Here is a 57,671-nt window from a genome sequence, read left to right on the forward strand (position 1 = left end):
TAACCGTGAATTCAATGGCCGCTCGCAAGCTGCTAAGCGTTGTTGCGCCCGTCTACAACGAGGCCGACGCCATCCCCATTTTCCTGCGCGCGCTCGACGCCACGTTCGGCACACTGCCCGACATCGACTGGGAAGTCGTCTTCGTCAACGACGGCAGCGCCGACGCCACGCTTGCCGTGCTCGAACGCGAGGCCGGCATTCGCGGCAATATCGTCATCGTCGACCTCTCCCGCAATTTCGGCAAGGAAGCCGCACTGACCGCCGGCCTCGACTTTGCCAACGGCGACGCCGTCGTGCCGATGGACGTGGATTTGCAGGACCCTCCGGAGTTGATCTCGCAGATGCTGGCGCTCTGGCGCGAAGGCTGGGAAGTCGTCGTCGCCCGGCGTCAGGACCGGTCCGCCGACAGCGCGGCCAAGCGCGTCACCGCGCGCGCTTTCTATCGCCTGATGAGCCGCATTTCCCGTCCCGCGCTCCCGCAGGATGTGGGCGATTTCCGGCTGATGGATCGCAAGGTGGTGGATGCGATTCGCCGCCTGCCGGAAAAGCGGCGCTTCATGAAAGGCCTGTTCGCGTGGGTTGGTTTTCGCACGACAGAGGTGAGCTATGAGCGCCCGGCGCGCGCGGCGGGGCAAACCAAGTTCAATAGCTGGAAATTGTGGAACCTCGCGCTGGAAGGCATCACCAGTTTCAGCACGCTGCCGCTGCGCGTATGGACGTACTTCGGCGCGGCCATTGCTTCGGTCGCGTTCCTTTATGGCGCGATCATCATCGCTCGAACCTTCGTGCGAGGGATCGATGTTCCCGGCTATGCCTCGCTCGTCGTGCTGATTCTCTTCTTTGGCGGCATCCAGCTCGTGACGCTGGGAGTCATTGGCGAATATCTCGGACGGACCTATGAAGAGGCGAAACAACGGCCTGTGTATGTCGTGCGCAATTGCATCCGGTCGGCGGCGGGCGCGGCCAGCGCGGTAGCCGGCATCGCAGCGAACGCGGCTGCCAGCCTGACGGGCCAGCGAGAATCCATCGAACAGATCGACCGGGTGCTGCACGACGAGGCGGCTCTTACGCGGGCCGTAACATTGACACCGCACACCGCGACCCCCGAATAATGCACGTGCTTAACAGGATCGGCATGACGCAAGCAGTAAGAGCAAGATTCGCACACCTGCGCACAGGCGCTGACTGTACCTTTTTAGTGTGGCTCGGGGGAATGACTATCGGCCTCGCCGTCGCCCTCTGGCTCTACGGCTGGCGCATCGCCATGCCAGGCAACGTCGGCTGGCTGCTCCAGGGCGGTGACATTTCCAGCCCCTTCCTCGGCTGGGACATGTTCCGCCGCGACAGCTGGCACTGGCCACCCGGCGCGAACCCCATGCTCGGCGACATGGCGCCCAACAGCATCGTTTTCACTGACTCGGTGCCGCTCGTCGCGCTAGCGTTAAAGCCACTCCATGCCGTCCTTCCTGATCCGTTTCAGTACCAGGGATTTGTGCTTTTCGCCAACTTCATGCTCAACGGCGCATTCGCCGCTCTGCTTGCATGGCGGCTCGGCGCTCGCATGATTCCGGCGCTCGCGATGGCCGCATTCTGCGCCACGGCGTCCATCGTCACTGCGCGCGGCCCAGGTGGCCATGGCCATATAGCTTTGACGGCGCACTGGCTCATACTTGCGGCGCTCACGCTCGCATGGACCGCGCAAGCCATGCCCCCACGTCGCCGCTACTTCGCTTGGGCCCTGCTCGTGGCCGGCACGTCGCTCATACACTTTTATCTGCTCGTCATGGTGCTCGCGCTGTGGGCGGCCGACTGGGTGCTGCGCTGGATCATCCGACCTCTGGAGCGACGCACTCTCCTGCTGCACGCCGTCGCGCTCGGCCTGCTGCTCGCATGCGTGATGTATCTCGCCGGGTACCTCTCGGGAGCGAAGGGTGTCATGCCGGATGCGGGTGGGTTCGGCGGCTTCTCCGCTAATCTGCTGAGCTTCATCGATCCGTCCTCGGGGGCCTGGTTTTTCCATACGAACGACGGCTTGACGTCGATGTCCGTGTTTCTGCGCGATCAGGCAGACTGGAGCGGCGGCCAGTACGAGGGTAACGCCTATATGGGCGCGGGGCTGCTCCTCGTAGTCGTGATCGGTGCTGCGTTCTGGCTGCGCGGCGAACAGCTACGCCCCTCGTCCGAGTCGATCGCGGTAGGTACCGCCGCAGTTCTGCTCGCGCTGCTCGCACTCAGCAACGTCATCACGCTCGGCAGCCACGTGCTCGTGAAAGTCGGTTTGCCTCCGTTCTTCGCGACGCTGGCCGGTGTGGTCCGCGCAAGCGGTCGCTTCATCTGGGTGCTGTTCTATTTGCTGGCATTCTCAGCCATCGCCAGTATCGCGCGTAGCCTGCGGCCATCGCGGGCTGCACTCGTCATGCTTTGCGCGCTGGTGATCCAGTTCGTCGATCTCGCACCGTGGCACGGCTGGCTGCGTCGCGCTACCGACACCCAAGCGGTCATGCCCGACGAAACGCGTGACGCGCGAGTGGATGCGATGATGCGTGGCGCGCGCCGTATGGTGTTCCTGCCCGTCATGGACATTCCGTTCGATTACGTTCCGTTCACGTACGTCGCGGCGCGCCACCACATGAGCGTGAACGCGACCTATACTGCGCGCTCCTCAGGTGAAGCCATCGCTCGCGCCAACGAAGCGGAAACACGCAAGGTGCTCGAAGAACATGTGCCAACGGACGAGGTATTCGTTGTCGGCCCACATCAAGCCGTTTCGGAAAAAGCGTGCGCACGCAGCGACATGAAGTGCCTCACGCTCGATTCCGGCATGGTCGTCATGCGTGCCACCGGCAGCGTGGACCAGTAAGCGGCGGGCTGCGCCGCCCAGCGCAGCTTCGAAAGTTCTGCCGAAGTCCGCGCCACTTCTCCGAGCGAACCGTACACAATGCGCACGCCTACCCGGATCGGCCCTTACATCATCGCTCGCGACGCGCCAGATCCTTCGGGATATGACGCCCCACCACGGCTAGCGCTATCAGCACCACGACCATTGCCGCGCCGAGCATGGCCAGATAGCCGGTCGCGCCGCCCGCGGTAATCACCGCCGCGCCCGCGAACGCGCTCAGGATCGCGCCCACGCGGCCAAACGCGAGCGCCGAGGCCGTGCCCGTGGCGCGCACGCTGGTTGGATAAACGTAAGCGCAAAGCGCGTACATGGTGGACTGCACCGCGTTGACGAAGAGACCGTGCAGGCCAAGCCCCAGGATAAGCCAGCCGGTATGCTGGGCCGCGCCCACGCCGAGCATCATCCACGCGCTCGCGGCGCCGCCCGCGCAGCACAGCAGCAGCGGCACGCGCGACCCGAAACGCGTGATCGCGAGCGCGCACAGCAACGCGCCGATCACACCGCCCAGGTTATAGGCGCTCAGCCCATATCCCGCGAGCGACACGCTCAACCCCTCGCTCGTCAGCATCGCCGGCAACCAGCTAAACGCGCTGTACACGGCGAGCAGGCACATGAAGAACGCGCACCAGATCGCCACCGTGTCACGCGCACGGCCGTCGCGAAAGAGCGCCGTGAAGCCCGCGTGGCGTTCGGCGCTTTGCTCGCGCACGTCGGTGAAGACCGCATCGGGCGCGACCTGGCGCGCCATGCGGCCAAGCAGCCGCACGAGCTCGGGCCAGCGGCGCGGGCGCCGCGCGAGAAAGCGCGGCGACTCGGGCAACGCCACGAGCAGCAGGAACGCAAGCAGCAGCGGCAGCACGCCGCCCACAAAGAACAATGCGCGCCAGCCATACGCAGGCAGCACCTGTGCTGCGAATAGACCCGCCACCATGCCGCCGAGCGGCACGCACACGATCGTCGCCGTCACCGCGAACGTGCGAAACCGCGCGGGCGTGAATTCGGCCGTCATCGTGGTCGAGCTGGGCAGCGCGCCGCCAATGCCCAGGCCAGCGATGAAGCGCAGCGCGGCGATTGTCGCCACGTTCGGCGCGAACCCGATCGCGCAGGTTGCCGAGCCGAACACGAGCACACTGCCGACCACGGCCCAGCGCCGCCCGAAACGATCCGCGAACAGCCCGGCAAACGCACTGCCGATCCCCATGCCGATCAGCCCCGCCGCCACGACCGGCGCGAACGCGTTGCGCGTAATACCCCATTCCTTGATGAGCACGGGAATCGCAAAGCCGATCAACTGGCTGTCGAATCCGTCGACGACGATGGACAAGGCCGCGAGCACCACGGCGATCTTTTGCAGCGTGGCGTAGGGGCCTTCGTCCAGCGTGCGTCCGATATCGACCGTTCCGCCGGCAATGGCCGGGGGCTCATGCGGCGTTGCTCCCGTTGCGGGCGCGGGCGTGGCGTAACTCATCAGGCGTCTCCTTTGCTGCGCTTTGGGCGCGCAGTCATGTGTCCGGAATCGTGTCGCACGGCATGAGCGGCGCAAGCCCGCCATCCATGCCATTGCTTGCTGACTACTTCATTTGGAATCCTTTGCATCGACGAGACGCACGAGTTGCAGCAGCGTCTGCGTATGGGGCACCGCGATGCCCCGCGAGCGCGCGGCTTCCACTACCGCGCCGTTGATCGCCTCGATCTCGGTCGCGCGGCCCGCCATCACGTCCTGGAGCATCGAGGGGCGATGCGCCCGGTGATGCGCGAGCGCATGCCGCACGTTGTCCGCCACATGCGCCGCGTTCACGGCCACGCCATGCGCATGCGCCACCGCCGCGACCTCCGCGACGATCTCCAGTGCGAGCGCTTCGCCGTCCGCTACATTCGTCAGTTCGCCAACCGTGCAGCCCGTCACCGCGCACAAGCTGTTGAGCGCCGCGTTGAACGCGACCTTCTCCCAGATCGCGCCCCAGACGTCAGCGTCGGCCGTGCAGGCAAGACCCGCGTCGTTGAGCGCCGCGACCGTGCGCGAGAGCATCGGCGAGGCCGCGCCGTCCGCGCGCATCAACCGGATCGCGCCCGCGCCATGCGAGCTCACGCGGCCGGGCCCGTGCTTGTCGGCGGGCCACGTCGTCACGCCGATCATCACGCGCGCAGGGTCGGCGAAGCGGGCGAGACGCTCGGCATTGCCCAAGCCGTTCTGTAGCGAAAGCAACGCGGTTTGCGGGCCCAGCGCGCCGCGCGCGGCAGTCAGCGCCGCCTGCGTGTGCATGGTCTTCGTAAAGACGATCAGCAGATCCGCCACCTGCGCCGCCGCCTCGGGACGCAGCGCTTCGAGCTTCGTGACGGTGCGCTCGCCCGCGTCGGTCGTGAGTTGCAGGCCGCCCGCATTGATGGCGCTCAGGTGTGCGTTGTCGACGTCAAGCAGCGTCACGCGGTGGCCCGCTTCGGCCAGCAGGCCGCCGAACAGCGAACCCATCGCACCCGCGCCGAGTATGGCGATATGCATGGCGCGCCCTCAGAACGGATAGTGACGCGGCGCGGTCTGCATGGTGATCCAGCGCAGTTCCGTGAATTCCGCAATGCCCGCTTTGCCGCCAAAGCGCCCGAAGCCGCTCTCCTTCACGCCGCCGAACGGCATTTGCGCTTCGTCGTGCACGGTCGGCCCGTTGATATGGCAGATGCCCGATTCGATGCGCTGCGCGACATGCCACGCGCGCGCGGTATCGCGGCTGAATACCGCCGACGCAAGCCCGTACGCGTTATCGTTCGCGCACGCAATCGCGGCTTCCTCGCCGCGCACGCGCACGATGCCCTTCACCGGCCCGAACGATTCGTCGTGGTAGAGGCGCATTTCGGGGGTGACACGGTCGAGCAGCGTGGCGGGCATGAGCGTGCTGTCGGCCTTGCCGCCGCAGACAAGTTGTGCGCCCTTGGCGAGCGCGTCGTCGATCAGCGCGTTACAGCGTTCAACCGTGCTCATGTCCACCACCGAGCCGAGCACCACCGGCCCTTCGCGCGGGTCGCCGAGCGGCAGCGCGCGCGCCCGCTCGCCGAGCCGCGCGACGAATGCATCGGCAATCCTTTCGTCGACGATGATGCGCTCCGTCGACATGCAGATCTGCCCGGAATTGGCGAACGCGCCGAACGCGGCCGCGTGCGCCGCCGCTTCGATATCGGCGTCGTCGAGCACGACGAGCGGCGCCTTGCCGCCCAGTTCCAGCACCGCGGGCTTGAGATAGCGCGCGCAAGTCCCTGCGATGATGCGGCCCACGCGCGTGGAGCCCGTGAAGTTCACGCGGCGCACTTTGGGGTGCGCGATCATGGCCTCCACCACGCGCGCGGCGTCGGCGGGCGCGTTGGTCACGAAGTTGACGGCGCCGCGCGGCAACCCCGCTTCCTGCATCGCCGCGATGATGAGCCCGTGCGTGGCCGGGCAGATTTCCGAGCCTTTGAGCACGACGGTATTGCCGCACGCGAGCGGCAGCGCGATCGCGCGCACCGCGAGGATCACGGGCGCATTCCACGGCGCGAGGCCGAGCACGACGCCCGCCGGCTGGCGCACGCCCATGGCGAGGCTGCCGGGCACGTCGGAGGGAATCAGCTCGCCACCCATCTGCGTGGTGAGCGCGGCCGCCTCGATCAGCCCCGCCGCCGCGAGATGCACGTTAAAGCCCGCCCAGATGCCCGACGCGCCGGTTTCGGCCGCCATGGCGGCGGCGAACGCGTCCGCTTTCGCTTCGAGCGCGTGCGCCGCCTTCGTCAGCAGCGCGCGGCGCTCGCCCGGCCCCATGGCCGACCACACGGGAAACGCGGCCGCTGCGGCGTCGCAGGCCGCCACGGCGTCTTCCACGGTGGCCGCGCTCGCGCGGCTCGCCACCGTGCCGTCCAGCGGATTGCGGCGTTCGAACGTCGCGCCGTCGCGCGCCTGTACCGCTTCGCCGTCGATCAGCATCGTTACGGTTTGCATGTCCTGTTTCCTCGTTGATTTCTATCGGTTGGTTGCGTGCGCACCGTTCAGGCGACGATCGTTTCGACGAGCATCGGTCCCTGCCCGGCCAGCGCGGCATCAAGCGTATCGCGTAACCGGGCCGCTTCGCTCACTCGCACGCCGGGGCAGCCCATGCCCGCCGCCAGCGCCACGAAATCGAGGCCCGGCAGGTCGGTGCCCTGCACCGGGTCGGTCGGCTTGAAGCCGAACACGGGCGCGAAGTCCCGGAGCGCCGCGTAGCGCGTATTGTTGAGGATGACGAAGGTAATTGGCAGGCCGAGCTGCACCGCACTCCAGATTGCCTGGATCGAATACATGCTGGAGCCGTCGCCGATCAGCGCGATCACGCGCTGGCCGGGCCTCGCGAGCGCCACGCCCACGGCGGCGGGCATGCCGTAGCCCAGGCCGCCGCTGTCCATCGTGAAGAACGTGCCAGGGCGCTCGAACGGCAGATACGTCTGCATCACCGGGCGCGAGCTGGGCGCTTCCTCCACGACCGTCGTGCCCGCGTCGCGCACGGCGGCGAGCGTTTGCAGCGCGTACGCCACCGACATGCGCTCGCCCGGCCCGGCGGGTGCGCTCGCGCGCGGCGGCACGGCGCGCCGCGCGGGCATCGCGCGCTCGATGACGGGCGCGGGTCGCGCCAGCAGATCGAGCACGCCCAGGCGCACGTTGCCGACAGCCGCCATGCCTTCCGGCGTCCAGGCGGCGGTGCCCGGATCGTCGGTCAACTGGCACAGCACCGCGCCCGGCGGCACGTGCGGGCCGTGGCCTTCCACGTGATACGTGAAGGCCGGCGCGCCGATTGCGAACACGAGGTCGTGACCGCCCAGCCGTTCGACGATGCGCTCGCGCATGGCGGGCAGAAAGCCCGCGAACTGAGGATGCTTCTCGGGGAAACTGCAACGGCCCGTCATGGGCGCAACATACACGCGCGCGCGATGGCGCTCGGCGAGCCACACCACGTCGTCCGCCCCACCCGCGCGATCCACCGCGCCGCCCACCACGAAGGCGGGCCGCGCGCAGGCGTCGAGCGCCGCGCCGATGCGCTCCAGCATCGCGGGCTCGGGGCGCGTGGTGTGCGCGAGCGCGCGCTCAGGCACGCGCTCGGCGCGCTGGTCCCAGTCGTCCACGGGAATCGAGACGAACACCGGGCCGCGCGGCTCCTGCATGGCGATCGCATAGGCGCGCGCAATCGCGAGCGGCACGTCCTGCGCGCGCGCCGGTTCGATGCTCCATTTCACATAGGGCCTGGGCAGTTCGGTGGCCTGGGTCGCCGCGAGAAACGGATCGTAGGGCAGGATCGAACGCGCCTGCTGGCCCGCCGTGACGACGAGCGGTGTGCGGTTGCGAAACGCCGTGAAGATGTTGCCCATGGCGTTGCCCACGCCCGCCGCCGAGTGCAGGTTCACGAGCGCGGCGTTGCCCGTGGCCTGCGCGTAGCCATCGGCCATGCCCACCACGACGGCTTCCTGGAGGCCCAGCACGTAGCGGAAGTCGGCGGGAAAGTCGCGGAACATGGGCAGTTCGGTCGAGCCGGGGTTCGCGAAGATCGAGGTCATGCCCACGCGGCGCGCGAAGTCGATGACCGCGTCGCGCACGGTAAAGGCGTCGGGTTGCTGATGTTGATGCTGAGGCGCGCTGCCGGTCATCCAAGGCCTCCTGTCAAAAAAGCGCGTCGTTCAATAGAGGGCCCATTATCACGACGCTACGGGTAACCGAAAATTGCTGAATTGGCTCAAAGGCATTACCTTTAGGCATGACTTACAACCTCCAGCAACTCCACGCGTTCGCCACGATCGTCTCCGCGGGCAGTCTCGGGCGCGCCGCCGAAACGCTGCACGTGACGCAGCCGGCGCTCTCGCGCGCGATCCGCCGCCTGGAGGAACAGGTGGGCGCGCCCCTCTTCGAGCGCCATTCGCGCGGCATGCACCTCACCGCCGTGGGCGAGGCGCTCCTGCCGCACGCCATCCTGCTCCAGCGCGAAGCCGAGCAGGCGCGCGAGGAAATCGACGCCATGCGCGGCCTCGCGCGCGGCACGATCCGCGTGGGGGCCGTGGGCAGCATCGCGAGCCTCGTGCTGCCGCTCGCGGTGAGCGGCGTGCTGCGCCGCTGGCCGGGGCTGCGCGTCGAGATTCTCGAAGGCGTGTGGGACCGGCTCGCCGACGCGCTCGTCAAACGCGAGATCGACCTCGCGCTCAGCATGGCCGTGCCCGACACCGACGAAATCGCGGCCATTGGCGATTGCCGCTGGGAAGATTGCAGCTATGTGGTGGCGGCGCACGATCATCCGCTGCGCACGAAGCCGAACCTCACACTCGCGGATACGCTGAACGCGCAATGGGCGATTCCGCCGCGCGGCACGGCGCCGTTCGAGCACATGGAGCAGGCCTTCGCGGCGCAAGGGCTGGGCCTGCCGAACGTGGTGGTGCAAACGCGCTCGATCACGGCGCTCAAGAGCCTCGTGGCGCGCGCGGGCTTCCTGAGCTGGATGGCCTCGACGATGTATCTCACCGAGAGCCGGGCGGGCGTGTTCGATACGCTCGACATGCCGGGCGTCGAAGGGCGCCGCACGCTCACCGCGTTTCGCCGGCGGCACGGCATCCTGCCGAGTCCGGCGGCGAAGCTGCTGGAGCAGTTGCGCGCATTGACGTCGGCGCCGCAGTAACGCGGCGTTGCGCACCGGCGGGCGTCACTTCTCGCGCAGCAGACGCCCCGCGTTCGCGATCACGACGAATGTGCCCACGTTGTGCAGCACGGCGCTCGCCACGGCGCTGAGCACACCCAGCGCCGCAAGCGTGATGACCGCCACGGTCCAGGCGAGACCGATCGCGGCGTTCGTCGTGGCGATGCGCCGGCAGCGCCGCCCAAGGCGCACGCTGTCCGGCACGCGGCGCAGGTCGTCGGCGAGCAGCACGATATCGGCCGAGGCCACGGCGATGTCGATGCCGCGCTCGCCCATCGCCACGCTCGTCGAGCCCGCCTTGATCGCGAGCACGTCGTTGAGGCCGTCGCCGACCACGAGCGGATGATGTCCCGCCTCGATCTCGCGCAGCACGTAGTCGAGCTTGTCGTGCGGCAGCGCATGCGCCACCACCGTGTCGATGCCGACCTCGGCGGCCACGCGCCGCGCCACGCGCTCGCGGTCGCCTGTGAGCAGCGTCGCGCGTTCGATGCCGAGGGCGCGCAGTGCATCGAGCGCTTCGCGGGCCTCCGCGCGCACCGTGTCGGCAAAGCCGAACCATGCGAGCAGGCGGCCGTTGAGCGCAAGGCCCACGCATGGGCCGTCCAGCTCCGCAGGCATGGGCGGCAGCATGCTCACGTACTGTTCGAGCAGATCGAAGCGGCCCAGCACGGCCTCGCCCTCGGGCATGGGCGCAAGCACGCCGAGGCCGCGCAGTTCCCGCGCGTGCGTGGGTGGTTCGCTTTTCGGTTCGCTGTGTTGCCCGCCCGGCGACAAATCGGCCACTGCATGACGTTCGAGCGCGCGGCACACCGGGTGGGCGCTCACTTGCGCGAGCCGCGCAGCCAGCGCGAGGGCCTCGCCCTCCCCCACGCCCGGCTGCAACGCCACCTTCGTCACGCGCAATTCGCCATGCGTGAGCGTGCCCGTCTTGTCGATGACGAGCGTATCGATCTCGGCAAGTGTGTCGAGAAACACGGCATTCCTGAATAAAATGCCGCGCCGCGCACCCGCCGCGATGCCCGCAATCGCCGTGGAGGGCGCGGCCAGCACCAGCGCGCACGGACATGCCGCGACGATCACGGCGAGCATGGCCGAAGCGTTCGCGCTCACGAACCACACGATCGCGGCGATCAGCAGCACGAGCGCGAGATACGCGTCCATGTAGCGCTCCAGCGCCTGCGTAATGGGCGGCTTGGCGGCCTCGGCGCGCTGCATCAGTTCGACCACCTTGCCGAGCGTCGAGGCCTCGCCGACCTCGGTGATCTCCACGCGCAGCGGGCCGTCCAGATTCATCGCGCCGCCGAACACGCGCGCGCCCTCGCCCGCGTCCTGCGGCAACGATTCGCCCGTGATCGCGCTATTGTCGATGGCCGAGCGTCCGTGCCGCACCACGCCGTCCGCTGGCACGCGCGCGCCGGGCAGCACATCCACCACGTCGCCCGCGCGCAGCGCTTCGTAGGGCACGGTTTCGATCGCGCCCGCCGCACTCACGCGCCGCACCTCGCCGGTAGTCAGGCGGCCCAGCGCGCGAATGGCTTCCTGCGAGCCGAGCACGCTGCGCTCTTCGAGTGCGTGACCGAAAGTCATGACGATGGGCAGGAGCGCGGCGGTCGTCATGTCGCCCACGGCCCACGCGCCGAGCATGGCGAGCGCGATCAGGCGGTCGGTCACGCCGTGCAGGCTCGGCGTCTTGAGGCTGCGCCACGCACCCGCGAACACCGGCGGCGCGACCACGAGCGAGGCCGCCGCCGCGAGCAGTTGCGCGAGCGTGGCGTTGCCGGACGCCATGTGCGGCCACGCAAGCGAGAGCAGCAGCAAGCCGCCCGCGAGAAGCGCCAGCAGCGTGTCGCGCGTGATCGCGCGGCGCTCCGCGTCCGACATGGCGAGCGCCGCGCCCGGCTGTGACGCAGGGCGCTCATGCGTGTGAGCGGGTTCGCGCACGAGGCCGGGCGCGTCCTCTCTCGCCGGTGTTTCGAGTGGCGTCGTCATGGCGCGCGCCCCGGCAATACGAGGCTCGACGCGTCGTTCGGATCGAGCGTCGTCACGCGCGCCGCGCGGGCGAGCACCGCCTGCACACGGTCGCGATACGCGCGCGCGAGCAGGCCGGGGTCGTGGTTCGCGCCGAGCGCCGCTTCGAGCTGCACGATCGTGGATGTCTCGGACTGCGCCGTCGCCACCCGCTCGGCCGCGTTGGCTTCGGCATCCTGCACGATGCGATCGGCGCTTTGCTGCGCGTGCTGGCGCGTTTTCTCGGCGAGGGTGCGCGCCTGCGCCACGTCGCGCTCGGCGTTCTGTAGCGAGGTGAGTACCGCGTTGAAAGCATCGACGGCCGAAGCGGGAAACGATGTCTCCAGGTCCACGCGCGCGACTTCGATGCCGAGGCTCGCATGCGCGGCGGCAAGCGCATCGAGATGCCGCTGGATCGCGCTCGCGAGATCGCCGCGCAATTGCTCGCGGCGCGCGGCCATCTGCTGGTCGGCGGCCACGAGTTCCGGGCGCGCGACGAGGATCGAATCGAGGTCGCGCCGCGAGGCCGTCTCCACGACCGCCGCCGAGACGACACGCTCGATCGCGGCGTCCAGATGTTCGAGCTGCAACGCGTACGCATAGGGGTCGCTCACGCGGTAGAACAGCGTCGCGCTCAACTGCACGACGCCGTTGTCTCCCGTGAGCACATAGCCGGAGCCCGCCAGCGCGTCGCTCGCTTCGCTCAGTTGCGTGCCCGCTTGCGGGTCGCGTGCGAGCGAAACGATGCGCCGTTCGAGCACGCGCTCGCTGCCCGGCACGAGCTGCACGGTTTCGAACGGCCGAGGCCACGCCACGAGCAGACCCGCGCCCTGGCTGCGCACGTAGGCGCCAAAGCGCATCACGACGGCGCTGCTGTCCGCCGGAATGCGGCGCACGTTCGAAGTGGCCCACGCGAGCGCGGCGAGCACCGCCAGCACCGCGACGAACCAGAACGACAGCCGCACCGCCTGCGCGCCGGGGCCGAGCACAGGGAACGCTTCGCGCGTGCTCATCGCGTGTGCCCGCGAGCGTGAGAAATCGTGGCGGGCGCAACCACCGCGCCGGTCGCCGGCGCCGCGGCGCCAAGCCCCGGCGGCCCCTGCACGAGCGCGCGGAATGGCGCGGCGTCGGTGCGCAGGATCAGGTTCGTGTTGGCGTTGACGACGGTGCCGAGCGTGTCGAGCGAGCGCAGCATCGTGTAGAGCTGCGGGTCGGCGGCGTAGCTCTTGCCGTAGATGGCCGCCGCGTCCTTGCGCGATTGCGCCTCGATGTCGGCGGCTTTCACGTTGGCGTCGGCGATCAGCACGCGCGCGTCGCGATCGGCGTCCGAGCGGATCTGCGCGGCTTCGCGCAGGCCATCCGCCGTGCGCTGCGCGGCCACGGTCTCGCGCTCGGCGCGCATGCGATCGACGGTCGCCGCGAGCGTCACGGCGGGCAGCGTGAGGCGCTCCAGTCCGACCTGCACGACATGCACGCCATATGCCGCGTACACCTGGGCGTCGATCTGGCGGCGCAACGCCTCTTCGAATGCGCCGATGCGCACTTGCGAAGCATCGGTGTTGACGAGCGAGGCCAGATCGAAGCCCGCCGAGGTGGTCTGCAACGCGGAGCCGACGAGCGAGCGGATCTGGCGCGCGGCCTCGTCGGGCTCGTTGCGCACCGCGCGCACGAAGCGGCCGATGTCGGCGGCATTGGCGGGCACACGCCACGCCACGTAGGCCTGCGCGATGATGCGCAGGCCATCGCGCGTGCCGACGTCCTGCAAGCCGCTCGACGTGGTGTGCAGGCGCAGGTCCACGGGCACGGCCGCCTCGATGGGCGCGGGCAGCCGCCATGCGAGGCCGGGCCGCAACAGCACGCGCACCGGGTCGCCGAAGCGGGTGACGACGGTGGCCTCGCCCTCGCGCACCTGCACGACGCTCGCCACGATGAGCGCGACGAGCACGCAGAACAGCGCGAACGCCGCGCGCAGCGCAAAACGCCGGGGATTCACGGGCCCCGATGCGCCCGAGCCCTCGTGGGCGTGGCCGTGATGAGGATGAGAGTGCGCATCGCCGTGCGTATGCAGAAAGCTCACGTTCGGATCACCTTGCTCTATATAGATAGGGCTGCTGCGTTACCACGCCTGCTTGATGCCTGCCGCCGTGACCGGGCTCAACGCGCGCAGATCGATGGTCGCGCGGTTCCCGCTCGCGAGCCGGTCGTCGATCACCGTCACGCTCGCGTCCTTCAGGCCTTTTTGCAGGCTGTGCAGGTAATACTCAAAGCCGAATGCCGGGCCGCCAAGCTGCTGCGCGATCACATCGGCATCGAAACCGATCTGCTGCACGCGCGCGGCGGCCAGCGTGTCCGCCGCGTTCGCGCTGCCTTGTGCGACCGTCCCGATCGCCTGCTGCCGCGCCTGCCCGAGCGCGGCCGCCGCGAAGCCGCGCGCCTGCACCACGCTCGCCTGGGCGCGGATCTGCGCGGCCTGCACGCCGTGATACGCCGCGGCCGCGCCCGCGGGCGGATGCACGCTCTCGATCACGACCGCCACCACCTCCACGCCGCTCGCGAGCCTGTCCAGCTCGTGCTGCACTGCGGCGCGCAATTCGCCGGCCATCGCCGTTTGCGGCGTGTCGAGCAGCGCTTGCAGCGTGCGGGAGGCGAGATAGCGCACGACTTCGCGGTTCGCGATCGAGCGCACGGTGGCGTCCATGTCGACGGCGCGGTAAAGCGAGGCGCGCGCGGCCGCGTCCGAGAGGCCCACGCGGTAATCGAGCCGCACGTCCGCGCTGACGATCTGGAACGCCTGCTGCTCGCCGCTCGTGCCCGCGATCACCTGCGTCGTCTCCCAGGGATGCTGCACGTCCCACAGGCGGTTCAGTTGCGAGGGCGTCTCGCCATCGGCGGAAACCGGCGGCGCGGCGCGACTGTTGTCGTTCGCGCTACCCGAGACGATCAGTTGACGGATGGCGCCGTTGTCGATCACGCGCGCGCGGCCGAAGGGCCAAGGCAGGCCGACGTGCAGCCCCGGCTGCCACACGGCAACGGGCGCGCCGAAGCGCTCGTACACGGCGCGCTGATCCGGGCCGAGAATCGCAACGCCGCCCAACAGCCAGCCTGCCGCCACCATCGCCACCAGCGCGGCGGGCAGGAGCCGCACGACGCTTTGCAGCGCCCAGTTCTGCCGCAAGTCGATGCCGTAGCGCATGCGCAATTGCGCATTGAGCGCGGCAAGCGGGTGGGGCTGCCATCGCAAGGCGCAAGCGATGGCGCTGCGCAGGCGCCAGGCCTCAGCGGGCGGGGCCAGCGTCGCGAGCGCGGCGCGCGCGCCGAGTTCCAGCGCGATCGCACCGGTAAGCACGGCCAGCGCACGCACGAGCCACGTAAGCGATTCGCCCGTGTACGCCAGCGCCGCCGCGCACGCCGTCATGCTCAACGCGGCGGCGAGCACGACGCGCAACAGCCCCGCAAGCGTGGCAGCGGCGTGCGACTCCCCTACGCGCTGCGCATGGAAGCGCTCGGCTACCAGCGCAGCGAAAGCGATGAGCAACGCGCCGGCGCCCGCAACGAGCAAAGGCGCGGCCCCGCGTTGCGCAACGGGTAACGCATACGCGGGGCGCATCCACGCATAGACGTTGAGCGCGAACGAAACGAGCGCGGCAAGCGGCGCGACCCACCCTTGCCACGGAAGCGAAAGCAGCAGGCCGCGCATTTCCGCGACTTGCGAATCGCGCCGCAGGGCGAGGCGCGCGACGTGCAGCAAGGTTCGGGTGACAGGCTCGCCGCGAGGCGCGCGCGAAGCCGGCAAGCGCGTGCCGAAAACGGCGATGAAAAGATTGAGGCACGCGCTCGACAGCACGGCGCACGCGCGCGCATCGAGCGGCAGATCCGGCACGAGAGCGAGCACGCCGAGCACGACGCCCAGCGCCAGCGCGACCCAGCCAAGCCGCGCCTCGCCCGCGCGACCGGAGAGCCAGCCATCGGCTTCGCGGCGCTCACGCGATACGCGATGCATCATCAGTGATCCTTACATCCGAATTACATGAGGCAAGTCCGCACGACGCATTCACCAGTTTCACCAATCGGGCGAGACCCAAATGTGCGCGCCCAATGTAGCGCGCTCGAATACGAAACTCAATATTAGCGGGCTCGTGCATCCGTGCCCCACTAATGACCAATTCGGCGCACAATGAGCTGCGGCCCGGCTGCCGAACGTATCGCGCGCCGGCTCCATGCCAGATGGTTTCCCGACCGAACCCCACACACGCAACGACCCAAATGGATGGCTTGCTGATCGGACCGGCAACACGCAGGCAGGCGATCTTCGCCAGCGTCTGCGCATTCGCGATCCTGCTCACGCTCGCGCTCGCCGCGCCCCGCGCGCGCGACACGCTGCCCGCCATCGGACCGTTCATGCCGATGTGCGCGCTCACGGTCTTCACCACCTCCGGCATCGCGGCGTTTCTGCTCGGCGCGCGCTTCGCGGCCACGCGCGTGGCCATGCTCGCCGCGCTCGGCGGCGCGTATGCGTTCACGGCCATCGCCGTCGCGCTGCAACTGCTGATGTTTCCGGGCGTGTTCGCCCGTGCCGGGCTGCTCGGCGCGCTCCCGCATAGCGCTGCATGGATGTGGGTGTTCTGGCACGGCGGCTTTCCGCTGTTCGTGATCGTGGCCGAGCTCGTGCGCAAGCGCCTGCCCGGACCCGCGTTCACGCGCGAGCGCCTCGACGCGCGCGGCTGGCTGCTGATCGCGGCGCCCGCCGCGATCGCCGCCCTGCTTGGCGTGCTCGTCACCCACGTCGATCTCGCTTCGCCGTTTCATGACGTTGAGGCTGTGCCCGCGCTTGCGCCGGGGGCGGCGATCGCGAGCAACACTGCGGGTCTCGTGATCTGCGCGCTCAATGTCATTGCCATCGCACTCGTGCTGCTCAAAGGGCGGCTGCGTCTCGTGCTCGATTTGTGGATCGTGGTGGCGTTGCTGGCCTCGCTCGTCGATACCTCGCTCAACACGCTCAGCATCGAGCGCTTCACGCTGGGCTGGTATGTCGCGCGCGTATTCAGCATGTTTGCGCCGGGCGTGCTCGTGTGCGTGCTGGTTTGGGAAGTGACGGCGCTCTATCGCCAGCTTGCCGAAGAACATGCCTCGCTGATCCGCGCCGCCGCACGCGACGCGCTCACGCGCGTCTATAACCGCAGCTATTTCGACGAGCAGTTCCGCGCGGCCTTCGATCGCGCGACACGCAGCGGCCAGCCGCTCTCGCTCATCATGATCGACGTCGATCACTTCAAGCACTACAACGACGCCTTCGGTCACCTGCACGGCGACGCGTGCCTCGGCGCCGTCGCCGGCGCGCTTGCCAATACCCTTGCGGACACCCACGCGGGCGGCCCGCGCCCGTCCTCCGGATTTGTCGCGCGCTACGGCGGCGAAGAATTCGCGCTGGTGCTGCCGGACACCGGCGCCGAGGAGGCCGCCGCGCTTGCGGAGCGCGCACGCCAGGCCGTCGAGCAGCTCGGCATGCCCTCGCCCGCCTCAGGCGGCCTCGTTACCGTAAGCGCGGGATGCGCCACGCGCGATGCGGTCGTGGCCACTTCTCCCAACGCGCTAATCGAAGCCGCCGACGCCGCGCTCTACGCCGCCAAGCACGCGGGACGCAACCGCGTGAGCCACGCGGGCGCGAGCGTGGTTTGACGCGCTCCCCGAACGCTCGCCTGAAGCATGCGTCGTTTGGGTTTCAACCAGGTGCCTCCATGTCGCCGCATCAATAAGCTGCGTGCTATGGCATGCGTTGCCAAGGCATCGATGCATGCACACCTTGTTCCCCACATGCTTTCAAAATGTAATGAGGCCTCGGGATGTCCATTGAAAAATCGGCGGAGATTGCCGCCCGCTTCGACCGGCTACCGCCGTCACGCACCGTCTGGTCCATGGTGATTCTGCTTTCGCTCGGCGGCGTATTCGAGTTCTACGATCTGTTCTTTACCGGCTATGTCGCGCCAGGCATGGTGCATTCCGGCCTCTTCACGCCGGAATCGCTCGGCTTCTTTTCGGCGCTCGGGCCGCTCAAGGTGGCCGGTTTCGGCACCTTCGTGTTTTCGACGTTCGCCGGGCTCTGGGTGGGCGCGCTCGCGTTCGGCCAGGTCGCCGACCGCTTCGGACGCCGCATCATTTTCACCTGGTCGCTGATCTGGTACATCGTCTGCACGGCCATCATGGCGTTTCAGACCTCCGGCCAGGCGCTCAATATCTGGCGCTTTATCGCGGGCATCGGCATTGGCATCGAACTCGTGACCATCGATACCTATATTTCCGAGCTGATCCCGAGCCTGGAGCGCGGCCGCGCCTATGCGGTGAACCAGTTCATCACGTTCAGCGTCGTGCCCGTGGTCGCGTTTCTCGCCTTCATCCTCAAGGACACGCACCCGATCGGCCTCGACTACTGGCGCGTGGTGATCCTGATCGGCTCGGTGGGCGCGGTAGTGGTGTGGTTCCTGCGCCGCCACATTCCCGAAAGCCCGCGCTGGCTCGCGCGCAACGGGCGCGTGGAAGAAGCCGAGCGGATCGTGGCCGATATCGAGCGCCGCGTGGCCGCCGAAAAAGGCGTGGCGTTGCCGCCGCCCGGTCCGATCGCGCTCGAAAAAGCCGGGCGCGGCTCGCTTGGCGAAGTGCTGCGGCCGCCTTATTTGCGGCGCACGGTGATTCTCTCGATCTTCAACATGGCGCAGGTGATCGGCTTTTACGGCTTCGCAGCATGGGTGCCCACACTGCTCATCGCGCGTGGCGTGCATATCACGCAAAGCCTTGCCTACGCATTCGTGATCGCGATCGCCAATCCGTTCGGGCCGCTGCTTGGCGTCTGGTTTGCCGACAAGTTCGAGCGCAAGACGCAAATCGTCGGCGGCCTGCTGGTCATGGCCGTGGTCATCACGCTATTCGCACAGGCGACGCAGCCGTGGGTGCTCATCGTGCTCGGCGTGTTTTTCACGCTCGCTTCGAACGTGATGTCGTATGCCTATCACGGCTATCAGGCCGAGCTTTATCCCACGCGCATCCGGGCGCGCGCGGTGGGCTTCGTGTATTCGTGGAGCCGCATCGCGGCCGCGTTCGCGGGGCTCGCGATCGGCATCCTGCTGCATCATTACGGTGTGCCAGGCGTGGCGGTGTTCATCGGCGCTTCGATGCTCGTAGGCATCGTGATGATTCTGCTCGGCCCCGTCACGCGCGGCCTCTCGCTCGAAGCGATCAGCCATTGAATGCCGCGTGGTTCGCCGCCGTTAGAACAGCACGTGCGACTTGACGATCATTTGCGCGGCGGCGGCGAGCACGCACACCAGCACGATCATGCGAAACGCGAGCGGATGCAGCCGGTCGCGCAACGGACGAATGATCAGCATGCCCGCGATGGCGGGCAGGCTGGCCGCCGCCGAAACGGCGAGATCCGAGAGATTCGCGTGTGCGCCGTGACTGAAGGTCGTGATGAGCGTGATGACCGACACCACGAGAATGATCGCAATCTGCTTGGTGAACGTGCGCCCCGTCGCGCCCGATGCGATCAGGTACATGGCGAGCAGCGGCCCCGGCACGGCGGCAATGCTTTCCATGAGCGCGGCCCCGAAGCCGAGCGCGAAACCCACCGGCTTGACGAGCGCGGGCGCGAGCGTGAAGCGCGGCGAAACGAGCAGCAGCACCGCCGCGACGATCAACGCCACGCCCGAAGCCGCCTGGGCGTGATGCGGTTCCAGCGCGATCAGCACCGATACCCCGAGCACATTGCCAATGACCGTGCCGATTAACGGCGCGGCGATATTGCGCAAGGTCGGCAGCATTTCGCCGCCTTCGAGCGCCTGCGGAATATTGCCGAGAATGATCGGCATCGACAGCAGAAGCACCGCTTCCTTGACCGGCAGAAAATGCGTGACGATCGGCATGGCCACGAGCGGCACGCCAATTCCGGTCACGCCCTTCACCATGCCGCCCAGCACGAGCGCAAGCGCGATGCCGACGAGTTCAGGCACGCTGAGCGATTGAAGGTGGGGCACGAGAAGGCCGGAGGCCAGGGAAAAGCCGGACATCGGGTATGGAATGAGTAATCGGGTAAGGGAGTGGGCGTATTTTCGCGCCGCACATGTGAAAGTGGCCGCGGGCGTTAAAACGCCGGCGCGGCCACCTGCTCGCTAGTGATTCTCGCTTAATCGCGAGCGGCTAACTGCTAACGATCTGCTAACTTCAGGCAGCTGCTGCCGAAGCGCCTTGCGCCGCTTTTGCAGCGGGCTTGCGGCCCGCCGTTTTACGCGCCGCCTTTTTAGCGGGAGCGGCCTTTTTCGCCGGTGCGGCCTTGGCGCGTTTGGCCGTTGCCGCGCGCTTCGTTGCGGTCTTTTTCGCCGCCGCCGACGTGCCCGAAGCGGCGCGCGTTTTTTTGGCCGGCTTCGCTGCGCCATTTGCCGTGCTATTTGCCGCACTGCCGTCGATCAGGAATTTCGAGCGGTCTTTCACGTCGCGAATCCACAGCGGGGCGCGGCCGCGGCCCGTCCACGTCGCACCGGTTTTCGGATCGGCGTATTTTGCCGCGACCGCGCGCTTCGTTGCCGTTTTGGCGCTCGCGCCCGGCTTGCGGCCGCGTTTCTTGCCGACGAAACGTTCGATATCGGCGAGATTCAGGCCGTGTTTGGCCATCAGTTCGCGAATTCTCGCGAGTCCGACCGAAGCCTGCTTTTCGACGATCGTTTCAGCCTGCTTTTGCAGTTTTGCAATCTTCAATTGAATTGCATCCAGGGTGACCATGTACACCTCCTTATTCACGATATTTTACGGACACCCTTCAGACTTCATTGGCAGATCGAAATACGATCTCGGCCTGCCGGGGCGTCACGAAGGACAGGGTGATTATGATGTCAAATCACACACACTGGCAATTTTAAACACATGAATTGTGCTGCAAAACACGTTTTCTGATCAGACTATTGATTGTGGCGCAAACACCGCGTTTGTGAATTCTGTTTGCGCAACTTTCACGCCGCTACGCCACGGCCCGCGCGCGTTGCAATTCGACGACATTGACCCGTGCGCCGAATACCTCGCGAATCAGCGGCAAAAGATGATCGTGGTGCGTGAGAAACAACACCTGGGTTTTCGCGGAAAGATTCCGTAATGCCTCGAAACCGGCTTTTGCGCGCTCGTCGTCGAAATTGATGAACAGGTCGTCGGCGACGAACGGCAACGCCGCCTTGCTTTGCAGCTGCAATTCCAGTGCCGCGATACGCAGGGCAAGAAAAAGCTGGTCGCGCGTGCCTTCGCTCATGCCATTCACTTCCACGCTTTTACCGTTGCCGCGGCGCGCGTGCAGCGCGGGCGGATTGCGTTCCGTGTCCACGACGAGGCGCGCGAATTCGCCCAGTGTGAGACCGCTGAATATTTCTCCCGCGCGGCGCAGCATCGGCCCTTGTTTCTGGTCGCGATAACGGTCCGTTGCCCATTTGAGCAGCCGGCTCGCCGTCGCGGCTTCGAGATATTGCTCCGCGGCTTCGCCCATTGCGCTCAGCGCTTCCTGGCGTTTCGCTTCCGCGAGTGCGGCGTTGGCCTGGCCGTTGATCGCATCGAATGCCTGGGCGGCCGTCACCTGTTGTTGCAGGCGCTCGCTCAATATCCGGCCGCGCGTTTCGAGTTCCTGCTTGACCGTTTCCAGCAGCGCCGGCACTTCGGCAATCGGCTGCTCCGCGATTTCCGCCGCGATGGCTTCCTGCGCAAGGCCATCCCCCTCGCGCACCAGCATGTCTCGCGCCGCCTCGATTGCGTTTGACAGCGCACGGCGTGCGTCCGAGCGCTGTGCGAGCGGCAGGGCCGCGTCGATTTCGTCCACACCGGCCAGATTCAGGATCGGCTCGATGCGCGCCTGCGCGCCCGCCACGGCTGCGGCGGCGTCGGCTACGCGCGTGCGCGCGACCTGCACGTCGGCCTCGGCCTGAGCGAGCGATTTCGCCGTCTCGCGCGCCGACGCAAGGCGCGATGCGAGCCGTCGCGCCAGCTCGATTCCGTCGCTTTTCCCGCGATTTGACGCGAGCCAGTCGGGCGCGAGCGCCTCGGTCAGCCGCCGCGCGTCGGCGTCGAGAGTTTGCAATTGTGTGCGGATCGCGCGAATGCGATGGCGGGGTGCTTCGGTGTCCGAAATCGCGGCCGCAACGCCATTGGCAAGCTCGACAGCGCCTTCGGCGGCCGCGAGCGTCGCGGCCCGTGCGCCGAGATTGGCTTGCACGAGCGCTTCGCGCCACTGCGTTTGCCACTTTTCGTAGGTATCCTGCACAGTCGCGAGGCGGGATTGCGCGGCTGCGTCGGCCCGCTCGGCGTCGCGCAACTGCGTTTGCAGACCTTCGCGCTGCACGGCGCTCTTTTGCGCCGACTGCACGAAGGCTTCGGCCGCGCCGATCAAGCTCGCCAATGCATCGCCTTCTTTGACGTCCGACACCACGCGCAGCGCATCGAGCAGCGCCGCGTGCGCCGCCGCGCGCGAGGCCCGGCGCGCTTCGAGGTCGCTCGCGCGCCGGTCGCATTCGCTTTGCGCGGCGAGCGCGGCTTCGCGATTCGCAAGCCAGGCGGCCATGTCAGCAAGAGGCATGCCCGGCAATTGCGCGCCGTCGGCAATCTGCTTCCACGCTGCGTGAAAAGCGTCGAGCTCGCGCTCGCGTTCGCCCGTGGCGGCGCGCTTGCGTAGACCGTTCTCGCGCGCCGCTTCGAGCTGCTGACGCAGCGTCTGCAATCTGGCCGCCGCCTGCGAGGTGCCGAGCTGCGCGTCGATCAGTTCGTCGGCCAAACGAATGGCATCGTCGACCGCCGGCGCACCTTCTGCGAGATGAATGCGCGCCTGCTTGACGTCATCCCACGCGCTGTCGCGACGCGTGCGCGCCGCTTGCACTTCGGCGCTCGTGACGACCTTGTTGCCCTGCGTAAAATGCTTTTCTTCCAGGTCGAGGCGGCCGATCTCATCCGACGCTTGCGCCGCCGCTTCTTTCGCGGCAGCCAATGCGCCCATGCGCTCGTTCTCCTCCTTTTGAAGCGCGGCAAGCCGCGTGACGGAAGGCAGATCGAGCGCGCGCAGCGCCTCTACCGGCTTGCGCCACTGTCCGAGTTGTTCGAGCTTCTCGCCGAGCGCGCGTTGCGCATCCTTGAATTCGCGTTCGAGTGCGCTTTCCTGAATTGCGCTGTTGCGAAACTCGCGCGCGATGTCGAGCGCGGCCTGCAACGCATACGGCACGTCGATGCCAGGCAGGCGCGCCAGTTCGTCCCGCAATTGCGCCAGTTTGCGCGCGAGTTCGTCATGCGCTTCGCGTGCGGTCGCGAGCGCCTGTTCGCGCACGCCATGCTCGCGCAAGAGATTCGTCACCGTCTTTAGCGCGAGTGCGCCGGGCAGCGCGGCGCGCAGTCCCGCTTCGTCGGTTGGCCAGTCGAGCTGCGCGGCGGCGTCGAACGCGGCGTCGAGATGGCCCTGTATTTCAGTTTCGCGCACGACCAGTTCGCGAGGATGATTCACGCATACGCCGCGCAAATCATCGAGCGCGTCGATTTCCGCTGCGAGTGACAGGGCCGCGCGATCGGGTTCGATCGCATCGCGCGCCGCTTCCTTGCCTGCGAGATCCGCCTGCCGCGCTTCCTGCACCTTGCGCTCGGCGGCGATGTCGGCTTGCGCCTTGAGCAGGTCGGCATACGCCGTTGGCGGCAAATCGATCACGTCGCCCAACTCGGCCAGCGCATTCTGTTTGAGCAAAAGTTCGCCGAGATACGGCGCGAGCCGTCGCACGCGCTCCAGTCTGGAGCGCTGCGATTCGAGGCCGCGTTGTTCGGTCCGCAGGCTTTCGATGGCCTGTTCGATCGTTTCCAGCGCTTCCTTCTTTTCGACCCAATCGCGCGTGCGCACCTGCGCGGCCCTCAGTTCGCCCGTTGCCTCCGTGAACTGCGTTTCCGACTGTGCATACGCACTGCCACTGCGTCGTGGCGCCCAGAGTTCGGTCGCACGATTTTCCAGTTCTTCGCGCACGGGGCCGAGGCTCCCTACGCCAGCGGCCGATTCGAACAGCACCTGACCGAGTTTGTCCGAGGCGTCGAGAATGCTGCGGCCGCCTTCCACGAGCCGCGCGTGATCGAGGCCGAACATCTGTTCGAAAAATTCCTTGCTCGCGCCGTCGAGAAACGCGGCGAGAAAATCGTCGGGTAGTTTGTCGTCTTGCGGCGTGCGCAGCGAATTGCGGCCGCGCGCGCGATGAAACCGCTGCTCGCTCGCGCCGTTCTCCAGCGCGCCGCCTATGCGCAGTTCCGGCGTGTTGTGGAGAAAGTCGAGCGGCGTTTGCAGGCGCATGCCGAACAAAAGTTCCGACACAGCGGTACGCACCGTGGATTTGCCTGCTTCGTTCGGCCCCACGATGACGTGGAAATCGTGTGCCGCGTGCGGGAACGGCAAGGTCGTATCGGTGAACTTGCCGTATTTGATCAAATCGAGTTGCTTCACACGCATGGCTTATTCCCCCGTGGAAAGGCGCGCGAGCAGCGCAGGACCCACCTGCTCCACCAGCGCGGCGAGTTTGCCGTCGCGGGCCAGTTCGAGCAGCGGCGCGTCTTCCTTGACTTCGCTGCGCACCTTGCCGACGAAGGGCCGCAGATCGCGTTCGAGCAGCGCAAGAAATTCAGGGTCTTGCGCGGCCGCTTCGAGAATCTGCTTGAGATCCGCGAGCGCTTCGAGTTGCTCATTTTGCGAGGCGGCCGTATCCGCCTCGCTGGTTTCGAGCCTGACCTTTTCCAGCCACAGTTTTTCGTTGCCGATGATGCCGATCTGGTTGAGCACCTCCGCGCGCAATTGCGTGGCACGCCCGAAGAAAAGACCGTGGGCCGGCGACTTGCCGGTCACCGTCACGCGCACGGCGCGCGGCACATGAGGATCGACGTCCAGCAGCGCTTCAAGCGATGCACCGATCTTACGCGCCAGATCGGCAATGCTCAGACAGTCGCTTGCATCGACGTGTACCGACTCCCAACGCAGCACGTCGAGATAAAGGCGCTCGACTTCGGTGCGGCCGCCCTCGACGGTCACGAGCACCGCCCCGCGGCGGCCCGTCTCCCGGATGTGCCGGCCCTGCAAATTGCCGGGAAATACGATGGTCGATTGTTCCGTCCACTGCTGGAACTCGTGCACGTGGCCCAGCGCCCAGTAGTCGTAGCCCTTCGCGTTCAACTCTGCGCGCGTGCACGGCGCGTAGCTCGCATGTGCGGCATAGCCTTCGAGCGCGGTATGCAGCACGCCAATGTTGTAGTGCCCGGAAACCGGCGCCGGATAGCTCACGGCGAGATTATCGACCACGGCCTTGTCCTTGAAACTCTGGCCGTGCAGCGCGACTTTAAATTCGTCCAGCCGATGCGTTTCGGGCTTGCGATGATTGAACACGACCACGTTGTCGGGCAGCGTGAGTTTCTTCGTCATTTCGCTTTCCGCGTCGTGGTTGCCCCACAGCGCGAAAACGCGAATGCCGGCCTTGCGCAGGCGCCCCATTTGCTGGCCGAAATAAATGCCGGTGTTGTGGTCTTTCCAGTCGCCGTCGTAAAGATCGCCTGCAATGATGACGAAGGCCACCTCTTCTTCGATCGCGCGATCGACAAGCAGGCGCAAGGCCTCGCGCGTGGCGTTGCGCAACTGCGCGGCGGGCGCGTCGGGGTAGGCGCTCAGTCCGTGTAGCGGGCTGTCGAGGTGGATGTCTGCCGCGTGGATGAACTTCACGACGAGTCCTCTTTTGTATTTCGTGGCGCTGATTGGAAAAAAGGGCGATGCCCGCTGAATTGTGCAAGCAGGCGCGCATTGCGGCCCAATTTTAATCGACATGCACGGTCGTGCTTTGACATGCGCACTTGCGGCACAGTAGAATTATTTCATCGACTGCTGAATATTGGCGGCAGCCCCACGGCGCGGCGACGCGCTTTCACCCGCAGTACGCCTCATTCCCGCACGCATCACGGCAAGACGCGGCGCATTGCCCCCAAAGCAACACGAATCAGATGGACAAACTGGGCAGCATGAAGATGTTCATTAGGGTCGCCCAAGCGGGGGGATTCGCCAAGGCGGCCGCGCGCGCGTCGCTGAGCACGGCCGCCGTGTCACGCGCGATCATGGAACTCGAGTCGAGCCTGCAAACCCGGCTTTTCAATCGCACCACACGGCAGATCTCGCTGACCGACGCGGGCCGCCGCTATCTCTCGCACTGCGAGCGTATCCTCAACCAGGTCGAACTGGCCGACGCCGAGGCAATGGGCGCGAGCGCGCAACCGGCGGGCAGGCTGCGCATTCACGCCACGGCCAGCTTCGGGCAGCATTACCTCACGCCGCTGCTCGCGCAATACACGGCGCAGTTCGAGGATGTCCGCGTCGATCTCGTGCTCTCGCAACGCACGCCCGACCTGCTCGAGGAAAAGTTCGACGTGGCGATCGTCGTCGCGCAGAACCTGAAAGACTCGTCGCTCGTTTCGCAACGCCTCGGCTCCACGCGCTCGGTGCTGTGCGCGGCGCCTGACTACCTGGCGCGGCGCGGCACGCCGCGCACGCTCGCGGATCTCGAACACCACACCTGCCTGCAACTCAATTTGCAGGACATGCCCTCGGCACAGTGGGTCTTCGAAGACGTGGAACCGAATTCGTTTCGGACACCGAAACCTGCGCCGCTTACGGTCAATATGGCCGAAGCACTCGCACAGGCCGCCCAGGCGGGCATGGGCATTGGCTTGCTGCCGGTGCCGACCGCGCTTCAGTGCGTTCGCGAAGGCAGCCTGATTCAGGTGCTGCCCGACGTGCGCACGCTACCGCACAATATTTACGCGCTCTACGCTTCGCGCCAGTATCTCGACGCGAAGATCAAGACGCTGGTCGAATTCCTGCGCGAAGCGGTGCCGCAAAAGATCGCCGAGCACGAGCAGGCGCTCGATGCCGCGCGTGCGCGACGCGATCGCGCCATGGCTTGCGTCGAGTGAGGGGAGCGCTGCGCGCCCTCTCCCCTTTTCTCCTTCATTGCCCCCAAAACTGTCGATACGCATGAAAAAGGCAGCGTCCCCGGACACGTCGCCAGCGGTAAAGCGCACGCGCGGCAGACCCGCGCAAGGCGCCTCGGTCGGCCGCGACAAGCTCTTGCGCAACGCGCGCAACACTTTCGCGAAGCGTGGCTACGACGCCACGAGCGTGCGCGAGATCGCGCGCGAGTCAGGCGTCGATGCGGCGCTGCTCGCGCATCACTTCGGTTCCAAGGACGCGCTCTGGGAAGCCGTGGTCGAACAGATCGCGGAACACACCGGGCCCATGGTCGCGGCGACGGCGAGTTTGCGTGCCTCGGCACTCGGCGCGCGCGAACGCGTGGAACGAGCGCTTGAGATCTACATCGACAAGGTGTTCAACGAACCCGATATCGGACTTTTCTTCGCGACTGCGGCAACCGAGGAAGGCGAGCGCTTCGATCTGCTCGTGGAGCGGATCGTTCGGCCGTATCACGACGTGCTCGTTCCGCTGCTGAGCGACGCGGGAAAGCGTAAGGCGCTGAAGGTGGTCGACGCGGACGTGCTGTTCTTCATGCTGCTCAACGGGATCAGCAAGACGGTTGCCTATGGACATGTCTTGCAGGTGTTTTCCGCTTTGCCGAAGCAGCAGGCGAAGTACAAGCGCGCGGTGTTGCAGACAGCGCTTGGAATGTTGGCGTGAGGCGTGTGGGCCGGTGGAAGGATGGTGGCGGTGGCTGGTTTGGGTGCGCTTTACTGAGAACTACAGAATACGTAGTGAAACGTACGAGATGCCGGCTAGGTACCAGTTTTTGTGCAAGTTCGGCTCTCTCAGCCGTGTTTCGGGGTCGGAGAATTCTTGAATTCGTGAAACATCACCTAGAATTTGGTTGGTTTTCGGCCTGAAGTTGTTTATGGGTAAGGCTTTAGCGGATTTCTCCGTTTTTCGTGAATTGTTTCACGGGCTTGGACGTGGAGTTTGATGGGTTGTGCTCGGCAAGTAGGCAGGTTGGGCGCGTAAAGAGGCGGTGATGCCAATGGCTAGTTTCTCTGCCCTCCGGCGTGCGGGTTAGTTGCTGCATGTGCTCGCCTCACGATTGCCGCGGTGGAGGCTGTGGTTGAATGGTCGGTTGGGCTGGCACTCGTGCGGTGGGAGACGAATCACCATTCGGTTAGTTGCATTTTAAGCGTATGCAGGACTGTGCATCTGGGATGGGAACTCGTGTACAGCACATAGTCACCACGCGCTTCCATTGCCACACGTCAGACGTTTTGAGTTGAAGGCAAACGGCGAATTGCCCATGACACACGCCACACGAGTTTTGCCGTCCCGTGGCGGAGTCGCGCCAGCGCCCTCTTCCTATGACGAGCAAGCAAGCACGTGCAATACAGGCCACCCATTGGCCGTACAGCGAATCTCTCGTGCGCTTCATATAGGCGGACGCGTGCTCGTCGTGAGTTTGATGAGTCATCGAGGCGCGTCTCGCGGCACCTCATCAATGTGTACTGAAGACGTCGATTTTGGATCGCGCACGGTCAGGCCGCTTGTACGGGACTCGCATCCGATTTGGAGCATTCGACGGGCGGGTGTGACGCCCGTTCTTGGGCCCACTCCGTCTGGACACGTTAGCCACGCCTGCCACTGACTGCGCCGAGCCGCTTGCCCCTATCGATAGGTAGAACTTTGATCCGCCAAGATTCACGCCGTGGCTGATTGATCGGCGACGCGTTGCGAGTGGCGCATGCGGGAGTTTGTCAGGACAAGCTGTGTCGAGTCGACACACGGCTTGCCAGGGTATGACGCGCGGCCAACAAAATCACTGGCTGCCTGGCCAGTCGATCCCCAGCGCTTGTCATGCGGGCGCGCGTACCGAATTCCAGCTGGTCGCCGGCAGCTACGAGTCGGGCGGGTGCTGTGTGTCGACTCGACACACAGCATGAGAACCTCTAGTGGAAGGATTGGCTCCGAGGTCGTCTCACGTATTAGCAGACGCGACAGCCAATCAAGTTCCCGACGGCTTGGCGCACCGATTGCGGTTTGCATCGATCCTTGACATCCCCCTCTTGTCCTGACATTAGCGCAAGGGACCGGGTGCGTTTGAGGCGATCGAAAGCATCTGCCTTGAGCTTCATCCACGTGAGACTTTGAAGATTTGCACGTCGATTCGAGACACGCTAATTGTGTGGCGCACTATAGTCTGGATCAAGGCTCGTCTCCAGACGGCAGCGCTTTCGAGCAGTTGTGCGGCCGGTGTCCGAATGGGCCTCAACGAGGATCCCGAGCTTGTCGTGTGTCAAGTCGACACACGACAAGCGTGGCCGGATGTCACGCCAACGCTTATGTCGCATAGAAGCGGCACGCAGCGCTACATGCCGTGTGCGTTATCACGGAGTCGGTGAGCGGCATCAAGATGCGTCCCATTGACTCGCAGTCCGACGAAGACCGGAACAACGCCCCTCTCCGTAGTCGGGCGCGGGCCGATCGTTCAGACGCAACGGTTAGCTTTGCGCCACACTGTGTGTCGACTCGACACACTCCGCAGGAAGGCACCGAGCGCGCCCCTTGTAGCGTGACGCAATCGTCCCCGTGAGACGTCGCAACCGCCCCCGTGTGTCGAGTCGACACACAGGCATCGAGCACAGTGGTGCTCCTCCGGGAAGACTCCCTATAACGGCACGTAACGCAAGGCCAGCGTCGGCCGAGATGCTCACCGCACCGGGCCAACCTGACACATGGCGCGGCAAGATACGCGCAAACTTAAGCGCCACAAGTCCATCTCGCCTTCTGAGGCCGTCACACGAAACAACCGCCGTTAGCACTTGCCACCTGTGTCGACTCGACACACATCACATCGAGGCACGCCGAAAAGGAGCCAGCACGGGATCCACCCATACCGGTAGGGGATGCCAAACAGCAACCATCCTCAGCGCTCGCATCCGTGTGTCGACTCGATACATACCTTATCGAAGCCGGTTTGCTCCCGAGACCCGATAGCCCATCGCCTACTCGACACCACGCGTCAGCCGCACCGTGTGTCGAATCGACACACCGCACCTCGAAGCACGCCGAAAGTCGCCCAAAACGAGATTCACACGCCCCGCAGGCGATGCCACACAACAACCCTCACCTCCCGCGCCTTTGTGTCGAGTCGACACACGCCTTATCGAAGCCCCTTGTTCCTGCGCCCCGTCTACCCAACACCGTTCGCCAACCCCACCGTGTGTCGACTCGACACACCACCAAAACCGAGTAGGAAAAGAAAAAGCCCGCCGAAGCGGGCTCCAAACTCAATCCATCCAGCAACACCCAGTTCAGCCGGGCTTCACATTGAAAAGCTGGCTAATCAGTTCGCGAATCTGCGTCTCTTGCGCATCCGACAGCACGCCCGTCTTCAGCTTCACGGTGAAGCTATTGGTATCTTTCGTGATACTCCCAGCGTGGCTCTTACCGGAAAAAATCTTCTCGATGCTGCGCTCGGAAACGCTTTCGATCGACTCCCCGCGGCTCGCCTGCGCGCCAATCGCGGCGGCCAGCTTGCCCTGATCGAGCGTGCGCTCGACAACGGCCGGCCACAATTCACGCGCCGCCGAAAGACCCGCTGTCCCGAACTTCTTGATCGCCGAGACCACCTCGTCGGCCGCCGAACCGCCCAGCAGCCGCGGATTCAAATCGAGATCTCGGCGAATAAAATCGGGGAGATTCTCAAATGCCAGAAAACGGTACAGGCCTTTGCGCGACATGCCGAGCGCCTCGGCCATGCGCTTACGGGTCGGAAATTCACGCTCGGCGCGACGCAGTGATTGACCAATCTCATAATCAGTCAGATCTTCGCGGCCCACGTTTTCCACCAGCGCGAGGACCGCCATGTCCTGGTCGGAACACTCGATCACCGATGCGCGGATCTCCTCCGCCTGAATCAGAACGTGCGCACGCAGACGGCGTTCGCCGGCAATCAACTGATAGCCGTTGTCCGCGCGACGCACGACGACCGGCTCGACGAGCCCGACCTCGCGAATGGATTCGGCCAACGAAGCCAGCCCTTCGTCGCTGAAAATCTTGCGCGGCTGCCAAGGATTCGGCTGAATCGCGTTCACGGGAAGCATGAGCTTGTCGCTCGTCGTCTCCAGTTCCTGGATGCGTTGCTGCGCAACGGCCAGCGCGCCCAGCATGCCGGGGCCGGTTTTGAACGCGCTGCTGCGGCGCGGCTCCGCCGGTGCGACCGCGGCCGGCCGTTCTGGCGCGGCCCGCTCCGAAGACGATCCGAGCTCTGCGGTCTTCGCCGCCATCTTGTCGCGAAATGAACTCACTTGCCGGCCCTCCATTGTTCTACGTAGAGATCGTCGATCCAGCGCACATAGTCAGTCAGTGGCTGACGCACGCGCGCGACCGTCTTGTCCGCGAGATCGCCCTTGCTGATGTCGAACACGGTGGCCATCGCGAGCGCGCCGTTGCTCATCGCGGAGCTTGCCGGCACCTCCAGCGCGTTCACCCAGTCCTTGTAAGTCCGCTGCACCCAGGAGCGCACGACCGGCGCCGACGACGTCTTGCCGTAGTCCACCTTCGAAAGCAGCACGGAAACGAAGTCGTAGGTCTTTTCGTCGCCGCGCTCCATGATCGTGTGCGCGAGGTCCGAAAAGAGGCTCCAGAAAGAAACCGAGCTGATGAAGTCCAGGCTTTCGGGCACGAGCGGCATGACCATCGCATCGGCCGCCATGAGCGCATTGATGGTCAGATAAGACAGCGAAGGCGCCGTGTCCAGAATGATGTAATCGTATTGCTTGCGCAGCGCCACCACGCCCTGGCGCAACAGATCCCAGAACTTGAATCCCGGGTTCTTGATCACCGTGCCCGGAATATGGAACTCGGCGGAAAAGAGCGTAGGGTGCGCCGGAATGACATCGAGACCATCCCAGTACGTTTCCTGCACGAAGTTAAGCAGGCCGCCTTCCATATGCGGGTCGTAGATGAACGGAAGGACAGTGCTGTCTTCGGTCACTTCCTTCTCTGCATACAGTCCACACAATTCCGTCAGCGAAGCTTGAGGATCCAGGTCGATGAGCAGGACCTTGCGGCCGCGCAGCGTGAGGCCCTGGGCGAGACACATGGTCGTGGTCGTTTTCGTCGACCCGCCCTTGAAGTTCGCGACGAGCAGCACCTTGCCGTCCGCGTCGCGCACGCCGGTATGAAGCGGTGTCTGGTAGATATCGGAAACCTGTTGCACCCAGGTTCGCGCCTCGGGCAGGGTGAAGACCCGGCTTCGCCCGGAGCCCTGCGCCACGCCTTGCGGCAAGCCTTCGCGAGTGGCCAGCAGGTTGTTGAGCTTGATGCGGTCAATGCCGCAAAGCTCGGCGACCTGCGCGGACGTAAACGTGGGCGCCATCTTTCGCGGCCGCGGCGCCAGCATCATTTCCCGAAGCTCTTCGGAAAGACGGCCGGCCTCTTCGGCAAATTCAGTGATCGCTGAAAGGTCCACGCGTCGATCGATCGACGGCAATTCGATAGTCTTCGCCATTAATACGCTTTTTATCAGAATTTGGATAAAGCGTAGAATACAGCAAAAGCGTATGAAAACACACTAATTGAGGGCGATATGGGAAAAAATGACCCTCCAAAACGCGCTATATGAGCTTCGCGGGGTCCGTCCAAGGCCCAAATACCAGTGAACTGCCCAAAGCCGCCAGCAGCGCTTTAAAGCCGTTTTTTGCGGGTTGCCTATTTTTTGGGCAAACCGTGAGGGGGCAGCAACACCTTCGCAGCACCAAGGTCGCGTTTTTTGTGCAGTTTGAAACTGCTGCACCGTCCGGCTATCCGCGCAGGGAAGCGTGCCACGGCGCAAGGTCACGGATTTTGTGCGATTCGGCCACTTCGGGTTTCGGTCACCGTCTCGCAGAACGAAGAGTAACGGTTTTTGTGCAACTGTATTTCTGATGAGTCGTTCTCCAGCCACAGATGCACAAAAAACGTTACCGTCTGCGCCCCCATAAGGTTTGTCGCGGCATTCCGCGCACTGCACTGCACAAAAAGCGTTACCTTCGTTCCATCCGCTCACCGCGCCGCGCCGGATTCGTTGGTCTCCAAGGGCAAATTCGCCCGCACACCGCCCGTTGCGCGACTTGCACAATTTCCGTTACCTCAGGTTGGAAGGCCGAAGAAGGCCCTGGCAAGGCAAGTGCACAATAAACGTTACCGTCGTCGATCGCGGAACGGGATCTGCACAAAATCCGTTGCCATCCACGAGTGGCAGCAGTCAGCACAAATTTCGTTACCTCTTGCGCGCCACCATCCAGGCACCTCAAACCCCGCCATAGATGCCTCAAAACAGCCCGTGCACATAAACCACTGCCTCTGCACTCCGCTGCTGCACAGAAATCGTTACCTCAGGAAGCGAATCACCCCCTCAGGAACCGGTGATCGCCGAAAGTCGACTTTGGTTTCCTCGAGGCAAGCCTTTGAAGCACCGCGCTTTCCCGCATTGTGATGCCTGAATCTTTTCACCGTATCGCGAGACACATGCCGTCAAAATTTTCGCCGAGTGTCTGTTTTCGGAGCTCGGTTTGTTTGTTTACTTAAAGACAAAAACCTACGAACCCACTAACGTAGGCCATAGAGTTCTTTAATATCAAAGGGTTGTCTCTGAAAAGCACCGTTCTATGTGCTCGATGCCCCGTTTTATGTGCAAGTCGTTGCCGTTTTATGTGCAGGAGGTGTAGAGATATTTGTGCAATGAGGTACGTTTTTTGTGCGCGAGACGAACCAGACCCGTGTTTGAGGTAACGTTTATTGTGTTGACTTGTGTTTGCGGAGTGATAGAGTGCCCGCCAATGTCGACCGGGAGAGCGTGCGTATGTCGGAGGAGAGCGGGCGAAGGACAACAACACAGCAGATGGCGCTGGGTCTCTTTGAGGAGATGTCCGGCCAGCCGATCAATGAGAGTACGCGCGAGATCGGCTTTCAGCGCAACAACGTGTTCGTCGCCATCAACGGGCTCGGCCTCTCTTCGCGCCGCTTTATCGATGCCGCCTATTTCGTCGCCGCCCAGGAGCCAACGCCGCGCGAGACCTATGACGTCGACCTGAATTACTTCAAGTGGCTCATGCGCTACGAAAGCCGCAACGTGCGCCATTTGCAGAGCGTGATCAAGGAAGCGCAGCGCGTGCTGATCGAAGTGACCGACACGCCGCCCGACCGCGCGCCCAACGAAGACGACCAGTGGATTTCCGAGCAGTTGATGGGCAGCGTCAAGATCGGCAAGGGGCGTATCCAGTTTCGCATCCCGCCGCTGATGCTGCGTCACATCACGGGCCCCGACAAGCACCACTGGCTGAACCTGTGCATCACGGCATCGTTCTCGCAAACCTACGCGCGCGCGATTTACGACTATGTGATGCCCTTCGTGGCGGCCGGCATCACGGACTGGATCGAACTCGACGTCATGCGGCGCTGGCCCGGCAAACTCGGTACGAGCGCGTCGGAGTTCAAGCACTTTCGGCCCAAGTATCTCGATCCGGCGGTGCGCCAGATCAATGAGCTTTCCGACATCGATCTCAACTACGAGACCCGGGCCGACTCGGAGACTTCGCGCAAGATCAACAAGATCCGCTTCCGCATGAAGCGCAAGGACACGGTTGCGGCGCTGCTGAGCCGGCAGCCCGACGCGCACGATCTGCTGCTCACGCTCAAGGAGGAGTTCGGGCTCAGCAACAAGCAGTTCGACGTGATCGCGGAGCACCGCATGAGCTGGACCGACGAGCGCATCCAGCAGGCGATCGAATACACGCGCTTCAGGCTCAACCAGGGCAAGGTGACCAAGAGCCCTGCGGGCTATCTGATGAAGGCGCTGAGCCACAACTGGCAGGTCTCGGAGGCCGAGCGCAAGATGGTGGCGATCCAGAGCGAGCTGGCCATCGCCGCGACCGCGCAGGAAACCGCAAAGACGGAGACCAACACGGCGGTGAAGCAGAGCATCGCCGCGCGCGACGAAGAGGCGAGGACGCAGCGCAACGACGAGGTCACGCGAGGCCGCGAGCACTTCGAATCGGCCGACGAGAAGACCCGCAAGGAGCTCGTGCGGCTCTATATCGCCTCGCAGGCCGGCAAGCTCATGCTGCGCCGCCTGAAGCTCGAGGCGGGCGCGCTCTCCGATGCGAACATCCTCAACCACTCCGATCTGTCGTGGTACTTCGGGCAGTTCGTGTACGGGAAGATGAAGCAGCTTGCGATGTTGTGAGCGTTGAGGAAGACGCCTGGTGGCTGAAGGGCAGGCAGGCGTGTTGACGTTTCGGCGCGCCGATGAGCCAGCCGTGACGCGCTAACGAGCGCATCGTGCCTCGCATCGGCTCACGGACCAAAACATCAGACGGATCAATGGCTTGGGGTATTCGTTCCAGGCGTTCTCCACAAGCTTGTCCAGAAAATCTGTGGAAAACTCTGCGCCTCTCACCACCGCGTCGACCCACACGGCACGAGCACGCCAGGCAATAAAAAAGGGGGAAGGCGCGATGCCTTCCCCCTTCTTCTCAACCCAACCCGCGACGTCTTACTTCTTCTCGTCGTTCAGTTGCGGCAGCGTATAGGCAGCGCCCGGCGCGAGCAGCCCCACCTGCGAGTACACACGCAGCTTCTCGCGCGTGTCGGCGATGTCGAGGTTGCGCATCGTGAGCTGGCCGATACGGTCCTTCGGCGAGAACGTCGAGGCGACCTTCTCCATCGACAGGCGCTCCGGCTGGTACGTCAGGTTGTCCGACTTCGTGCTGAGGATCGAGTAGTCGTTGCCACGGCGCAGTTCGACCTTCACTTCACCGGTGATGGCGCGCGCGACCCAGCGCTGGGCCGTTTCACGCAGCATGATGGCTTGCGGGTCGAACCAGCGGCCCTGGTACAGCAGGCGGCCCAGACGGCGGCCGTTCTCGCGGTACTGCTCGATGGTGTCTTCGTTGTGGATGCCCGTCACGAGGCGCTCATAGGCGATATGGAGCAGCGCGAGGCCCGGGGCTTCGTAGATGCCGCGGCTCTTCGCCTCGATGATGCGGTTCTCGATCTGGTCGCTCATGCCCAGACCGTGACGGCCGCCAATGCGGTTCGCTTCGAGCAGCAGTTCGACGGCGTTCGGGAAGGTCTGGCCGTTCAGCGCGACCGGCTGGCCTTCCTCGAAGCGGATCGTCACTTCTTCCCGGTCGATTTTGACGTCGTCGCGCCAGAACGCCACGCCCATGATCGGGTTCACGATCTTGATGCCGCTTTCCAGGCTTTCGAGGTCCTTCGCTTCGTGCGTCGCGCCGAGCAGGTTCGAGTCGGTCGAGTAGGCCTTCTCGGCCGACATCTTGTACTCGAAGCCCGACTGGCGCATGAACTCCGACATTTCCGAGCGGCCGCCCAGTTCGTCGATGAACTGCTGGTCGAGCCACGGCTTGTAGATCTTCAGGTCCGGGTTGACGAGCAGGCCGTAGCGGTAGAAACGCTCGATGTCGTTGCCCTTGTAGGTCGAACCGTCGCCCCAGATGTTGACGCCGTCTTCCTTCATCGCGGCCACGAGCATGGTGCCCGTGACGGCGCGGCCGATCGGCGTCGTGTTGAAGTACGTGACGCCGGCGGTCGAGATATGGAACGCGCCGCATTGCAGGGCGGCGATGCCTTCGGCCACGAGCTGCGCGCGGCAGTCGATCAGGCGCGCGCCCGCGGCGCCGTATTCGGTCGCGCGGCGCGGGATCGAATCGTAGTCGTCTTCGTCGGGCTGGCCGAGGTTCGCGGTGTAAGCGTAGGGCACGGCGCCCTTGAGCTTCATCCAGTGCAGCGCGGCGCTCGTGTCGAGGCCGCCGGAGAACGCGATACCGACCTTTTGGCCGATCGGAAGGCTTTCGAGAATTGTGCTCATGATGAGAAAGAACCCGGAATAACGAAAATGCGGAGGGAATTCGGTCGAATCGTCAAGTATCTTGTATCCCCGGCCTTTCGGCAAGCTTGGCGGGCAGGGCGGGGCGTGCTGTTCAACGCGAATTCCCGTAAATAAAAGGGGCCACGAACGGCATGCCCCTGGCTGATTTGCTGGCTGCCTAGCGCAGGCTGTCCCAGGCCGCTTCGATGGCCTGCAAGGCGCTCATTACGATCGAGCGGTTCAGCGCTGCGGCGAGCACGCCGTCGCGCTCGGCGTAGGCCTCGCACAGCCGCTGGTGATCCGTGCACGAGCGCTGCAAACGCCCCGGCAGCGAGGTGCTCAGGTGGCGCAGGCGGTTGGTGCGCATGCGCATGGAGTCCAGCACCTCCTTGAAGATGCCGTTGCGGCTCACCCGCAGTTCCAGGTCGCGAAACGCGACGTTGGCCCGGAAGTAGCCGTCCACGTCGCTTTTCGTGGCGACTTCGGCGAGCTCGCGGTGCGCGCGCCATAGCGCCTCGATGTCCTCGTCCGTGGCGTGCTCGACAATGGCGAGCGACACCTGGCCGTAGAGCAGGGCGCGCAGCCCGTAAATCTCGCGCACTTCCTTGAGGCTCATGGCGGCCACGCGCGGGCGGCGGCGCGGCGACCAGTCGACGAGCCCTTCGCGCGTGAGCGCGAACAGCGCCTCGCGCACCGGCGTGCGGCTTACGCTGAAGCGCTTCGCGAGATCGACCGAATTCAGGTCGTCGCCGGGGCGCAGGCGGCCTTCGATGATGCCGCGCGCCACCCAGTCGACGATCTCGGCCACGGACGTCTGCTCGCCCGCTTCCTGGGCGACTGCCACGCCGACGTCTTCATCCATCCACTTACTCCCGAGGCGCCGCGACCGAGCGCAGCGCCTGCAATTGTAACAAATCCGCTGTCGCCCATGCTTTCACGACCGCATGTCATTAGCCGTTGTGTATACAGTAAAGCGAAGTAATTCCGATATTTCGCGAAATATCCCCTTGGATCGACTCTAACTGTCGACACTATGGCGAAAGCCCGTTGACGTCCGATCCGGCAAGGAGACGCCATGTACACCGGAACCGAGGTTTCCGGCTCTGCGCATGCCGTGGCGAGCGTGGGTTCGCCGCGCTGATGGCCTGTCGCTTCGATGCGACGGCGATCATTGCACGAGCCGAGAGAACCAAAACCCTATTGATTCGGATAACGAAGTGATTGGAGTGATCGCGCGAATTACATCGAAAATTGATTCGGCATACGAATCATATTGCGAGCCCCGCGATTCCCCACATACGGCATTTTTCATGCAAGGGGCATGCGTGTACGCAACGCCCGGAGCGCCCAGGTCATGCCCCGGCGTTCCGGACAATCCGGGGATGCACCAGGCCATCCGGCACTTTAAATCGGACGCCGCCTGCCGATATTGAATGATGGGATGTCGCGTAGAGGATAGTCAGGCTGCGCGGCGATCGACTCAGCGCCGTTGGAGAGTGACGTTCGACATGATCAGGTTTCGCCCGCTTACAAGCCAGGTTCGCCGCTTATATAAAGCCCTGGAGGCCCGCTATCCGGCGGGATTCTCGCTCGACGCCACGCGTGAAGTCACCGTGGGCGACCGCGCCACGCCCGTCCTGCTGAGCGGCGCGGTTCAGGTGAACCTGAATCACACGGTTCTCGACGACTGGGGCCGCGAATCGGGCGGCATTTCCTCGATCTTCGTGCTTGCGGGCGAGGACTTCGTGCGCGTCGCCACCAACGTGACGGACGCGAAAGGCGTGCGTGCGGTGGGCGTGGTGATGGACCGGTCGCATCCCGCTTATACGCACAACCGCGCGGGCACCGGTTACTACGGCTATATGGTCGTGGCGGGCCGCAAGTTCATCGTCGACTATCAGCCGATCGTGGATGCGCGGGGCAGGGTGATCGGCATCTTCTCGGTGGGCGTCGACATCGCCAACATCCGCATGCTCACGCTGGCCGAGAAAATGGGCCTCGTCGCGGCGGGCGGCGCGGCCGCGCTGCTGCTCGGCTGGCGTGGCGCGCAGCAGCTCACGGGACTTGCCGCCGCGCCTTGGGCGTGGACGTCGTTGTTGCCCGACCTCGCCATCGCGGCGCTCCTCGGCGCGCTCATGTACGGCGTGGTCAGGCGTCATGCCGCGCAGCCGCTGCTCGATGCGGCCGCCGCCGCGCGCCGTCTCGCGGCGGGCGATCTGTCGAAGCAGATGCCGGTCAAACGCGGCGACGAGATCGGGGCGATCTTCGACGCCATCAATGGCGTCAACGTGGGCATGGCGACGTTGATCGGCAACGTGCGCCGTTCCACGGACAGCCTCACCACGGCCGCGCGCGAGATCGCCGCGGGCAACGCCGATCTTTCCGCGCGCACGGAAGCGCAAGCGGGCTCGCTCGAACAAACGGCGGCCGCCATGGAGCAGCTCACCGCCACCGTGCGCAACAACGCGGGCAATGCGCACCAGGCGCACGATTCGGCGGGCTCGACGTCGAGCCTCGCGAACACGGGCGCGCGCCTGATGAACGAGGCCGAGGCCACCATGCAGGCGATCCGCAAGACCTCGTACAAAGTCGAAGAGATCATCGGCGTGATCGAGAGCATCGCGTTCCAGACCAATATCCTCGCGCTCAACGCCGCTGTCGAAGCCGCGCGCGCGGGCACGCAGGGGCGCGGTTTCTCGGTGGTCGCGGCGGAAGTGCGCACGCTCGCGCAACGCAGCGCCGACGCGGCGCGCGAGATCAAGACGCTCATCACGGAGTCGGTGACGCAGGTCGATCAGGGCGGCCAGTTGATCGAGCGCGTGGGCGGCAACATGACGGAGATCGTCAAGTCGGTCGAGGCCGTGACCGTGCTGATGGCCGAGATCAGCCGCGCGAGCGCGGAGCAGAGCAGCGGCATCGAGGAAGTGAACCGCGCCGTGGGCCACATGGACGAAATGACCCAGCAAAACGCGGCGCTCGTGGAGCAGGCCTCGGCCGCCTCCACGAGCATGCGCGATCAGACCGACAGCCTCGAAACGGCGGTGCGCGTGTTCCGTCTCGCTACCGACGCGCAACGGCTCGCGGCCTGATGCGCGTGTTACGGCATGCGTGTTCTCGACGTATCGACGGGTTGCTCGTCCTTCCTGCCCAATAGCGCGACCGGTTCCTGGCGGCCGTGGCGCGAGGCCTTCCAGATCATCAGCAGGTGATAGTAGAGCCGTGCGCTAAAGCCGAAACGGTACGCGTAGAGGTTTCCCAGCGCGAGTTGCAAGCCCGCACGCGCTTCGTGATTGCGCGCGAGCAGGGACACCACGATCGGCACGAGCCGGCGATACGCGAGCTTGCGGGCGGGTTCGAGTTCGCGCGGCAGCGTGAGCCCCTTGAGAAAGTGCCACGCGGAGATCGATGAGGCGTTGATCGTGCGCCGCGTTGCCTGGGATACCGAAACGTCCGTCATGCGATAGCACGAGACGTACTCGTTCACGTAGCACACGCGCTGCGCCGCGAGGCAAAGCAGCGTGCCGAATACGTAATCGCAGCACGTGCCATAACGTTCCTCGTAGCCGATGCGCTTGACGAGCGCCGCATCGGCGAGCCAGCCGTTGTTGGGGAACATCTGCACGATGCCGGTGCGGCCCGGCAGCGCTTGCAGCCCGGCTGCGTCGGCCGTGCGGTGATACGCGGCGTTCATGCGCTGGCTCGCCGCGTGGTCGATGTGTCCGAGGTGATCGGTTTCGTACTGGTCGCCAAAGGCGACTTCCAGATCGGGATAACGCTCCCATTGCGCGAGCAGCCGCTCCAGGCAGTGGCCGAGCAGATAGTCGTCGTCGTGGATCAACAGGATCTTGTCGCCGCTCGCGCGCTCGAACAGGCTCGCGACATTGCGTGCCTGGCCGAGCGCTGGCACATTGCGCCGGTAGGCGATGCGCGCGTCGTCGCGGTAACGCGTGGCGATCAGTTGCGCCGTGCGGTCGTCGCGCGAGTCGTCGCCGATCACGATCTCGATGTCCGCATGCGTTTGCATGAGGCACGATTCGATGCAGCGTACGAGCAGTTCAGGCCGATCGCACGTTGGCAGACAAATGGAGACTTTCGTTTTTATCGTCATGGGCGGACCCCAGTGCTTAAGGGAAGCGAAGAGGTTCGCAATGCGAACTTCATCGGTTGGTGATGACGGTAAATGAAAAAAACACGAAAGAAATTGAAAATAAATCGCAAGGTACGCGGCTTGCGCAAGGCCGCCCCGCAACGCCTGATACGGCGGGCGTCTGGGCGGAATCCGCGGATTTGATCTGATGAATCGGAAAGAAAATACCGGTCGATAAAAAAGCGTCCGGCGGCGTGCGCCGGGGCGGGCAAAGTGCCGGAACAGCCGCCCCAACCGCGATAACATAAGCACACCGGTGCGCCGCTGATTGCACCGCACGCAACGCGCACTCAACCCGCCTGAAACGATCGACGGCCCCCATGGTTTCCTCCTCCTACGCCCACACACCGCTCACGCCGTTTCGCCGCGCGCTGGCGCGCTTTTCCCTTTCCGAACTCGCGAAATACACCAAGCTCACGCTTGGCATGTGGATCGGCTTCGGGATTCCCTATGCGTGCGGCTATCCCGAGGCGGCGGTCGCGCTTTCGGGCTCGGCCATGCTCACGCTCGCGCTGGGCAGTTCCATCTCGGCGGCGCGCGGCTACTTCTACAAGCGCGTGATGTCGAACCTCGTGGCGATGCCCATCGGCACGCTGCTGATCTGGCTGACCGCGCCGCACCTGTGGCTGGGCGTGATCCTGCTGCCGCTCGTGATCTTCACGATCGTGCGCATCCGGCCGTCGGTCTTCCAGATGACGAGCGTCACCGTGCCGATGACGCTCGTGCTCTACACGGGCGAGCACATTCCGTTGCTGGAGCAACGGCTGATTGGCGTGGTGCTGGGCATGCTGCTGGGCTTCATCATTCAGCAGATCGCCTTTCCGCCCGATCATGGCTTCTGGGCCAACACGCTCGTCAACGACGGCAACGAGCAGGCCACGGCGCTGCTCACCGAGGTCGCCACGAAGACGCTGGACCACGCGAAGCTGAGATCGGCCACGGCGGCGCTGCGCCTTTCGAGCAGCAACCTGAAGCAGGCGCACGATCTGCTCAAGTCGGATCTGGAGCAGTCGTGGGTGTCGGCGCACCTCAAGCGCAATCGCGATCGCCTGCCGCTGTTCCACTGCTATCACGAGCTATTCGATTCGATCGTCGGCTTCCTCGAAACGCTCGACACCTTCAACGCGCAATTCGAGGCACTGGATGCGCAATGGAAGGACGCCTACCGGCGCGGCTTCGCCCGCCTCGTGAGCGTGCATCAGCAACTCGCTTCGCAGGCCGACCTTCGGGTGGAGCGCCCAGGTCTTCTCGCCAGGCCGCTCACGCGCGAAGAACTCCACGCGCTGGTTGAAGCCCTGCCCGCGACGGGCGTTTTCACGAGCGTTTATCTCGGGCACCTCACCGGCTACGGCATCCTGCTCAGCCGCCTGAGCGACATGCATACCGAGCATCTCGCGAACGCGTAACCGTGCCGCGCGCTCCCTGCGCGCTTCTCCGGCAATCGAAAACGCCCACCGCCTGGCGCGCCCGCGCACGTCTACCCGTAATTGTCCTGGGAGGGGAGCCACACGCGAAAACGCGTGGGGCGGCCTGCTTGCCGCGTCCCGGCCGCCTTGCCTGGCGGCCCGCCAAAGCCGATTCTTTGCGATTCGCGAATGATGTATTCGGGCGTTATCCGGTACTGATTCCCCCGCGCTTGCGACTATCTTTGCGACGTCGATGTCGATGGCGTCCCGCAAGCAGCACCGTGTCGCCCGTCGCATCGCACACCGTTTTCGAACATGAGCGATGGCGCGGCGCGAAGGCCGGCCCAAGGAGACAGAGATGAAACCGCATACATGGGACACGGCTTACGAGTGGAAGGCCGTGACGTTGCTGGCGCTTGGCTTCGGCCTCGTGGGCCTCGACCGCTGGCTGATCGCGCCGCTGTTCCCCTCCATCATGAAAGACCTGAACCTGAACGCGCAGGATGTGGGCAACTGCATCGGCATCCTCGGCCTTTCGTGGGGCGTGTTCGCGGCCGTCATGGGCGGCATGTCCGACAAGGTGGGCCGCCGCAAGGTGCTGATTCCGGCGATCGTCGCCTTCTCGCTGCTCTCGGGCTTTTCCGGTCTCGCGGGCGGCTTCATGGGCTTGCTGGCCGTGCGCGCGCTCATGGGCGTGGCGGAAGGCTCGTTCTGCCCGACGAGCTTCGCGGCCACGGCCGACGCCTCGCACCCGAAGCGCCGCGGCTTCAATCTCGGGCTCCAGCAAAGCGGCTTCGCGCTGTTCGGGCTCGCGCTCGCGCCGATCATCGCCACGCAGTTGCTCGGCGTGATGAGCTGGCGCTGGGTGTTCGCGCTCGTCTCGGTGCCGGGCCTCGTGCTCGGCCTGCTGATGTATCGCGTGATTCGCGAGCCGCGCGCCGCCATGACGCCCGAGGCGGGCACAGCCGCCGCGCCGCTCGAACGCGGCCACTGGCGCGACGTGATCCGCAGCCGCAACATTCCGGTGGCGATGGTGGCGCTCTTTTGCGCGATGACGGGCGTGTTCGTGCTCGGCGCCATGCTGCCGCTCTACCTCACGCAGTATCTCGCGCTCGACACGCAGCACATGGGCATGGTGGCGTCCGCCATCGGCTTTGGCGGTTTCGTCGGACAGTTCGGCTTGCCGGGCCTGTCCGATCTCGTGGGCCGGCGCACGGCCAGCCTCGCCGGCTTCGTGGGCACGGCCGCCATGCTGATCGTGTTTCGCGGGCTCGGCGCGCAGCCGCTCGCGCTTTTCGCCGTGCTGTTCGCGGCGTCGTTCTTCACGCTCGGCCTCGTGTCGCTGCTGTCGGGGCCGGTCGCCACCGAGGCCGCGCCCGCCGGCATGCTCTCGACGTCGATCGGCCTCGTGGTGGGCGCGGGCGAGATTTTCGGCGGCGGCGTGGCGCCCGCGCTTGCCGGCTTCGTCGCCGCCCATTTCGGTATCCAGAATATTCTGTGGCTGCCGATCGGCGCAGTCATGCTCGGCGTGCTGGTGAGTCTTCTGCTCAAGGAAACCGCGCCCGCGAAGCTGCGCCGCCGCGAGGCCGTTGCCGTTGCCGCTGCCACACCGCTGCCTGCCGCCGGTCAGGCCGAGTAGGGACCGTGCGCCATCCTCCTTCCAGCGCCGCCGCGTAAAAGCGTGGAGACGGGCCCTATACTCTGGATGGCCCGAACCCTGGATAAAGAGAGGAGCATGGACCGATTCTTGAGCATCGAAACGTTTGTGCGCGTGGCGGAAACGAGCAGTTTTGCCGAAGCGGCCCGGCAGCTAGGCGTCACCAGTTCGGTCGTGACGAACCGCATCCAGCAACTGGAAAAGTTCGTCAACGCGCCGCTCTTTCATCGCAGCACGCGGCATGTGCGCCTCTCCGAAGTCGGAGAGGCGTTTTACCGCGAATGCGCCGAGGTCGTGGGGCGCGTGAACGAGCTCACGGACCAGATGCGCGAACTGCGCGCCACGCCCACCGGGCGGCTGCGCATCCAGATGCTGCCGGGCTTCGCGCTGGGCCATTTCGGCGCGCCGCTCGCCGAATTCAACCGGCGCTATCCGGGCATCCAGCTCGACGTGATCGTCAACGACCGCGTGGTCGATCCGATCGAAGAAGGCTTCGACGTCGCGTTCCAGATCTTTCCGCCGATATCCGAATCGCTGATCGAGCGCCGGCTCTTTGCGGTGCGGCGGCTCTTTTGCGCCACACCTGCTTATGTGCAGGCGCATGGCGCGCCGCAGCATCCGCGCGAATTGCTGCAACACACCACGGCGCTGTATTCGGGCTATCCCTCGCGCAACCGCTGGACGATGACGCGCGGCGACGAAGTCGTGGAGATGGAATTGCCCGGCATGATCCGCTCGAACTCCGTGCATTTGCTGCGCGATTACGCGCTCACGGGCGGCGGCGTGGTGTGCCTGCCCACGCTCGTGGCGAGCGCGGCGCTGCTCGACGGCTCGCTCGTGCCGATCCTCACCGATTACCACCTCTCGCCGTTGAGCTTCGCGGCCGTGTATCCCTCCACGCAGCGCCAGGCCCTGAAAGTGAAGGCGCTGGTGGAGTTTCTGGCCGAGTATCTGGGCCCCGAGCCCGCGTGGGACGTGCCGCTGCTGGCGCGCGGCTGGGTGCGCTAGCGCTGTTGGGCCCGCCGCGTTCGCTCGCCGCGATTATTTGCGAAACGCGAATGCCGTAATCGTCTGGCCGCCGGTTGTTGCCGCCGCGCCGCGCTCCTAAAGTGGATTGCAACGACACCTTCCAAAACAGGAGACAGCCATGACCGACACGTCATTCCATACCGTCTTCGGTTCGCTCGGGCAGTACCGCAAGGGCGAGATCGAAATCACGAGCGGCGACGCCCGCCACTATGTTTTCTCCAACGTCTTCGAAGTCGCCGCGCAGTCGGCGCCCTACGAAAAAGTCGTGGTGGGCAAGAACCTCGAATACGTGATCGAGGTGCTGCGCACGCAAGGACAGTCGCGCTGGTTTGCCTGCGCGCACGACGAGTTCGTGATCCTGATGGACGGTGAAGCGCGCATCGATTTCATCAAGCTCGACACGCCGCCGAAGGGCGGTTCCGGAACCGTCGCGGCCGGCGACGAACCCGCGGGCCGCAAGATGGGCCACGTGGTGCTGCGCCGGGGGCATCAGGCTCTGCTGCCTGCCGGTTGCGCCTATCGCTTCAGCGCGCCGCGCGACGGCGTGGCGCTCGTGCAGACCATGGCCGGCGCGCTTTCGGTGCAGAAGTGGGCCGATATCTGCCTGCACTGACCGTCCACACGCGATTCGAACCTCAGGAGACAAAGACATGGCCAGCCTTGAAACCCTCGATCACCCGGCAGGCTTCGCCGCCGACACCGTGCGCGCAAGCGAACCCGACGCCGTGACCGGCTATCGCCGCTACACCCTCGGCGCCTTCGAATTCACGCGCGACGAATACTTCGTCAAGGTGCTGTGGCCCGCGAAAGGCCAGATCCGCACCCACGCCATTCCCGCCGACGCCTTCCTGCGCGCGATGATGCGCGACGTGGCCTGGGGCTTCTTCTACGGCTGGGTGAATTTCGACCACGTGTTCGGCACGCGCAACCACTACGGCAAGGTGGACATCTATGCGGGCTCGTTCAACGGCATCATGAAGGAAGCGGGTGTGGACTATACCGAGACCTTCGAAACGCCCACCATCATGGCGACCTTCAAGGCGATCCTGCACGACTGGACCAACGAAGGCTTCGACCCGTTCGCCGCCCCCGAGGAAACCGGCACGGCATTCGGCCGCAAGCATGGCGATAACGACGCCGCGATCGAGCGCACGCGCATCGCCACGCGCCGCATGCCGGGCCTCGCGGGCGACTCGCCGCTGCGCGACGATCTGCCCGTGAACCGCGCCTTCGCCGACGTGCCCCAGGACAGCCCGGAAGTGCACGCCGAAGCGGGCTTCGAAGGCGAGCTGCACGCGTTCAATCTCTTCAAGTACCTCTCGCGCTCGGATGTCACGTGGAATCCCTCGGTCACCTCGGTGTGCGGCCAGAGCCTGTTCTGCCCGACCACGGAGGAGTACATCCTGCCAGTGTTCCACGGCAACGACCGGGTCGAATGGTTCCTGCAACTCTCGGACGAAATCGTCTGGGACATCGGCGACAAGAACACGGGCGCACCGCGTGCGCGCATCACGATGCGCGCCGGCGACATCTGCGCCATGCCCGCCGATATCCGGCACCAGGGCTATTCGACCAAGCGCTCGATGCTGCTCGTATGGGAGAACGCCACGGCCGACTTGCCCAAACGCTACGAAAGCGGCGATCTCAAGCCTTATCCGGTGGACTTCTGAGCAGGCCCCAGGCATCAATCGAGGATTACACATGCAAACGCAATTGTTCATCGACGGCCGCTTCGTCGACGCCGTCGAAGGCGGCACCATCGACGTGCTCAATCCGCACGACGGCTCGCTGATCACGAAGATCTCCGCCGCCACCGCCGCCGACATCGATCTGGCCGTGGCCGCCGCCGCGCGTGCGTTCCCGCAGTGGTCGGCGCTGCCCGCCGCCGAGCGCGGCCGCTTGCTGCTGCGTCTGGCCGACGCCATCGAAGCGAACGGCGAAGAACTCGCGCAACTCGAATCGCTCGACACGGGGCACCCGATTCGCGACTCGCGCGCGCTCGACGTGCCGCGCACGGCCGCGTGCTTTCGCTATTTCGGCGGCATGGCCGACAAGCTGCAAGGCTCGGTGATCCCCGTCGAAACGGGCTTTCTCAACTACGTGCAGCGCGCGCCCATCGGCGTGGTGGGGCAGATCGTGCCGTGGAATTTTCCGCTCATGTTCACGAGCTGGAAAATGGGCCCGGCGCTCGCGGCCGGCAATACCGTCGTGCTGAAGCCTTCGGAGATCACGCCGCTTTCCACGCTGCGCATCGTCGAGCTGATGGCGGAAGTGGGCTTTCCCGCGGGCGTCGTCAACATCGTGCCGGGCTACGGCCACACGGCGGGGCAGCGGCTTGCGGAGCATCCGGGCGTGGGCAAGATCGCGTTCACGGGTTCGACGGCGACAGGGCGGCGCATCGTCGAGGCCTCGCAGGGCAACCTCAAGCGCGTGCAACTCGAACTGGGCGGCAAGGGCGCGAATATCGTGTTCGACGACGCCAACCTGGACGCCGCCATCAACGGCGCGGCCTGGGCGATCTTCCACAATCAGGGGCAGGCGTGCATTGCCGGGTCGCGGCTCGTGCTGCACGAGCGCATCGCCGACGAATTTCTCGAACGCTTCGTGGCGCTCGCTTCCTCGATTCGCGTGGGCAATCCTTTGGACCCCGAAACGGAAATGGGGCCGCTTACGTCGCTGCAACACCTGGAGCGCGTGAAGGCTTATGTCGACGTGGCGCGCGAGCAGGGCGGGCGCGTGCTCACGGGCGGCGTCGCGCCGCAGGACCCGGCGCTCGCCAACGGCTACTACGTGCGCCCCACGGTGATCGAGGCGAAGACGGCCGACGATCGGGTCGCGCAGGAAGAGGTGTTCGGGCCGTTCGTGACCGTGCTGCGCTTCAAGTCCGATGAAGAAGCGCTCGACATCGCCAACGGCACCGCTTACGGACTCGGCAGCGGTCTGTGGACGCGCGACCTCTCGCGCGCGCATGGCATCGCGGGCAAGATTCAGGCGGGCATGTGCTGGGTGAACTGCTACAAGCGCGTGAATCCGGGCAGCCCGTTCGGCGGCGTCGGCCAGTCGGGTTACGGGCGCGAAATGGGCTTCGAGGCGATGCACGACTACACCGAGGCGCGCTCGGTGTGGGTCAACGTGGACGCCCAGGTGCCGCCGCACTTCAAGCGTTGAGGCGCATATGGACTCGTTCGTTTATCAAAGTTTGCCGTCGCGCGTGGTGTTCGGCTGGGGCAACGTCGCGCGCTTGCCCGATGAAGTGGACCGGCTCGGCGCGCGCCGCGCGCTGATTCTCTCGACGCCCGAACAGCGCCCGCTTGCCGAAGCGGTGGCGCGGCTGCTGGGCGAGCGCGCCGCCGGCATTCACGCCGAAGCCGTCATGCACGTGCCCGTGGAGGTCGCGCGGGCCGCGTGCGAGAAGGCGGCGGCGCTCGATGCGCAGTGCTGCGTGGCCGTGGGCGGAGGCTCGACCATTGGGCTTGGCAAGGCCATCGCGCTCGAATCGTCATTGCCGATCGTCGCGGTGCCCACCACCTACGCGGGCTCGGAGATGACGCCCATCTACGGGCTCACCGAAGGACGCCTGAAGAAGACCGGTCGCGACCTGCGCGTGCTGCCGCGCACGGTGATCTACGACCCTGCGCTCACGGTGTCGCTGCCCGTGGGCATTTCGGCGGCTTCGGGCGTCAACGCGATGGCGCACGCGGTAGAAGCGCTGTACGCGCAAGACGCCAACCCCGTGATCAGCCTGATGGCCGAGGAATCGATCCGCGCATTGGGCGAGGCGCTGCCCGCCGTCGTGCGCCGGGGCGACGACGCGCCGATGCGCAGCCGCGCACTTTACGGCGCGTGGCTCGCGGGCAGTTGCCTCGCGGCCGTGGGCATGGCGCTGCATCACAAGCTGTGCCACACGCTGGGCGGCACCTTCAATCTGCCGCACGCGCAAACGCACGCGATCATGCTGCCGCATACGGCGCACTACAATCACGCGGCGGCGCCCGAGGCGCTCGAACGCGTGGCGCGCGCGCTCGGCGGCGAGCATGCGGCGCAGGCGGGTCCGCGGTTGTATGCTTTGAACGCGTCGCTCGGCATCGCGCTCGCGCTGAAGGATATCGGCATGCCGGAGAGCGGGCTCGATGAAGCGGCCGATCTGGCGTGCACGAACGCCTACCCCAATCCGCGTGCGCTGGAGCGCGAGGCGATCCGCGCGCTGTTGCAGCGCGCGTGGGAAGGCGCCGCGCCGCGCTAGCCTCGCCGCCTGTGCGCCGCACACAACAACGCAAAGGAGACAACCATGTCGACGCATGGCACCGAGGCCGAACGGGCCTTGACGGAACAGGTGGTGGCGCGCTTCGCGAACACGCCCGACGCGCGCCTGCGCACGCTGATGCAAAGCCTCGTGCGGCATCTGCACGCTTTCGTGCGCGAGGTGGAGCCGAGCGAGGCGGAGTGGTTCGCGGCCATCCGCTTTCTCACCGAAACCGGCAAGATGTGCGACGACGTCGTGCGCCAGGAATTCATCCTGCTCTCCGACACGCTGGGCGTGTCGATGCTCGTCGATGCGATCAATCACCGCTACGCGACAGGGGCGACCGACACGACCGTGTTCGGCCCGTTCTACATCGACGGCATGCCGGAACGTGCCCAGGGCGAGAACATGGCGTTCACGCCGGGCACGCCCGCGCTCGTGCATGGCCGCGTGCTCTCGACCGATGGCGAGCCAGTGGCGAACGCGCTGCTCGACGTGTGGCAAACGGCGGATAACGGCATGTACTCGGGGCAGGACACCGCGCAGCCGCACGGCAACCTGCGCGGGCGCTACCGCACCGACGCCGGGGGCCGCTACGCGATCCGCACCATCGTGCCCGTGTGCTATCCGATTCCGACCGACGGTCCGGTGGGCCGCATGCTCGAGGCCACGGGGCGGCACCCGTGGCGGCCCGCGCATCTGCACTTCATGATTACCGCGCCCGGCCACAGCACGCTCGTCACGCATCTGTTCAACCGGGACGACCCGTATCTGGAATCGGATGCCGTATTCGGCGTCAAGCCTTCGCTGCTCGTGGATTATTGCGAGCGCACGCCGGGCGACGCGAGCGCGCGCGAATACGGCTTCGAAGGAGACTTTCGCGAGGCGCGCTACGACTTCGTGCTGGAGCGGGCATGAGACCGTCGACGCGCTACTACGCGGTGTTCGCCACCGACAAGCCCGGCATGCGCGACGTGCGCGAGCGCGTGCGGGCGGTGCATCGCACGTATCTGCGCACGGCCTCGCAGCACGGCGTGTTCGTGCGGCTGGGCGGCTCGACGCTCGCGCCGCAATGCGATGCGCTCAACGGCACGCTGCTCGTGATCGAGGCCGAAGCCTACGACGACGTGATGCGCTTCGTGCGCGACGACCCGTACACACGGGCGGGCCTGTTCGAACACGTCGAGATCCGGCCGTGGGACTGGAATCTTGGCAATCCTGAGCAACGGGTGTGAGCCATGGACACCGTGAGCCTGTGTCGCCTCGATGACGTGCCCGATGGCGGCGCACGCGTGATCGACGCCGCCTTGACGGGGCAGCCCGTTGTGGTCGTGCGGCGCGCGGGCGAGGTGTGGGCCTATGCGAACCGCTGCCCGCATTTTTCGGCGCCGCTCGACTACGAGCCGGGGCGGGTGCCGACCTATCGCGCACAGGTGATCATGTGCGCGCATCACAGTGCGCTGTTTCGCTTCGAAGACGGGCAGTGCATCGAAGGCCCTTGCACGGGGGCGAAGCTCGACGCCATACCCGTGTGGGTCGATGCGCAGGCGAGGGTCGTGGCGCAATGCGCATGCCCGTGACAGGCCCACATCGACCCATATCGAGTTAGATAGCAAGATTCGGATCGGCACGCGTCGTGTGGCGGCGTATCGTTCTCCTGTGCGCCCTGTCAGCGAAACCAGGCGCGGCCAGCGGAGGAACCGATGCGATGAATGCCGGAGCAATGAGAGCGGAACAACCGGACTCAGAACTGTACGACTGGGGCGAGATCGAGCAATCGCTCGATGCGCGCGGCCATGCCGTGCTGCCTCGCGTGCTCAGGCCCGAGCAATGCGCGAGACTCGCCGCCCTGTATGCGCGGGACGACGGCTTTCGCTCGCGTATCGTGATGGCGCGCCACAATTTCGGGCGCGGCGAATACAAATACTTTGCGTATCCGCTGCCGCCGCTGCTTCAGCGTCTGCGGCAAGCGCTATATCCGTACCTCGCGCCGATCGCCAATCGCTGGAACCGCGAAATGGGTATCGACGCGCAATACCCGCAAGAACTCTCCGCGTTTCTCGACCAGTGCCACCGCGCCGGGCAAACGCGCCCCACGCCGCTCATCCTCGAATACGGTCCTGGCGACTATAACTGTCTGCACCAGGACCTCTATGGCGAGCATGTGTTCCCGCTTCAGGTGGCGATCCTGCTTTCCCGCCCCGGCGACGACTTCGAGGGCGGCGAGTTCGTGATGACCGAGAGCGCGCCGGGCGGCCAGCACGCCGAGGTGGTGCCGCTCACGCAGGGCGACGCGGTGGTGTTCACCGTCAACCAGCGGCCGGCCACGAACCGGCGCGGCGGCCGGCGCAAGGTGGCCATGCGGCACGGCGTCAGCGTGGTGCGCAGCGGAAAGCGCCATACGGTGGGCCTGATCTTTCACGATTCGCGCTAGCGCCGGAGTTCGACGCGAGAGGACCGCATCATGCAACTGTTTCTGAGCCATATCGAGTCGCCGCTCGGTGACATCATGCTGGTGAGCGATGCGCGGCACACGCTGCACGCGCTCGAATTCGCCGATCATCGCGCGCGGCTGCATCGCGGTTTGCGCGAGCGTTACGGCAGCGGCGCGCTGGCCGAGGGCGCCGCGCCCGCACCGATCGCGGACGCGATGGCCCGCTATTTTGCGGGCGAATGGCGCGCGCTCGAAACGCTGGCGGTCGCGATGGCGGGCTCCGATCTGCAAAACAAGGTCTGGGCGGCGTTGCGCCGCATTCCGGCCGGCAGCACCACGAGCTACGGCAAGCTGGCGCGCGAGCTGGGATTCGACGACCCGCGTGCGGCCATCGACATCGGCGCGGCCAATGGCGCGAACCCCATCGCCATCGTGGTGCCGTGCCATCGCGTGATTGCCAGTAACGGCGACCTGAAGGGATACGCGTGGGGCGTGGAGCGCAAGCGCTGGCTGCTCGAACACGAGAAGGCGATTCGGGCCGCGCCCGCCGCGCCGCAAACCGCCACGCTCCCAGGCTTTTAAACCGGATCGATCTTTGCCCATGACTTCATTTGCCACGACGATCGGCAAGCTCGACTGGACCGCGATTACCGCGCAACTCGACAGCGAAGGCTATGCGGTATTGCCCCGCCTGCTCGATGCGGGCCATGCACACGAACTCGCGCGAGCAGCGAGGGCGTCAAATGCATTGCGCCGCATGGCGTTGGACTCGGCCGATCTCGGGCGCGGCGATCTGGTCTATTTCGACGCGCAGTTGCCGCAGCCCTGGGCGCAATGGCGCACGGTTTTCTATCGGCATCTCGCGCCCGTCGCCAACCGCTGGAACGAGGCGTTGAACGTGGCGTATCGATACCCCGAGGAACCGGAGGCGTTTCTGGCGCGCAACCGGCAGGTGGGACAGACGAAGGCGCAATCGCATGTGAACCGGCTGCGCGCCGACGACTATCTCGCCTTGCATCAACGCAACCATGGCGAGCATGTGTTTCCGTTACAGGTAATCACGTTGCTCACGCAACCGGGAAAGGACTTCACGGGCGGCGAATTCGTGATGACCGAACAGCGCCCGCGCATGCAGTCGCGGCCGATGGTCGTGCCGCTCGGTGCGGGCGACGCGGCCATCATCGCCACGGGCCAGCGGCCATTCAAGGGCAGCAGCGGCTATTACCGCGTGAACCTCAAGCATGCGATCAGCCGGGTGCGTGAAGGCGAACGCATAGGCGTGGAACTGTCGTTCCACGACGCGCCCGATGAGGCGCAGCAGCAGGCTGCGTTCAATCTGCAAGCCTGAGAAAACGGGCTGAGGGCGGCGGTCTTGCGCCGCTTTCCGTCCCGTCGATGCAACTAACTGCCAACCCAGCGCGCCCGCCCATTCGCGCGGCTTCGCGGTGCGATCTCTCCCGTCTTCATCCTGTCCGTCACGGTCCCAGGGACTTCCCGTATACAGACTTTATCGACTATTTATCGATAAATTGTCGTGATAGATTCCCGGGCTGCATTGAGCGCCACGGGGAAACGGCGCTCGCGCGTGCGGTCCCGCGAGGCCGCCGCGAACACATGAAGCGGAGGAGAGATGCTGGTTCTGATAGGGGTGCCGATCGTGGTGATCGGCTTTGCATTGCGCCTGAACGCGCTGCTCGTCGTCACGGCGGCCGGCATTGCGACCGGGCTGGCGGGCGGCCTGCACACGGTCGAGATCGTGAGCGCGTTCGGCAAGGCGTTCGCCGACAACCGCTATATGGGCCTCGTCTGGCTCACGCTGCCCGTGATCGCGCTGCTCGAGCGCAACGGCTTGCGCGAGCAGGCCAAGCAACTTATTTCCCGCGTGCAGGCCGCCACCACCGGGCGCGTGCTGATGCTCTACTTCGTGGTGCGCCAGTTCACGGCTGCGCTCGGCCTCACGTCGCTCGGCGGCCACGCGCAGATGGTGCGCCCGCTCATCGCGCCGATGGCCGAAGCGGCCGCCACCAAGCGCTACGGCGAAGTGCCGGACGCCGTGCGTCAGCAGATCCGCGCGAATGCCTCGGCGGTGGACAACATCGCCGTGTTCTTCGGCGAGGACATCTTTATCGCGATCCAGTCGATCCTGCTCATCAAGGGCTTCCTGGAGCAGAACGGCATCATCGTGCAACCGCTTCAGGTGTCGGTCTGGGCGATTCCCACGGCGTTTGCGGCGCTCATCATCCATTGCGTGCGTCTGAAGCTGCTCGATCACAACCTCTCGCGCCGCCTGAAGGTGGCGGGCGCAACGGGTACAGCGGCTGCGGCAAGCCGCCAGGGAGCCGCCTCGTGATCCGTCTCGAATCGCTCTATGTGGTCGCGGGCCTGATGTTCGCGTCGTTCGCCGTCTTCAATCTGCTCGACCGCGCGAATCCGCGCCGCGTCATCAACTTCGTGTTCTGGGGCGTGTATGCCGTCACGTTCCTGTTCGGCGGCGAGTTGCCGCATTTCGTCATGGGGTGCCTCGCCATCGCGCTTGCGCTGATCGCGGGCTCCGGCAAGCTCGGCCGCAGCCCATCGGGCGGCGACAGCGAACAGGCCGCCGCCCGCCGCGAGCAAAGCGCCCGCCGCTTCGGCAGCCGCCTGTTCATTCCGGCGCTGCTGATTCCCGTCGTCACGCTCGTCGGCACGCTCACGCTCAAGTCCGTGCCCTTCGTCGAAGCGAAGAACGTCACGCTCATCTCGCTCGTGCTCGCCACGCTGGTGGCGTTCGGCGTGGCGCTCGCCATGCTGCGCGACTCGCCCGTGCACGCGCTCAAGGGCGCGCGGCACACCATGGACGCCGTGGGCTGGGCCGCCATCCTGCCGCAGATGCTGGCGGCGCTCGGCGCGCTGTTCGCCGCCGCGGGCGTGGGCCATGTGGTGTCGGAACTCGTCACGAACTGGATTCCGCAAAATTCGGCGTTCGCGGTCGTCGCCGCCTACACTTTCGGCATGGCGCTGTTCACGATGATCATGGGCAACGCGTTCGCCGCGTTTCCCGTGATGACGGCCGGCATCGGCCTGCCGTTGATCGTGCATCAATTCCACGGCAATCCCGCGATCCTCGGAGCGATCGGCATGCTCTCGGGTTTCTGCGGCACGCTTATGACGCCCATGGCCGCCAACTTCAACGTCGTCCCGGCGGCGTTGCTCGAACTGAGCGACAAGAACGGCGTGATCAAGGCGCAATGGCCCACCGCCGTGCTGCTGCTGATCGTCAACACCCTGCTGATGTACTGCTTCGTTTTCCGGTTCTGATGAGATCACGATGACCACACACCTCACCGCTGCCCATGCTTCGAAGTTCGCCACCCTCGCGCTCGCGCACCTCACGCGCGAGTACCCGAACAAGCTGACCCACTCGCTCGAAGGCCCGCAGGACGTGCAGGGCCCGCGCGCCCTGCACCCGGTGTTCTACGGCAGCTACGACTGGCACTCGTGCGTGCACGGCTACTGGCTCGTGCTGCATTTGCTGGAGCGCTTCCCCGATTTGCCCGAGGCCGCGCAGATCGTCGCCGTGGTGGACGAGCACTTCACGCCGGAAAAGATGGCCGGCGAGATGGCCTACCTCACGCTGCCGCACAACCTCGGCTTCGAGCGCCCGTACGGCTGGGCGTGGCTGCTCGCGCTGGCGGCGCAGGTCGACGCGCTGAAGCTGCCGCAGGCCGAGCGCTGGAAGACGGCGCTCGCGCCGCTCGCCGACTGGTTCGTCGAGCGCTTCGAGGCGTTCCTGCCGGTGGCGACCTACCCGCTGCGAGTGGGCACACACTTCAACACCGCCTTCGCGCTCACGCTTGCCCACGACTTCGCGAAGGCGAGCGCGCGTCCCGCGCTGGCGACGCTGATCGAGGAAACGGCGCGGCGCTGGCACGCGAACGACGCGGGCTGCCAGGCGTGGGAGCCGGGCGGCGACGAGTTCCTCTCGCCCGCGCTGAGCGTGGCCTTGCTGATGAGCCGCGTGCTGACGCCGGGCGATTTCGAACCGTGGTTCACGCGCTTCTTGCCGAACCTCGCGGCGCGCGAGCCTGTCACGCTCTTCACCCCGGCCACGGTGACCGACCGCAGCGACGGCAAGATCGCTCACCTCGACGGCCTGAACCTGAGCCGCGCCTGGTGCCAGCGCGCGCTCGCGCGTGCGCTGCCCGCGGGCGATGCGCGCGTGGCCGTGCTGGAAGCGGCGGCGCAAACGCATCTGGCCAGCGCGCTCGATCACGTGGCCGGCGACTATATGGGCGAGCACTGGCTCGCCACCTTCGCGACGCTCGCGCTCGAAGCGTGATGCCGTGAAACCCGGCCGATGATGTTCGGCCGATGCAGCACGCGCCGAGCCTTCCAGACTGAAGTTTTGCCCCTTCGCGGTCGATATAACGGGCTCAAGCCCGCGCCGCGGGGGCAGCGAATCAACCCAGGTTCTGGAAGGCTATGCAAGTAGAGAAATTCATGACGAGCCGTGTCGTCACCATCGGTTTCGACGACACGCTGGAGACCGTGCGCGAAATCTTCGCGAAGGCGAGTTTTCACCATCTGCTCGTGGTCGAGGACGGCAAGCTTCAGGGCGTCGTGTCGGACCGCGACCTGCTGCGCGCCATCAGCCCGTTCATCGACAGCGTGGTCGAATCGGCGCGCGACCTCGGCACGCTCAACAAGCGCGTGCATCAGATCATGAGCCGCAAGCCGCTCACGCTGCGGCCCGAGTCGAACCTTTCCGAAGCCGTGGCCCTGTTTCTGACCAACAAGGTGTCGTGCATCCCGATCGTGGACGGCGAGTTCCGCCCCGTGGGCATCGTGAGTTGGCGCGACGTGCTGCGCTACCTCGTGCCGATGGACGAAGCCGCCGAGGCCGCATCAGCCGCATCAGCCGGCGATCCGCCGCCGGCCGCATGACGCCGGGCTAACGGTCGTGCTTCTTTTACGCGAACCATAAAGTTCGCGTCCTCTCCTGCCGTTGATATGAACTGGACGCTTAATCGGCCCGAATGCCCGGGCCGCACTGGGTAAGCGCGCCGCAACAATCGATGAAAAAAGACTGGGACGCGTGCGGCCGCCAGAGCCGCGCGGCCCACGGAGAGAGACCAGGAATGCTTCACAAGCTGTCAATACGCGCGAGCCTGACCCTGATGATCGCCTTCTTCGGGATCGTGCTGATTATCGGGGCCGCCACCGGGCTCCTCTCGATGCGCGCGGGCAACGCCTCGCTGCGCACCATGTACACCGTCGATACGCCCGCCGTCGCCGACCTCGAAGGCAGCGCGGGCCAGTTGCTGCGCCTGCGGCTCGCGCTCGCCACCTACGCGTCGCTTGCCGATCTCGGCGACCAGGACGCCGCGAACGCGGTGCTCAAGCGCTTCGACCAGTATCTGAAGAACTCGAACGATCGTCTTGACCACTATCTGTCGATCGCGAGCGGCGAGGGCGAGCAGCAGGACCTCATCGCCGACATGCAGGCCAAGCGCAACAGCTTCCTGCACGACGGCGTCGACCCGGCGCTCGCGGCGCTCAAGGCCGGTGACAAGACCGCGTTCCAGGAACTCCAGGGCCACAAGCTGCCCGCGCTCTACAACAGCTACGAAAAGGCCATGCTCGTGCTCGAAAAGCGCCAGATCGATCACGGCGCGCAGCAGTACCAGGAGGCGCAGGACCGCTTCAACCTGGTGAGCATCGTCGTGGCCGTGGGCATGGTGCTGTCGCTCGTGTGTGCATGGATCGGCCGCGCCGCGCTCATGCGCGCGATCGTGCATCCCGTCGACGCGGCCATCGCGCAGTTCCAGCGCATCGCCGCGGGCGACCTGAGCGGCAAGGTCGCGGCCACGAGCAACAACGAAATGGGCCGCCTCCAGGCCGCGCTGCGGCAGATGCAGGACGCGCTCATCAAGATGGTCGGCACCGTGCGCGAAGGCGCACAATTGATCGACAAGGGCGTGACCGAGATCGCCGCGGGCAACACGGACCTCTCGCAACGCACCGAGCAGCAGGCCGCCTCGCTGGAGGAAACGGCCGCGAGCATCGAGGAGCTCACCTCCACCGTCAAGCAGACCGCCGAGAACGCCCGCCAGGCGAGTTCGCTCGCCGAAGGCGCTTCGGGCCTCGCCGCGCAGGGCGGCGCGCTCTCGCGCGAAGTGGTGGGCACCATGCAGGACATCGTGAGCGACTCGCGGCGCGTGGGCGAGATCGTCGGCGTGATCGAGGCGATCGCGTTCCAGACCAATATTCTCGCGCTCAACGCGGCCGTGGAAGCGGCGCGCGCGGGCGAGGAAGGGCGCGGCTTCGCCGTGGTCG

45 protein-coding genes (1 of these 45 cut by a window edge) are annotated in these 57,671 nt (G+C 65.5%); 27 read left to right on the forward strand and 18 right to left on the reverse strand.

Annotation, left to right across the window (positions count from 1 at the left end; translation table 11 throughout):
• The first annotated feature begins 14 nt into the window (after window positions 1–14).
• Complete coding sequence (locus C7401_RS22055; protein WP_112173523.1) at window positions 15–1,112, forward strand: glycosyltransferase family 2 protein; 1,098 nt, start codon at window positions 15–17, stop codon at window positions 1,110–1,112.
• Window positions 1,112–2,860, forward strand: coding sequence for a DUF6311 domain-containing protein (locus C7401_RS22060; RefSeq protein WP_220092836.1), 1,749 nt, complete (start codon window positions 1,112–1,114; stop codon window positions 2,858–2,860). The genes C7401_RS22055 and C7401_RS22060 overlap by 1 nt, the downstream gene beginning before the upstream one ends.
• 109 nt (window positions 2,861–2,969) lie before the next feature.
• Here the strand turns inward: C7401_RS22060 and C7401_RS22065 are convergent, their stop codons facing one another.
• The 4 genes from C7401_RS22065 to mdlC all read right to left on the reverse strand — a co-directional run bounded on the left by C7401_RS22065 (window position 2,970) and on the right by mdlC (window position 8,533).
• The gene (locus C7401_RS22065; protein WP_112173525.1) at window positions 2,970–4,367 is read right to left on the reverse strand and encodes an MFS transporter; all 1,398 of its coding nucleotides are present in this window, start codon (window positions 4,365–4,367) and stop codon (window positions 2,970–2,972) included.
• Between the two features lie 108 nt (window positions 4,368–4,475).
• The gene (locus C7401_RS22070; protein WP_112173526.1) at window positions 4,476–5,399 is read right to left on the reverse strand and encodes a ketopantoate reductase family protein; all 924 of its coding nucleotides are present in this window, start codon (window positions 5,397–5,399) and stop codon (window positions 4,476–4,478) included.
• A 9-nt stretch (window positions 5,400–5,408) separates the two neighbouring features.
• The gene (locus tag C7401_RS22075; RefSeq protein ID WP_112173527.1) at window positions 5,409–6,860 is read right to left on the reverse strand and encodes an aldehyde dehydrogenase; all 1,452 of its coding nucleotides are present in this window, start codon (window positions 6,858–6,860) and stop codon (window positions 5,409–5,411) included.
• A 47-nt stretch (window positions 6,861–6,907) separates the two neighbouring features.
• Entirely contained in the window at window positions 6,908–8,533 is a 1,626-nt protein-coding gene (gene mdlC / locus C7401_RS22080; RefSeq protein ID WP_112173528.1) for a benzoylformate decarboxylase, read from the reverse strand.
• Between the two features lie 107 nt (window positions 8,534–8,640).
• Between mdlC and C7401_RS22085 the strand changes: the two genes are divergently transcribed.
• Window positions 8,641–9,549, forward strand: a complete 909-nt coding sequence (locus tag C7401_RS22085) for a LysR family transcriptional regulator (RefSeq protein ID WP_112173529.1) — start codon at window positions 8,641–8,643, stop codon at window positions 9,547–9,549.
• 24 nt (window positions 9,550–9,573) lie between these two features.
• Here the strand turns inward: C7401_RS22085 and C7401_RS22090 are convergent, their stop codons facing one another.
• From C7401_RS22090 to C7401_RS22105, 4 genes are read right to left on the reverse strand one after another with little or no spacing between them, the layout of a single operon-like run.
• Window positions 9,574–11,556, reverse strand: a complete 1,983-nt coding sequence (locus C7401_RS22090; RefSeq protein ID WP_112173530.1) for a heavy metal translocating P-type ATPase — start codon at window positions 11,554–11,556, stop codon at window positions 9,574–9,576.
• Complete coding sequence (gene hflK, locus C7401_RS22095; RefSeq protein ID WP_112173531.1) at window positions 11,553–12,587, reverse strand: protease modulator HflK; 1,035 nt, start codon at window positions 12,585–12,587, stop codon at window positions 11,553–11,555. Before hflK ends, C7401_RS22090 begins: the two co-directional genes overlap by 4 nt.
• On the reverse strand, window positions 12,584–13,651 hold the full coding sequence (hflC, locus tag C7401_RS22100) for a protease modulator HflC (protein ID WP_112173532.1): 1,068 nt from the start codon (window positions 13,649–13,651) through the stop codon (window positions 12,584–12,586). The genes hflK and hflC overlap by 4 nt, the downstream gene beginning before the upstream one ends.
• A 39-nt stretch (window positions 13,652–13,690) precedes the next feature.
• The gene (locus C7401_RS22105) at window positions 13,691–15,577 is read right to left on the reverse strand and encodes an SPFH domain-containing protein (RefSeq protein WP_258397185.1); all 1,887 of its coding nucleotides are present in this window, start codon (window positions 15,575–15,577) and stop codon (window positions 13,691–13,693) included.
• A gap of 260 nt (window positions 15,578–15,837) precedes the next feature.
• Between C7401_RS22105 and C7401_RS22110 the strand changes: the two genes are divergently transcribed.
• Both C7401_RS22110 and C7401_RS22115 read left to right on the forward strand, forming a co-directional pair.
• Window positions 15,838–17,250, forward strand: coding sequence for a sensor domain-containing diguanylate cyclase (locus C7401_RS22110; RefSeq protein ID WP_112173533.1), 1,413 nt, complete (start codon window positions 15,838–15,840; stop codon window positions 17,248–17,250).
• Between the two features lie 236 nt (window positions 17,251–17,486).
• A complete protein-coding gene (locus tag C7401_RS22115) occupies window positions 17,487–18,812 on the forward strand; it encodes an MFS transporter (RefSeq protein ID WP_208949028.1) in 1,326 nt (441 codons plus the stop codon).
• A 21-nt stretch (window positions 18,813–18,833) separates the two neighbouring features.
• Here C7401_RS22115 and C7401_RS22120 read toward each other — a convergent pair whose 3' ends face one another.
• The 4 genes from C7401_RS22120 to C7401_RS22135 all read right to left on the reverse strand — a co-directional run bounded on the left by C7401_RS22120 (window position 18,834) and on the right by C7401_RS22135 (window position 25,312).
• Entirely contained in the window at window positions 18,834–19,631 is a 798-nt protein-coding gene (locus C7401_RS22120) for a sulfite exporter TauE/SafE family protein (RefSeq protein ID WP_112173535.1), read from the reverse strand.
• 154 nt (window positions 19,632–19,785) lie between these two features.
• A complete protein-coding gene (locus tag C7401_RS45965) occupies window positions 19,786–20,340 on the reverse strand; it encodes an H-NS histone family protein (RefSeq protein ID WP_112173536.1) in 555 nt (184 codons plus the stop codon).
• Between the two features lie 235 nt (window positions 20,341–20,575).
• Window positions 20,576–24,058: an ATP-binding protein gene (locus C7401_RS22130; RefSeq protein ID WP_112173537.1), complete on the reverse strand. Its 3,483-nt coding sequence runs from the start codon at window positions 24,056–24,058 to the stop codon at window positions 20,576–20,578.
• Window positions 24,059–24,061: 3 nt separating this feature from the next.
• A complete protein-coding gene (locus C7401_RS22135) occupies window positions 24,062–25,312 on the reverse strand; it encodes a metallophosphoesterase family protein (RefSeq protein WP_112173538.1) in 1,251 nt (416 codons plus the stop codon).
• 293 nt (window positions 25,313–25,605) lie between these two features.
• On the opposite strand from C7401_RS22135, the gene C7401_RS22140 reads away from it, so the two are divergent.
• A complete protein-coding gene (locus C7401_RS22140; protein ID WP_372460398.1) occupies window positions 25,606–26,553 on the forward strand; it encodes a LysR family transcriptional regulator in 948 nt (315 codons plus the stop codon).
• Window positions 26,554–26,614: 61 nt separating this feature from the next.
• Window positions 26,615–27,271 (forward strand): TetR/AcrR family transcriptional regulator, encoded by a 657-nt coding sequence (locus tag C7401_RS22145; protein WP_112173540.1) that lies wholly within the window; start codon window positions 26,615–26,617, stop codon window positions 27,269–27,271.
• A gap of 2,609 nt (window positions 27,272–29,880) precedes the next feature.
• Here C7401_RS22145 and C7401_RS22150 read toward each other — a convergent pair.
• Together C7401_RS22150 and C7401_RS22155 are read right to left on the reverse strand one after the other, a co-directional pair.
• A complete protein-coding gene (locus C7401_RS22150) occupies window positions 29,881–30,876 on the reverse strand; it encodes a ParB/RepB/Spo0J family partition protein (protein WP_112173636.1) in 996 nt (331 codons plus the stop codon).
• On the reverse strand, window positions 30,873–32,081 hold the full coding sequence (locus C7401_RS22155; protein ID WP_112173541.1) for an AAA family ATPase: 1,209 nt from the start codon (window positions 32,079–32,081) through the stop codon (window positions 30,873–30,875). The genes C7401_RS22150 and C7401_RS22155 overlap by 4 nt, the downstream gene beginning before the upstream one ends.
• Before the next feature lie 1,371 nt (window positions 32,082–33,452).
• On the opposite strand from C7401_RS22155, the gene C7401_RS22160 reads away from it, so the two are divergent.
• On the forward strand, window positions 33,453–34,796 hold the full coding sequence (locus C7401_RS22160; RefSeq protein WP_258397186.1) for a replication initiation protein: 1,344 nt from the start codon (window positions 33,453–33,455) through the stop codon (window positions 34,794–34,796).
• Window positions 34,797–35,105: 309 nt separating this feature from the next.
• Here the strand turns inward: C7401_RS22160 and argG are convergent, their stop codons facing one another.
• Entirely contained in the window at window positions 35,106–36,440 is a 1,335-nt protein-coding gene (argG, locus tag C7401_RS22165; RefSeq protein WP_112173637.1) for an argininosuccinate synthase, read from the reverse strand.
• Window positions 36,441–36,618: 178 nt separating this feature from the next.
• The gene (locus tag C7401_RS22170) at window positions 36,619–37,302 is read right to left on the reverse strand and encodes a GntR family transcriptional regulator (RefSeq protein WP_112173543.1); all 684 of its coding nucleotides are present in this window, start codon (window positions 37,300–37,302) and stop codon (window positions 36,619–36,621) included.
• Between the two features lie 646 nt (window positions 37,303–37,948).
• On the opposite strand from C7401_RS22170, the gene C7401_RS22175 reads away from it, so the two are divergent.
• Window positions 37,949–39,529 carry a methyl-accepting chemotaxis protein gene (locus C7401_RS22175; RefSeq protein WP_112173638.1) on the forward strand — a complete coding sequence of 527 codons (1,581 nt, stop codon included), beginning with the start codon at window positions 37,949–37,951 and terminating at the stop codon, window positions 39,527–39,529.
• 8 nt (window positions 39,530–39,537) lie between these two features.
• Here C7401_RS22175 and C7401_RS22180 read toward each other — a convergent pair whose 3' ends face one another.
• Both C7401_RS22180 and C7401_RS44445 read right to left on the reverse strand, forming a co-directional pair.
• Window positions 39,538–40,548 (reverse strand): glycosyltransferase family 2 protein, encoded by a 1,011-nt coding sequence (locus C7401_RS22180; protein WP_112173544.1) that lies wholly within the window; start codon window positions 40,546–40,548, stop codon window positions 39,538–39,540.
• Window positions 40,549–40,597: 49 nt separating this feature from the next.
• Window positions 40,598–40,909 (reverse strand): hypothetical protein, encoded by a 312-nt coding sequence (locus tag C7401_RS44445; protein ID WP_146757970.1) that lies wholly within the window; start codon window positions 40,907–40,909, stop codon window positions 40,598–40,600.
• On the opposite strand from C7401_RS44445, the gene C7401_RS22185 reads away from it, so the two are divergent.
• The 18 genes from C7401_RS22185 to C7401_RS22270 all read left to right on the forward strand — a co-directional run.
• Window positions 40,908–41,993 (forward strand): aromatic acid exporter family protein, encoded by a 1,086-nt coding sequence (locus tag C7401_RS22185; RefSeq protein ID WP_112173545.1) that lies wholly within the window; start codon window positions 40,908–40,910, stop codon window positions 41,991–41,993. The two genes, C7401_RS44445 and C7401_RS22185, sit on opposite strands and share 2 nt — an antisense overlap.
• 358 nt (window positions 41,994–42,351) lie before the next feature.
• Window positions 42,352–43,632: an MFS transporter gene (locus C7401_RS22190; RefSeq protein WP_112173546.1), complete on the forward strand. Its 1,281-nt coding sequence runs from the start codon at window positions 42,352–42,354 to the stop codon at window positions 43,630–43,632.
• A gap of 96 nt (window positions 43,633–43,728) precedes the next feature.
• On the forward strand, window positions 43,729–44,658 hold the full coding sequence (locus tag C7401_RS22195) for a LysR family transcriptional regulator (RefSeq protein ID WP_112173547.1): 930 nt from the start codon (window positions 43,729–43,731) through the stop codon (window positions 44,656–44,658).
• A 139-nt stretch (window positions 44,659–44,797) separates the two neighbouring features.
• Complete coding sequence (locus C7401_RS22200; RefSeq protein WP_112173548.1) at window positions 44,798–45,292, forward strand: cupin domain-containing protein; 495 nt, start codon at window positions 44,798–44,800, stop codon at window positions 45,290–45,292.
• A 37-nt stretch (window positions 45,293–45,329) separates the two neighbouring features.
• Complete coding sequence (locus C7401_RS22205; protein ID WP_112173549.1) at window positions 45,330–46,349, forward strand: hydroxyquinol 1,2-dioxygenase; 1,020 nt, start codon at window positions 45,330–45,332, stop codon at window positions 46,347–46,349.
• A 31-nt stretch (window positions 46,350–46,380) separates the two neighbouring features.
• Window positions 46,381–47,847 carry an aldehyde dehydrogenase family protein gene (locus C7401_RS22210; RefSeq protein WP_112173550.1) on the forward strand — a complete coding sequence of 489 codons (1,467 nt, stop codon included), beginning with the start codon at window positions 46,381–46,383 and terminating at the stop codon, window positions 47,845–47,847.
• A gap of 7 nt (window positions 47,848–47,854) precedes the next feature.
• The gene (locus tag C7401_RS22215) at window positions 47,855–48,922 is read left to right on the forward strand and encodes a maleylacetate reductase (RefSeq protein ID WP_112173551.1); all 1,068 of its coding nucleotides are present in this window, start codon (window positions 47,855–47,857) and stop codon (window positions 48,920–48,922) included.
• 45 nt (window positions 48,923–48,967) lie between these two features.
• Window positions 48,968–49,840, forward strand: a complete 873-nt coding sequence (locus tag C7401_RS22220) for an intradiol ring-cleavage dioxygenase (RefSeq protein WP_112173552.1) — start codon at window positions 48,968–48,970, stop codon at window positions 49,838–49,840.
• The gene (locus tag C7401_RS22225; protein WP_112173553.1) at window positions 49,837–50,157 is read left to right on the forward strand and encodes a YciI family protein; all 321 of its coding nucleotides are present in this window, start codon (window positions 49,837–49,839) and stop codon (window positions 50,155–50,157) included. The genes C7401_RS22220 and C7401_RS22225 overlap by 4 nt, the downstream gene beginning before the upstream one ends.
• A gap of 3 nt (window positions 50,158–50,160) precedes the next feature.
• Window positions 50,161–50,502 carry a Rieske (2Fe-2S) protein gene (locus C7401_RS22230; protein ID WP_112173554.1) on the forward strand — a complete coding sequence of 114 codons (342 nt, stop codon included), beginning with the start codon at window positions 50,161–50,163 and terminating at the stop codon, window positions 50,500–50,502.
• A gap of 143 nt (window positions 50,503–50,645) precedes the next feature.
• On the forward strand, window positions 50,646–51,356 hold the full coding sequence (locus C7401_RS22235; RefSeq protein ID WP_258397187.1) for a 2OG-Fe(II) oxygenase: 711 nt from the start codon (window positions 50,646–50,648) through the stop codon (window positions 51,354–51,356).
• A gap of 30 nt (window positions 51,357–51,386) precedes the next feature.
• The gene (locus C7401_RS22240; protein ID WP_112173556.1) at window positions 51,387–51,938 is read left to right on the forward strand and encodes a methylated-DNA--[protein]-cysteine S-methyltransferase; all 552 of its coding nucleotides are present in this window, start codon (window positions 51,387–51,389) and stop codon (window positions 51,936–51,938) included.
• 19 nt (window positions 51,939–51,957) lie between these two features.
• A complete protein-coding gene (locus tag C7401_RS22245; RefSeq protein ID WP_112173557.1) occupies window positions 51,958–52,704 on the forward strand; it encodes a 2OG-Fe(II) oxygenase in 747 nt (248 codons plus the stop codon).
• A gap of 282 nt (window positions 52,705–52,986) precedes the next feature.
• Window positions 52,987–53,706, forward strand: coding sequence for a DUF969 domain-containing protein (locus tag C7401_RS22250; RefSeq protein ID WP_112173558.1), 720 nt, complete (start codon window positions 52,987–52,989; stop codon window positions 53,704–53,706).
• Window positions 53,703–54,653: a DUF979 domain-containing protein gene (locus C7401_RS22255; RefSeq protein WP_112173559.1), complete on the forward strand. Its 951-nt coding sequence runs from the start codon at window positions 53,703–53,705 to the stop codon at window positions 54,651–54,653. Before C7401_RS22250 ends, C7401_RS22255 begins: the two co-directional genes overlap by 4 nt.
• Before the next feature lie 10 nt (window positions 54,654–54,663).
• The gene (locus C7401_RS22260; RefSeq protein ID WP_112173560.1) at window positions 54,664–55,674 is read left to right on the forward strand and encodes a DUF2891 domain-containing protein; all 1,011 of its coding nucleotides are present in this window, start codon (window positions 54,664–54,666) and stop codon (window positions 55,672–55,674) included.
• 143 nt (window positions 55,675–55,817) lie between these two features.
• Window positions 55,818–56,279: a CBS domain-containing protein gene (locus tag C7401_RS22265; RefSeq protein ID WP_112173561.1), complete on the forward strand. Its 462-nt coding sequence runs from the start codon at window positions 55,818–55,820 to the stop codon at window positions 56,277–56,279.
• 194 nt (window positions 56,280–56,473) lie between these two features.
• Window positions 56,474–57,671 carry the 5' portion of a methyl-accepting chemotaxis protein gene (locus tag C7401_RS22270; protein ID WP_112173562.1) on the forward strand. The gene runs 368 nt beyond the window's last position, so only the first 1,198 of its 1,566 coding nucleotides appear in the window; the start codon lies at window positions 56,474–56,476; the stop codon falls past the right edge of the window.

It is taken from the genome of Paraburkholderia unamae (genome assembly GCF_003268775.1).
In the GTDB taxonomy this organism is placed as follows: domain Bacteria; phylum Pseudomonadota; class Gammaproteobacteria; order Burkholderiales; family Burkholderiaceae; genus Paraburkholderia; species Paraburkholderia unamae.

Excerpts from the sequence above, each read along its gene's own strand:
- C7401_RS22055 (WP_112173523.1), top strand. The coding sequence starts at position 15 with ATGGCCGCTCGCAAGCTGCTAAGCGTTGTTGCGCCCGTCTACAACGAG.
- C7401_RS22060 (WP_220092836.1), top strand. The coding sequence starts at position 1,112 with ATGCACGTGCTTAACAGGATCGGCATGACGCAAGCAGTAAGAGCAAGA.
- C7401_RS22065 (WP_112173525.1), bottom strand. The coding sequence starts at position 4,367 with ATGAGTTACGCCACGCCCGCGCCCGCAACGGGAGCAACGCCGCATGAG.
- C7401_RS22070 (WP_112173526.1), bottom strand. The coding sequence starts at position 5,399 with ATGCATATCGCCATACTCGGCGCGGGTGCGATGGGTTCGCTGTTCGGC.
- C7401_RS22075 (WP_112173527.1), bottom strand. The coding sequence starts at position 6,860 with ATGCAAACCGTAACGATGCTGATCGACGGCGAAGCGGTACAGGCGCGC.
- mdlC (WP_112173528.1), bottom strand. The coding sequence starts at position 8,533 with ATGACCGGCAGCGCGCCTCAGCATCAACATCAGCAACCCGACGCCTTT.
- C7401_RS22085 (WP_112173529.1), top strand. The coding sequence starts at position 8,641 with ATGACTTACAACCTCCAGCAACTCCACGCGTTCGCCACGATCGTCTCC.
- C7401_RS22090 (WP_112173530.1), bottom strand. The coding sequence starts at position 11,556 with ATGACGACGCCACTCGAAACACCGGCGAGAGAGGACGCGCCCGGCCTC.
- hflK (WP_112173531.1), bottom strand. The coding sequence starts at position 12,587 with ATGAGCACGCGCGAAGCGTTCCCTGTGCTCGGCCCCGGCGCGCAGGCG.
- C7401_RS22105 (WP_258397185.1), bottom strand. The coding sequence starts at position 15,577 with ATGATGCATCGCGTATCGCGTGAGCGCCGCGAAGCCGATGGCTGGCTC.
- C7401_RS22110 (WP_112173533.1), top strand. The coding sequence starts at position 15,838 with ATGGATGGCTTGCTGATCGGACCGGCAACACGCAGGCAGGCGATCTTC.
- C7401_RS22115 (WP_208949028.1), top strand. The coding sequence starts at position 17,487 with ATGGTGATTCTGCTTTCGCTCGGCGGCGTATTCGAGTTCTACGATCTG.
- C7401_RS22120 (WP_112173535.1), bottom strand. The coding sequence starts at position 19,631 with ATGTCCGGCTTTTCCCTGGCCTCCGGCCTTCTCGTGCCCCACCTTCAA.
- C7401_RS45965 (WP_112173536.1), bottom strand. The coding sequence starts at position 20,340 with ATGGTCACCCTGGATGCAATTCAATTGAAGATTGCAAAACTGCAAAAG.
- C7401_RS22130 (WP_112173537.1), bottom strand. The coding sequence starts at position 24,058 with ATGCGTGTGAAGCAACTCGATTTGATCAAATACGGCAAGTTCACCGAT.
- C7401_RS22140 (WP_372460398.1), top strand. The coding sequence starts at position 25,606 with ATGAAGATGTTCATTAGGGTCGCCCAAGCGGGGGGATTCGCCAAGGCG.
- C7401_RS22145 (WP_112173540.1), top strand. The coding sequence starts at position 26,615 with ATGAAAAAGGCAGCGTCCCCGGACACGTCGCCAGCGGTAAAGCGCACG.
- C7401_RS22155 (WP_112173541.1), bottom strand. The coding sequence starts at position 32,081 with ATGGCGAAGACTATCGAATTGCCGTCGATCGATCGACGCGTGGACCTT.
- C7401_RS22160 (WP_258397186.1), top strand. The coding sequence starts at position 33,453 with ATGGCGCTGGGTCTCTTTGAGGAGATGTCCGGCCAGCCGATCAATGAG.
- argG (WP_112173637.1), bottom strand. The coding sequence starts at position 36,440 with ATGAGCACAATTCTCGAAAGCCTTCCGATCGGCCAAAAGGTCGGTATC.
- C7401_RS22170 (WP_112173543.1), bottom strand. The coding sequence starts at position 37,302 with ATGGATGAAGACGTCGGCGTGGCAGTCGCCCAGGAAGCGGGCGAGCAG.
- C7401_RS22175 (WP_112173638.1), top strand. The coding sequence starts at position 37,949 with ATGATCAGGTTTCGCCCGCTTACAAGCCAGGTTCGCCGCTTATATAAA.
- C7401_RS22180 (WP_112173544.1), bottom strand. The coding sequence starts at position 40,548 with ATGACGATAAAAACGAAAGTCTCCATTTGTCTGCCAACGTGCGATCGG.
- C7401_RS22185 (WP_112173545.1), top strand. The coding sequence starts at position 40,908 with ATGGTTTCCTCCTCCTACGCCCACACACCGCTCACGCCGTTTCGCCGC.
- C7401_RS44445 (WP_146757970.1), bottom strand. The coding sequence starts at position 40,909 with ATGGGGGCCGTCGATCGTTTCAGGCGGGTTGAGTGCGCGTTGCGTGCG.
- C7401_RS22190 (WP_112173546.1), top strand. The coding sequence starts at position 42,352 with ATGAAACCGCATACATGGGACACGGCTTACGAGTGGAAGGCCGTGACG.
- C7401_RS22195 (WP_112173547.1), top strand. The coding sequence starts at position 43,729 with ATGGACCGATTCTTGAGCATCGAAACGTTTGTGCGCGTGGCGGAAACG.
- C7401_RS22200 (WP_112173548.1), top strand. The coding sequence starts at position 44,798 with ATGACCGACACGTCATTCCATACCGTCTTCGGTTCGCTCGGGCAGTAC.
- C7401_RS22205 (WP_112173549.1), top strand. The coding sequence starts at position 45,330 with ATGGCCAGCCTTGAAACCCTCGATCACCCGGCAGGCTTCGCCGCCGAC.
- C7401_RS22210 (WP_112173550.1), top strand. The coding sequence starts at position 46,381 with ATGCAAACGCAATTGTTCATCGACGGCCGCTTCGTCGACGCCGTCGAA.
- C7401_RS22215 (WP_112173551.1), top strand. The coding sequence starts at position 47,855 with ATGGACTCGTTCGTTTATCAAAGTTTGCCGTCGCGCGTGGTGTTCGGC.
- C7401_RS22220 (WP_112173552.1), top strand. The coding sequence starts at position 48,968 with ATGTCGACGCATGGCACCGAGGCCGAACGGGCCTTGACGGAACAGGTG.
- C7401_RS22225 (WP_112173553.1), top strand. The coding sequence starts at position 49,837 with ATGAGACCGTCGACGCGCTACTACGCGGTGTTCGCCACCGACAAGCCC.
- C7401_RS22230 (WP_112173554.1), top strand. The coding sequence starts at position 50,161 with ATGGACACCGTGAGCCTGTGTCGCCTCGATGACGTGCCCGATGGCGGC.
- C7401_RS22235 (WP_258397187.1), top strand. The coding sequence starts at position 50,646 with ATGAGAGCGGAACAACCGGACTCAGAACTGTACGACTGGGGCGAGATC.
- C7401_RS22240 (WP_112173556.1), top strand. The coding sequence starts at position 51,387 with ATGCAACTGTTTCTGAGCCATATCGAGTCGCCGCTCGGTGACATCATG.
- C7401_RS22245 (WP_112173557.1), top strand. The coding sequence starts at position 51,958 with ATGACTTCATTTGCCACGACGATCGGCAAGCTCGACTGGACCGCGATT.
- C7401_RS22250 (WP_112173558.1), top strand. The coding sequence starts at position 52,987 with ATGCTGGTTCTGATAGGGGTGCCGATCGTGGTGATCGGCTTTGCATTG.
- C7401_RS22260 (WP_112173560.1), top strand. The coding sequence starts at position 54,664 with ATGACCACACACCTCACCGCTGCCCATGCTTCGAAGTTCGCCACCCTC.
- C7401_RS22265 (WP_112173561.1), top strand. The coding sequence starts at position 55,818 with ATGCAAGTAGAGAAATTCATGACGAGCCGTGTCGTCACCATCGGTTTC.